This is a genomic window from Filimonas zeae (genome assembly GCF_014641615.1).
Classification (GTDB): Bacteria; Bacteroidota; Bacteroidia; order Chitinophagales; family Chitinophagaceae; genus Filimonas; species Filimonas zeae.
Map to the genome: position 1 here is coordinate 230,280 of NZ_BMIB01000006.1, position 55,804 is coordinate 286,083.

Consider the following 55,804-nt stretch of genomic DNA (forward strand, 5'->3'; position numbering starts at 1 on the left):
CCGGCACCAATTACCAATACATCTATATCCATAAAATTCAGCTGCAGCAGCACCATATAGGTTCAACTGCGTAAAGAAAGTTAATTAGAGAGTCCTTTATCCAGAACGTGGCTGGCAATATCTTTTAAGTGTACCGGCACATACAATTCTACCTCTCCAAAATTAAGGTAGCTGCTGTCTTGTTTATTCAGCAGTAAAACCTGTATAAGATTTTCTTCCAGCACGCCTTTGATAATGCTGGCCTGTGTATAATCAGATAAGCGTAATAATAAAAACCACGAATTAGGTGTCATTGGTTTGTACGATTAGATGGTTGCTGTTGTGAGTGGTACGGAGCGGCTAGCCGGCTGCTTTCTTTTTTAAAGAACATCAGCAATGTAACAGTGGCCAGCAGTCCCATTACTCCAAGATACAAAGGAAAAGTGTCATTCATGGAATCATTTATCTTTTCCGGCGTTAGCTTTCCGGCCTGGCTTAACCGGTACACACTGGTAAGTGCCAGTGCATTATTGAAAAAATGCGCCCAGATGTTCAGCCATATATTGTCGCTCAGGTAAAAGAGATACCCCAGTACCATACCCAGAAACAGACGCGGTAAAAAACCATAAAAAGAAAGATGCACTGCGCTGAATAAAATGCCCGTTAACAGAATGCCTACCCAGGGCCTGCGTGTCATGCCCGTTAACACCTGCTGCAGGCAACCTCTGAAGAGCATTTCCTCCATTACAGCAGGCAATAATGCCAGCAACAGCAGTGAAATAACGAAGTCTTTAGTGGTTTTCAGGTTGGCAATGAGCATGATATCATTGTTGTAGTTATCCTCCAGCTTTTTAAAGCTCGCCGTCCACTTAACCGGCAATGGCAATGCCTGTGTAAGTTTGGCCAGGCTACCGCCCACTACTATGGCAGACAGAATAATCAGCATAGCCAGCAGCATTTGTTTGGCACTAATGCGGGTTGTAAAGCGCAGATACTGAGTAGGTTGTTTAGGCTGTATTACCCAGCCAAACACCAGCGCCGGCAAACCCAGCGAAAAAAAAGCGCCCACACTTTGGGTAACCCGGGCTACTTCCGGAGAACCTGAAAGCAGCGAAGCAGCGCTGATATGAAACACGGAGGCCAGCGCCAGAAAAATAAACTGTACCACCACCAGCCCGGTACCGAATAAAACGAATAAAATGGCCAACTGGGTTACGTAATTGTTTCGCTGTATATAATCCATGCTTTAAAATATAGATCGTAATTTTGCAAATTTACGTGTAACAGAGAGTATTCTACCATGGTGAGTATTGGAGATATTGTTTTACCGGATTTTCCGCTGCTACTGGCGCCCATGGAAGACGTGAGCGATCCGCCTTTCCGCGCAGTTTGTAAAGAAAATGGCGCAGATCTGATGTATACAGAATTCATTAGCAGTGAAGGTCTTATACGCGATGCCATTAAAAGCAGGCAGAAGCTGGATATTTTTGATTACGAGCGCCCTATAGGCATTCAGATATTTGGCGGCGATGAAGAAGCCATGGCACTCAGCGCCCGCATTGTGGCAGCCACCAACCCCGACCTGGTGGATATAAACTTTGGATGCCCGGTTAAAAAAGTAGTGAGTAAAGGAGCAGGTGCCGGTGTGCTGAAAGATATTGATCTGATGGTGCGGCTTACCAGTGCGGTAGTACGCGCAACTGACAAACCGGTTACAGTCAAAACCCGTTTGGGCTGGGATGAAAGTTCTATCAATATTGAAGAGGTTGCAGAACGCTTACAGGATGTGGGCATTAAAGCCCTTTCTGTTCACGGCCGTACACGCGCTCAGATGTACCGCGGCCATGCAGACTGGACACTGATTGGCAAGGTGAAGAACAATCCGCGTATTAAGATTCCTATTTTTGGAAACGGCGATATTGACACCCCGGAAAAAGCGTTGGAATACAAGAACCGCTATGGCATAGATGGCATTATGATAGGCCGTGCAGCCATAGGTTACCCCTGGATATTTAATGAAATAAAGCATTTTTTACAAACAGGTACTCACGCCGCCGCTCCTACTGTTCAGCAAAGAGCAGATGCCATCAGAAAACATTTGCATAAGGCAGTGGATTGGAAAGGAGAGATAGTGGGCATACTGGAAATGCGCCGGCATTACACCAACTATCTCAAAGGGTTTCCGCATATTAAAGAATTCCGCAATCAGCTGGTAACCGTTAAATCAGTGGCTGAGATTGAAGAGATTCTGGGACAGATTGTAACGCGCTATGAAGGCTTTGTGCCGGAGCGTAAAATAGCTTCGTTTCCGGAAGAGCAAGGCTGTTCCTGCTAGTTCTTCTTCAGCAGCATTACATATTTTACCATTTGCTCTGCATCTGCCTCACTTAACTGCGGATGCGGAGTCATGGGAATTTCACCCCATACCCCCTGACCACCTTTTATAATTTTACGGGCCAGTTGCTTTACGGTGGAGTCATTGTTTTCGTACTTGTTGGCTACTTCCCTGTAAGAAGGCCCCAGTACTTTATCATCAATCTTATGGCAGCTTAAACAATCACTTTTGCCAATAAGCGCAAGCCCTTTCTGGTAATCAGGATTACTGCTCAGGTCATTTTCCGGCGGGGTGGTTGCTTTACCTGCTTCGTTCTGCTGTCCTTGTCCGCACGCTGCCATTACCACAACAATGGCAGCAGTGATGAGATACTGCTTTCTCAAAATAAAATAGTTTGTCCGCCGCAAAATTAAGGAGCGTAACTTGTAACTATAAATACTTTTATGCAACACGCTTCGCTATTGTACATGCAGCAGTATTTTAACAGTGGGGCAACCCGCAGCCTGCAGTTTAGAAAAGCACAGCTGACAAAGCTTTTGCAGGCCATCCGGGACTATGAACCCCGGATTTGTGAAGCACTTTATAAAGACCTTCATAAATCTCCTGAAGAAGCGTATACTACCGAAATAGGTATTCTGTATGCAGAAATAAAATACATGCTCCGGCATTTGAAAAACTGGGCTAAACCCAAGCGGGTATCTACCCCCCTGGCCCTGCTGCCTTCTTCCAGTAAAATATTACGCGATCCGCTGGGCGTTTGTCTTATTATAGCCCCGTGGAACTATCCTTTTCAATTACTGATGGCTCCGCTGGCTGGTGCTATAGCAGGTGGCAACTGCATAGTGCTAAAGCCTTCTGAAATAGCACCACATACAGCTGCACTGGCAGAGGAAATGATTAAAGCCATTTTTCCCGACAACTACATTCATGTAGTGCAGGGCGATGGCAAAGAGGTAGTAACAACACTGATGAACACTATCCGCTTTGACCATGTGTTTTTTACAGGCAGTATTTCTACCGGTAAGGCAATTGCGCAACAGGCAGCCGGTCAGTTGATTCCCGTTACACTGGAGCTGGGTGGCAAAAGCCCCTGTATTGTAGATGAAACGGCCAACCTGAAAACAGCAGCGGCCCGCATTATATGGGGAAAGTTTACCAATGCCGGGCAAACCTGCGTGGCGCCTGATTATGTGCTGGTACATGCCTCTCAGAAAACAGCATTAACAAACGCCATGCAGGCCGCTATACAGCAGTATTACACCAGCAATCCGCTTACTTCGTACGACTATGGCAGAATTATTAATGAAAAACGTTTTGACACACTGCAATCCTTTCTGCAACATGGCACCATTATAACCGGAGGCCAGACAGACCGTGAACAACTTTATATTGCCCCCACACTACTGGAAGATATACAAAGTGCATCGCCATTGATGCAGGAGGAAATATTCGGGCCACTGCTTCCTGTTATAACATACCACACAAAAGAAGAAGCACTTGCTTTTATACAACAACACCCCCATCCATTATCTCTGTATATATTCAGCACTAACACTCAAACGCAGCAATATTATACACAACACCTGGCATTTGGTGGCGGCTGTATTAATAATACGCTCATGCACCTGGGCAATCCCTCCCTTCCTTTTGGCGGTGTGGCAGGCAGCGGCATGGGGCAATATCATGGTAAATACAGTTTCGATACCTTTACGCGGCCCAAAGCTGTTTTAAAAACAGCTATCTGGCCCGATCCGTCCATTAAGTATCCACCTTATAAAGGCAAACTTGGTTTGCTTAAATGGCTGTTAAAATAAATTACGTTTATGAATAGTAAACAACCCAAACTGCGCAGGCTTTACCCGCTTCTGATGAAGCTTACCCGTTTATTCGGTGTATATAACCGTGTTCAACACAATACATCCCAGGTAAAACCAGTTAAGTCGTTTTACCATTTGCAGGCTACGCAAAACAATGGCCAGCAAATATTAATGCAGCAATACCAGGGTAAAAAAGTACTGATTGTAAATACTGCATCCCAATGTGGCTATACCATGCAATACGGGCAGTTGCAGCAACTGCATCTGCAATACCCTCAGCTGGTAATACTGGGCTTTCCTGCCAATGACTTTAAAGAGCAGGAGCAGGGAAACGACAATGATATAGCACAGTTTTGCGAGATTAATTTTGGTGTAACTTTTCCGTTGATGAAAAAAAGTACGGTGGTTAAAACCGGACAGCAAAATGAAGTTTTCCGTTGGCTGAGTAACCGTACGGAGAATGGGTGGAATAATGTGGCTCCTGAATGGAACTTCAGCAAATATCTGATAAATGAGCAAGGGCAGCTACAAGGTTATTTCGGCTCGTCTGTATCGCCTTTAAGCAACACACTTATAAAGGCAATAAAAGAATAATTATTTTCACCATGCTTACCAGAACAGATATTGAAAAGTACTTTACATGGGAAAAGCATACGGCATTAGCTTTTCTTATTACAGGAGTTGTTTTGCTTGCGGGTGCTGTAGTGTGCTGGTTATTCAGTAAACAGCCCTTCTGGAAAGGAGCGGCCTTGCCGGCACTTATAACAGGCTTTGTTTTGATAAGTTCCTGTTATCCGGTATACAAAAAAAATGATGAACAACGCATCAGCCATGTATATGCGCTGGACATGAATCCTGATTTGCTGACACAAAAAGAGCTGCCGCGGATGCAAGCTGCCGCAGCAAAGCTGAAATGGCTGCGTATAGCAGAGGCCGTATTGGTGGCAACAGGCATTGCGCTTTTGCTGCTATACAGGCTACAGCCCGGCAAAGCTTTCTGGTATGGGCTGTGGTGTTCTCTTGCTATTATGGCGGCAGTATTACTTGTTACCGATACCTTTGCAGCACAACGGTTGGCCAGGTATACCCGGCAACTACATACTTTATCTCAGCACTAATGTTACCACACGACGATATATATTTTATGCAGCATGCTTTGAAAGAAGCGCAGCTGGCTTTTGATGCAGAAGAAGTGCCCGTAGGCGCCGTAGTAGTGATTAACAATAAAATTATTTCCCGGGGCCATAATCAGGTCGAACGCCTGAACGACCCCACAGCACACGCAGAAATTATTGCATTAACCTCTGCTTTTAATTATATAGGCGCCAAATACCTGCCCGATGCTACCCTTTATGTAACAGTAGAACCCTGCCTTATGTGTTGCGGGGCATTATACTGGAGTAAAACAGGACGTATTGTGTATGGAGCAAGTGATGAAAAAAACGGTTACCGCCGGTTTACTGATCCTGCTGCTACATATGAAAGCGCACCTTTTCACCCTAAAACGGAAATAGTAAGGGGCGTTATGTCGGCAGAATGCGCCTGGCTTATGCAGTCTTTCTTCCGCGCCAGAAGAAAGTAACGATAACAGCCAATGGAATTTGGTATGATACCCCATCTGGCAATAAATTTGTTGCAACTTAGACCTCGTTCTTTTAATAATCATTAAATCAATAATTATGGCATTTACCTTACCGGCACTTCCATATGCACATGAAGCTCTGGAACCCCATATCGACACTCTTACCATGCAGATACACCACGGCAAGCACCATCAGGCTTATGTAGATAACCTGAACAAAGCTATCGCAGGTACAGAGCATGAGAGCAAGAGCCTGGAAGATCTGGTGAAAAGCGCAGGTGCAATTTCTCCTGCTGTACGTAACAACGGTGGTGGCCATTGGAACCACACTTTCTTCTGGGAAACTTTAGCTCCAAACGCTGGTGGCGCTCCTACAGGTGAACTGGCTGAAGCTATCAATGCAGCATTCGGTTCATTTGATGCATTCAAAGAAAAACTGAATGCAGCAGGCACTACCCGTTTTGGTAGCGGCTGGGCATGGTTACTGGTAAAAGACGGTAAGCTGGAAGTAAGCTCTACCCCTAACCAGGACAACCCGTTAATGGATGTTGCTGAAGTAAAAGGTACTCCTTTACTGGGTGTTGATGTGTGGGAACATGCTTATTACCTGAAGTATCAGAACCGTCGTCCTGAGTACCTGGGTGCTTTCTGGAACGTGGTAAACTGGACCAAAGTAGCGGAGCGCTTCACTGCTGCCAAATAAAAAACGGCAAAGCCTCTAAATAATTTTTAATTTCAGGTCCGGCAGCGTAATGTTGCCGGACTTTTTTATTCAACCTAATCTTCAACTAATAACGATTACAATGATGCTCAAAAAGACATTGTTAGGCCTGATGCCACTTGCTATGCTGGCTGCATGCGGTGGCGGCCCGGAAAAGAAAGTACTTGTGATGGCCAAAGGCACTATTAAACACACCGAAAACAGCATTACTGTTACAGATGGCAGCGGTTATTCTGAAGTGGAAGTAACCCTGAAAGGCAACGATAAACAAACCATTGACGCTACAGGCCCTAATGGTAAAGTAAGTATAGAAGTGAAAGACCCCGGCTTTTACGTGCTGAGCCTGAGAGCAGATACGGTGGTAGGTAGCTACCAGAAGCTTTCTGCGGATGGTGCAGGCGGCAAAATGATTTCGCAGGATGATCTGAAAGCGAAAATTGACAGTCTGCAAAAATTAACTACCGGTGCTAATGTGTCTGCTGCCAGCCGCAACTTTCTGGTAGCAACTAACCAGCTGGTAAAAGTGAGCGACAATGCTAATGCCCGTATTTACGGCCCTTTCCACAAAGTTCCTGATGTAATTGAGCCTTCTAAAGATGGCAAAGAAGTAGAAATCTACAAATTCTCTACTAACAATGAAGTACGCGAACTGATTGGCAAGCTAGAAAAAATGACCCAGGCAAAGCCAGCGGAAACAAAAAAATAACGTGACACGTGAAACGTTGGGTGTGAATTAGTTACGCCCAACGTTTTTTATACACTTAAGGAACCGGATCATAACCACTTCCGCCGCCAGGCCGGCAGCTTGCAATACGTTTAATAGCCAGCACCATTCCCTTTATTATTCCATGTTTTTTCAGCGCTTCTGCAGCATATTGCGAGCAGGTAGGTGTATAACGGCACTTGTTGGGGCCCAGCGCAGGAGAAATTATGTATTGATACACGCGTATAAGACCTATAAACGGGTAACTAAGTAGCCGTAGCATCCACTTCATGTAATTCCTTTATTAAGCGACGAATAACTACCGGCATCTTCTGATGCAGTAACTCCTGATCTGGCAGTACTTTATCTATATACAACAGAAAAACCGCCAGCGGCTTCTGCTGCTCCAGCAAATATTGCTGAAGTGGTGCAGCATGCAAACGGTACGACTCCCGCATCAGCCGCTTAATACGGTTACGGTGTACTGCTCTTTTAAAATGGCGGGTGCCGGCGCCCACACCTGTTTGCAGAGAATAACCGACTATCTCTGGCTGGTAAAACACCACTTTTACAGGAAATACCAGAAAGCTTTTACCTTGCTTAAACACCGCCTCCAGCGTTTTGCGGCTCTTTAGTTTATCCTTTCTTCCGTATGTATAACGTTGTGTGATAAGCTGCTTTTTTTAAAGATATACCAAATACGGCAACACAAGTACAATTACCTGCTAACAAAAAAAGCTCCGCCTTACGGGGAGCTTTCAATACTATAATAGCTTTTTAATACTACTTCAGTCTTCTCTCGTCAGAAACAGTCAGTTTCTTACGGCCTTTCGCACGGCGGCTTGCCAATACTTTACGACCATTGGCTGATTCCATACGCTTACGAAAACCGTGTACAGTTTTACGACGACGTCTGTGTGGTTGAAATGTACGTTTCATTACAATAATTTTTTACTAACCCTTACAAATGAATTTCAACTTTCAGATAACAGTCACCATCACTGCCACCCGGTGAAAGGACGGCAAAGCTAGGAAATAATTCTGTTGTCAGAAAATATTAATCGTATTTTTTCATCTTGGTGAACCAGAAGTCACGGTACATTACCGTAAAGTTCACGGTAGAATAGTTTTGCTTAATCAGGTTGCTTTTGGTAGTACCATAAGAGCCCAGTTCTACGCTTAACTGGTAAGAAAGGTTGCTCTTTTTAGAGTTCATGCCCAGGCCAATAGTACCTCCAAAATTCTGCAGCTGCTCATTGTACATTCTCAGGTAAGAATTGCCATAAAAGAATCCTGCCTGTAAAAAGTATTTCTCAAAGAAAAGACCGCTGGGCGTATTGTTATATCCGGGCAGGGACTGCTGTGCAGAGTATTCAAAACCAATGGAATAGCGATCGCTGTTTACCAGCCGATAGCTTAAGCCAGTATAATTTAAGGCGTTCCAGTTCTGGCGCTGATAATCAGCTGCAAGCATGAATTTGCGGTTGTAGTTGATAGAACCACCTACTGTATAGGAAACAGGCAAATAAAAGCTACCATCACCCAGGTCTTTATCAGAAACTACTGTAGATGAACCGTTTACAACAGTAACATAATTAGTAGTGTTTAACCGGGTTTTGTTGGAAGCAGTTGCGCCCAACGCCACCTTCAGCTTTTCAGAAATTTTACCGTTATACTGTAATCCACCTTTAAACAGAACATTACGCATATAGCGGTCGCTGGTGGTAGAAATAGTAGATCCGGTAAGCTCAGAAGCGTCCAGCGTTTCTACCTGTTGCATATTTCCAAAAATATATCCGGCCTCAACACCCACTGCCAGATTTTTATTTACCTGGAAGGCATTGGCAAAATAAGCCTTGTTTAAACCACCGGAGCCTTTATAATAGGCGCCCATGTTATACTGCAGATCGCCCACTACACCTTTGGTAGTAAGGAAAGAGTAGTTGCTGCTGCTGTAGGGCAACAAGCCAATGCTGGCACCCCACCAGGGTTTTACTTTGGCAGCCACAGCCAGTTTGGCTACCTGCAAATCAGTAGAAGTTCCGGTAGTAGAAGCTATAGGTTTTCCTACATAGTTCACCGCTTTAAAACGACCGGTCATTTCAAAAGCAAAAAACTTATCCTGCAGTTTTACATACGAAGCCGGATTGGAATGGTACATAAAGCGGAAAGACGAAAGGCTTACGCCTGTATTAGCCATACCGGCAGAACGGTCAAGAGAACCGGATTCTATATCGCCTATGCCAATTACAGAGTATGGCGAAGCATTGGTTTGTCCAATACTCTTATTTGCCACACCGGCCAGTAATGCGCAAAAAAATATTTTTGATACTTGCTTCATTAGTAGTATTGTTCTAGCAGTTGGTTATTTTATAGCCATGTAATAAATGACCAGCGACATCTGCCCGTCTAAATTATTGTTATCACCTACCACCAGTCTGTCAAAGCTGGTAGTAAATGTAGAGGATGGCGGTAGTAGCAACAAACCGTTTTCATTATTCAGCGTTGTTACCGTCAGTTGCTGCGCAAGGTAGGCAGTAACATCGTAGGTATAAGCTGTATTCCTCAGGTTTGTATAGTCATAAAAAAGGTTACCCGTCTGTGTGGTATAAGAAGTACTGGAAGTATATACCAGATCTGTTCCCAGCTCATTCTCAATATCGGTGGTTACCATACGCAAAGCGGCTGGCAGTGCATACGGGTAATTATACGTATTCAACACCGGCTTAATGGTAAGGCGGGCAGATAAGATGTTAGAATAGTTAGGAGCGTTGGTAAGCGCCGTTCTTAATGAAGGGAAGCGTACTTTAACCATAGACCCGGTAAGAAACTGCATAAAGGCCCTGTTTCCGAGTGCAGGCGAATAAATCTGCTTTCTGTTAATGCCAAACCCTGCATTGCCTAACGCTGTACCGGAACGATCAATGTCAATGTGATTGAACTGATGACTGGTGTTAGAAATATCGAAGGTGGCGTAAGTCTGCTGCCGTACTACATCTGTATTTTTATAGTACAGGCGTAAAGACATACTGTCTTTATAACCGAGAATCAATTGGTCAGCAGCATCACTACCCACACACAGTCCTTTTAAAACAAAGTTGCGGAACTTTTCAGCGGTAGAAAGTGCATCATCGTTCCTCTTCATCATCCTGAACAACGTATCGCCCAGGTTGGTGCCATCCAGTCTTACAACAATAGAATCAGTACGGTTGGGGCTTACATACAATGTTCTGCTACCCAGTAAGGTGCTTTTTCTGGCAAAAGAAGTGGTATTGTACAGAGTACCCGCAGTGGCATAATCAGTATTTAACACCGGCTCAATCAGTTGATCCAGCTCATATACATTCAAATGAACAGGTTTGGTTGTATCTCCATACCAGGTTTTGTTAGGCTTTAAAATCAGCACCAGAGAATCGAAGGTATCATCAGTACCCGGAGTAACAGATGGGGCGGATACTTCAAAATAATTCATGGCAGATGACTTTCCAAAAACAGGATCGTTGTTGGTGCCTATCAGCGCTACACCCGGGGAGGCAGTTGAAAAGGAATCCACAAAAACAGTAGAAACAACAGGAGTAATAGTATCCAGCTTAATAATTTCGGTATGGCTTCCATCCACCTGTTGCTGGCCAAAGTCAACATCTACCTTTTTGCAGGAAGGGAGCAGAAAAAATGCGATAGCAGCCAGTAGCGTCCATTTCATAAATCCGTTGCACCTGACAGTGAAAGATGAGCAAAAACGACTGGTGTGCATGAGTATAATTGTTAATATAAATAAGTGTTAGAAAATCTTTAATCGGCCACAATATTAGTATTATTCAAAAATATGCGCGCAAATAGGCTTATTTATTATTGTTAAATGAACCACAAATAAGGCTGGTGCGGAATAAATTTTTCGTACCATGCAGCGTTTCCACACCGTACTTTTCTTAGCATCTGCCTTTTGGCAGCCATAAAACTCCGGCTAAATACCCTTGCTAAATCAGGATATACTGTTAAAAAATACTGCCGGGCAGCGTAAAAGACTTGTTAGGGTATCTACCCTCAGAGCATGAGAATAGATGGGTCTGGTTATCCGGACCGGTCATTCATCAGTAACATAGAAAACAATATCCACCGTATCATTTCCCTCCAAAAAGACAATAGTATGATCAACAGCGTAATTATCGATGATGAACCATTGGCTGCCGGCCTTATCCGCGATTATATAGAAAAAGTGCCGTTTCTGAAGCTGAAAGCCACGTTTAGCAACGCCCTGGAAGCCATTCAGTATATTGAACAGGAAGAAGTGGACCTGTTGTTTCTGGATATCAGAATGCCCGGCATTACCGGTATTGACCTGTTAAAGAACCTGAAAAAAAGGCCAGCAGCCATATTTACCACTGCTTATCAGGAGTACGCCATTGAAGGTTACAGCCTGAATGTGGTAGACTATCTGCTGAAACCCATATCCTTTACCCGCTTTGTAAGTGCCGCTACCCGGGCTCAGGAGCATATTAACATGGTTAAAAGCTGCCGGCCGCAGTTTCAGACTGTCTCGCAACAGGAATTCATTTTTATTAAAACAGAATACAAGATTGTGAAGGTAGACCTGAGTGATATTCTGTATATAGAGGGCCTGAAAGACTACTCAAAAATTTACCTGAAAGACAACAGCAAGCCCATTTTTACGCTGCAAAACCTGAAATCGTTCGAGAGCAAGTTGCCTAATGACCGCTTTATCCGCATTCACCGTTCTTACATCGTTTCTATAAATAAGATCAACGTAATTTGCAAGAACCGGGTAATGATTGCACAGACAGATATACCAGTCAGTATCGGTTTTAAGAATAATTTACAAGAAATTGTATTCAGAAATTCGTAGACCTAATTAAAAAAGCCGTTATTTTGGCCGCGATAAATTTTCAAAACGACATGAATTATATGAAGAATTCATTACTAATTCTCAGCACGGCTTGTGTGGCCCTTATAATGGGTTCTTGTAACAAAAGCTCCAGTACACCTGATACAGAAGAAGGAAACTGGGTAAAAAGAGGTCAGTTTGATGGTCCTGCACGTGCCGGAGCTGTTTCATTTGTAATTAATGATACTGCTTATGTAGGAACAGGTATTAATAAAAATGCAACCGGTAACTACGTGGATGAAAACGGAAACCTGCTGTTGCAAAACGGTTATCTGAAAGATTTCTGGAAATTATCTATGCCTCCGGTAAGCACCGGAAATGACCAAACCGGCTATACCTGGACTCAGGTTGAAGAATTGCCCGGTACTTTCCGTGCATATGCAGTTGGTTTTAATATTGGCAATACTGGTTATGTAGGTACTGGTATTTCTTCTGATGGAATTAACTTCCTGAGAGATTTTTATGCATTTGACGGTAAAGTTTGGACCGCTAAAGCCAACTTCCCTGGTAGCGCCCGTGCTTACGCTGTAGGCTTTGGCTTAGGTAGCAAAGGCTACATTACCACTGGTTTCGATGGTGCCAATACCGTTAAAGACAATTTCTCTTACGATCCTGCATCTAACAGCTGGTCTCCTGCACAGTCAATTTCAGGCGACAAACGCAGAGGTGCTTCGTCTTTTGTTTACAAAAACAAGGCATACCTGTTCTGTGGCTACAGCAGCTCTTCTTATCTGAATGATATGTGGGTTTTAGACAGCACAACGCTGAAATGGACTCAGCTGCGCAACATTACAAACACCTCTTCTGACAGCTATGATGACGATTATTCCGACATCTACCGTCAGAATGCAAGCACTTTTGTAATTGACGGCTACGGTTATTTAACTGCTGGTGATCAGGGTGGTACGCTGATTTCTAAAACCTGGCGTTATGACTTTGCTAACGATGTATGGTTGAGAAGAACAGCTTTGGAGCGTACGCAAAGAACAGGTGCAGTTGGTTTTACTGTACGTAACAGAGGTTTTGTAGGTACTGGTGTTTATGGTTCCAGCTCTTATCTGGAAGACTTCCAGGAATTTATGCCTAACCAGACATATGAGGCAAACGACTAAGATATCAGCACTGCTTCTTTCTCTGTGTATGCTGCTTGCTGTGGTAAGCTGTAAAGAGCAGAAGAAAAAAGAAAGTCCGGACGATCTGCTCCCAATAGAACTAAAGCTGGTTCAATTAGGAGAGGGCCAATGGGGATACGATATCTACGTTGACCATAAAATGTATATTAAGCAGGATAGAATACCAGCAGTTTCCGGGCTTCATGCATTTGTAAGCAAAGAAGAAGCGGAGAAAACAGGAAAACTGGTAGTTGAAAAGATTAAGAAGGGACAGGTTCCAGCGCTTAGTAAAGCAGAAATACAACAGTTGAATATTACTATCAAGTAGAAGCTTTGACTGAATTATAAAAAAAGCCCGGCATTGCCGGGCTTTTTTATTGCGTTTGTATCTTATAAATCAATGTGGCCGGATGTTACTGTCTGGCCATAAAATCTGGTAGCAGCCGCGTCAAAATCGGCCGGTGAGTCAGTAGTAAAGAAAGCTCTGTTGCCACTTTTCGTTAGCCGCTCTTCCATTTCAGGATGCCTGTGCAGGTAATCTGCAAGGCTTTCAGCCACTATTTCGCCCTGCGCTATTACTTGTGTGCCTTCAGGTAAATGCTGCTGTATTTTCTCTCTTATCAGCGGGTAATGTGTACAGGCCAGCAACACCGTATCTACATCCGGCTGTTTTTCTTTTAACTGCTCTATATACTTGTGGATGAAGAAGTCTGCCCCTTCATTACTAAACTCATTGTTTTCAATAAGTGGCACCCACATGGGGCATGCCTGCTGCTGAACGTTTAAACCCGGAAAAAACTTCTCAATTTCCAGAAGATAGGATTGGGATTGCACAGTGCCATTGGTGGCCATAATGCCCACCTTATTCGTTTTTGTATAGCGGCCTATTACTTCCGAGGTAGGTCTTATTACGCCCAGCACCCTTTTATCAGGCGCTATTACCGGCAAATCTTTCTGCTGTATACTTCTCAAAGCCTTTGCCGAGGCAGTATTACAGGCAAGAATTACCAGCGGGCACCCCTGTTTAAAAAACCATTCTACGCATTGCAGTGTATAGTGATAAACCGTATCAAAAGAACGGGAGCCATAAGGAGCACGTCCATTATCGCCCATGTATATATAATCGTACTGAGGAAGGGCCTTTACAATTTCTTTTAATACGGTTAATCCGCCATACCCCGAATCAAAAACACCAATAGGTTGAAGCTTCTGCTGCATAAAAGCAAAGGTATATACAAACGAAAAGAGACAGCCTTGCGAGCTGTCTCTTTTACTATGTTTTAAAGCGTTACTGCTTAGTTTTTGCCTGCTGGCTTAACAGCTGGCTTAGGAGCGGTTGCTGGTTTAGCATCATCATCAACAGCACCGGATCCACCCAGTTCCTGTGGTAAAGCTACTTTCAACTCTTTTGCAACCAGTACAAAAATGTTTTCTACTGCAGAAGAACCGAAGAATTCAAAGCTGTTTGGCTTTAATACCAGCGAAAATTTCTTAGCGTCCAGTACTTTTTTGTACCCGTTTACTACTTTCTCGTAAATAGGCTGAGCCAGGATAGCTCTTTTCTGCTGAGATTTGTTCTCTGCAATCTGCTGCCAGTAAATCAGGTTCATAGCAACCTGCTGACGGTTGTTTTTGTGCATCTCTAACACAGCTTTGGATTTACCTGCTGCAGAGTCTGCTTTGTAAATGCTATCCAGACGTTGATATTCGGACTGGTAATCATTATATTCAGCTGCCAGAGAATCTCTTTCGTAAACCTGAACAGTACTATCAACAGCGCGATAACCGGGCATCACCTGCATCATGATCTCAATGTCAAAAACCCCGATTTTCAATGGCTGCTGAGCCTGAGCCTTCACTGCTTCTGAAGATGCTAACAAAGAACCCGCAACCGCAAGCAGTGATAATAACACCTTTTTCATTTGTTGATTGTGTATGAAGTTAAAAAATAAACTTTTAGTTTTTAATGCCCAAATCTGCCAGAATATCGTCACTCTTATCTAGTTTGGGGTCGGCAAATATAACAGTAATTCCTTCACTTTTATCCAGAATAAAGTCATAACTGCGCGCTACAGCTAATTTTTGCACAGCGTTATAAACTTTGTCCTGTAAGGGTTTTATCAGTTTCTGGCGTTCTTTAAACAAGTCGCCTTCATACCCAAAACGCTTCTTCTGTAAATCTCTGATTTCCTTCTCTTTATTAAACAGCTCGTCTTCTCTTTTCTTTTGTAGCTCATTACTCAGCATCACCTTCTCTGCTTCGTAATCCTTATACATTTTATCCAGCACTGTCTGTTTGGCATCAATTTCTTTCTGCCAGGTTTCGCTGGTTTGCTGCAATCGTATTTCAGCCGTTTTATACTCCGGTATTTTACCCAGAATATACTTGGTGTCAATAATAGCGTAGCGCTGGGCGTTTAACATACCGGCAAACAGGCACAAGCCGCAAGCCAGTAAGAATAATTTCAGCTTCATACAAAACTTCTTTTGATGAATATATAATATTTATTCCGGTTCAAAGCCTAACATAAAGGTAAATCTGCTGGCACCTTTCAGGCCATTGCCAGGCGTGGTTCTGTCTAAACCAATACCATAGTCAAAGCCAAGCAGGCCAAACATAGGCAGGAAGAAACGCATACCCACACCTACAGATCTTCTTAAGCGGAAAGGATTATAGTCCTTAAACGAATACCATCCATTGGCCGCCTCAAAGAAGGTTAAACCATAAATAGTACTGCTGGGGTTTAAGCTTAATGGATAGCGCAACTCCAGCACATATTTATTAAACATGGTAAAATATCTGGAAGCGCCCTGCTGATCGGGGTTTATGGTAGGATCGGAGGTTTCGTACACCGGATAACCACGCTGGGCAATAATGTCATACCCCAACAAGGCAAACGTGTTACTTAAACCTGCATCACCCACCTGGAACCGTTCGAACGGAGATACCTGCAGGTCGTTATTATAGCGGCCGATAAAGCCGTATTTGGCAGCAGCCTTTAATACCAGCTGCTTGTTACGTTCTGCGCCATGCGGTGCAGTTAACGGCACATACCATTCTCCGGTAAAACGCCACTTATGGTATTCCACCCATTTATATGGATTTGACTCACGCACCACTCCCGGATTAAGCAAGGAGTAAGGAGGAGTCAGCTGAACACTCAGCAAATAGTTAGAACCCGATCTTGGAAAAATGGGCTGGTCAACAGATGAACGCTGCAGCGCCACTTTCAAACTCAGGTTATTGGAATGGCCATTCTGCCAGATGCTTCCATCGCGTAACGTAAGGTTACGGTCAATAGCATAGTTACGTAATTGATAACGCGCATAACTCAACGTAAAGCCCAGATTGAAATAGTCATCCGGCCATTTCAGTTGTTTTGCCAAACCAACAGACACACCGGTAGTACGGAAGAAGGAAGTATCTCCCGCTGCTTTTTCATAACGGCCTGTCATATAATTATAGGCATTGGAATATTTGGTATCAAATAACCCAACAGTAAATGCATTTCGCTTTTTACCGCCCAGCCAGGGTTCGGTAAAGGATACGTTGTAAGAACGGTAGGCCCGCCCATTACTCTGTACACGAAGACTCAGCTTTTGCCCGTCGCCGGTTGGCAGCGGATCCCAGGCTTTTTTACTAAAGATGTTTTTAGCAGAAAAGTTATTAAAGGTAACACCCAGTGTACCGGTTAAACCAATACCACCACCAAAGCCGGCACTCAGTTCCAACTGATCGCTGGACTTCTCTTCCAGTGTATAGTTAATATCCACCGTACCCTTATCAGGGTTAGGTACCGGGTTAATACCAATTTTCTCCTGGTTAAAATAACCCAGGTTGGCAATTTCCCTTTGTGAACGGATCAGCAACTGACGGCTGAACTTATCACCAGGTATGGTACGCAACTCACGACGGATTACGTGTTCCTTGGTTTTGTCGTTACCGGCAATGGTAACTTTTTCAATGGTAGCCTGCGGGCCTTCCACTATACGTATTTCGTAATCGATGGTATCATTATATACCGCAGTTTCCACAGGGTCTGTACGGAAAAACAGATAACCGTCATCCATATACAAGCCGCTGATGTCGCCGCCTTCAGGAGAAACGGATCTGCCCAGCTTTTTATTCAGCAGTTCCGCGTTATAGGTATCACCCTTACGGATAGCCAGAATTTCTGTTAACAGAGAATCGGAATATTTGGTATTACCTCTCCAGGCAATGTTACCGAAGTAATATTTATGCCCCTCATCCACACGAATGTTGATGTGCATATTACCATCTATATAATACATGGTATCTTTTACAATAGCCGCATCACGGTAACCGAGAGAGTTATAGTAGTCAATCAGGTTTATTTTATCCTCATCGTACTTCTTATCATTAAACTTGGCAGAAGTAAACAGCTTAAACCTAACGTATGGGTCTACCAGCTTTTTGGTTTTAGAGGGTACCAGAAAGCCCCACTCCTTTACATACTGCTCAAAAGTGTACACCTTAGGGTCAACCCAGCCAATAGTATCTTTAGTAGGATACAATGTAAAACGGCTTCTTTCTTTGGTACCTTTTAACTGCTTTTTCAGCTTGGCTTCATCCACCTGATTGCCCACAAATCTGATCTCATCAATTTTTACCTTGTTAGATTTATTGATGTTGAAGTAAAGCAACTGGTAGTTTTCTGCGGAAGGATCGTTCACTTCCTCCGTTCTTACAGTAATGTTGCGGTAGGCCTTATCGAAATAATATTTTTTGATAGCGTCAATAGCAGACACCTTCATGTTTTCAGTAATAACCCTGCCTATAATCAGACCTGTTTTAGCTTTCAAATCGTCCTGCTCGCTCTTTTTGGCACCTCTGAAATAAAACTTAGACAGGCGCGGGCGCTCAGTAACGGCAATTTCCAGATCAATACTTTTACCATCCAGACGGGTAACATAAATTTCTACATCGCTGAAATAGTTCTGTGCCCACAGCTTGGTAATAGCCTTGGCAAAATTGTCGCCGCCGGGGATAGAAATTTCATCGCCTGGGTTAATACCTGCAATGGACAATAATAAAGCCTCATCAAAGAATTTGTTTCCGGTAACTTTTATAGTCCCAATTTTATACTTCTTCGGGGTCTTTTGATTCAGCAGATTCATCAGATCGGCATCAATAGAAGTGATCTGGCCGGTAGAATCCGGCTTTTGTTCTGGAACCTGTGCCATGGCGAAACGCGTGCCCATGCAGGCAACGATTACCAGAATAAATGATTTACAAGCTGTACGCATCCAATTGCTGTTTGTTTAAACCGGGCTGAAAGAGCCTTATCCAGCTCTTGTCAGCAGTTGGCTTTGGGATAAGTGGCGGCAAATTAACGGGAATTATTAAAAGTGTTTGTTAAATCACCCCCTCATTTTTACATAATTTATTATTATTCTACTAAATGGTGCCGGCAGGCTGCTGTAGCTGTTCGCTGGTTTTACCAAATCGCCTTTCGCGTTTCTGAAAGTCGAGTATCGCCTCGTACAGATTTTTTTTCCTGAAATCGGGCCAGCAGGTATCTGTAAAGTATAACTCTGCATAAGCAAGCTGGTATAACAAAAAGTTGCTGATCCTGAATTCCCCGCTGGTTCTTATCATCAACTCCGGATCAGGAAAAGCGCTGGTGGCAAGATAACGTTGAAACAGAGGACCATCTACTTCTTCCGGTTGAACTTTACCGGCTTTTACATCTATAGCTACCTGCTTAACCGCTCTAATCATCTCCCAACGGCTACTGTAACTTAATGCCATAATAAGGTTCAAACCGGTATTTTTACTGGTTTCTTCCAGCGCTTCCGCCAGTTCCTTATGGGCGTAAGCTGGCATCATAGACATATCGCCTATTACATGCAGCTTAATATTATTCTTATTTAAAGTGGGAACTTCTTTCCGGATGGTATCTACCAACAGCTCCATTAAACCGGTAACCTCGTTTTCAGGCCTGTCCCAGTTTTCTGTACTGAAAGCATATAAAGTCAGGTATTCCAGCCCTATTTCAGCGCTGCCTTCCACAATATCGCGCACGCTTTCCACTCCGTGAAAGTGACCGTATAATCTGTCCTGGCCTTTTTCTTTGGCCCAGCGGCCGTTACCGTCCATAATAACGGCAATATGCCTGGGTAAACGACTTTTATCTATAGTATCCTTCAATTCCTGCATAGTGATGCCTTAAAGAGGCGGACAAATTTAGGCTTTCTGAAACAAACAAAAGCAGAAAGCGGTGCCTACCTTGGATTAGGAGAAGGACAGCGGTAACTGGAAATATTAAAAGAAAGTCCTATAAGAGCAACCATATAGCCATCGTTTTGCGAGCTGTTGCCACGCTGCCGGCCTTTAAGCCCAATCATAGAGCCGGTTTCATAGCTGCGATCCTGTAGCAGATAACCTATAGAAGGGTCGCCGGTAGAGGTAACAGGGAAGGCATCAGGTGCGTAAGTAGTACTTACATCGTCCAGATAATCGGTAGTGGTAAAGCGGTAACCCACTTCGCCAAACAGGTTAACACCAGAAGAAAGTGCGTATTTCATGCCCACTGTAAGCGGGAAACACATAGCGGTAGAACTGTAGGGTTTGCGGCCCGGATAGGCTGCGCTGCCCTGCCCCTCTGTTCCAATCTGGCGTAAATTATATTTTTCGCCACCCAGATATGCATAGGGGTTGAAGGAAAAAATGCCAAGTCCTAAAGACACATAGGGCGTGAAATTAAAGCCTTCCACACCGGGATAAAATTTGAAGAAGTTAAACTCACCACTTAAACTCAGCTCCCATATATTGCTGTTAAAGCTAAGGTTTCTCCGGCGCTGGGTTTCGTTTTTGCTGTATTTATCAGAATATCCCACAGCAGCGTAATTGCCCGAAACTTTAATGCCGATATAGTTATTGAGTTGTTTGCGAAAAAATATACCGCCGGCAAACTTGGGTCTGTTTACAGCGGCCCGGGTGTTAAGGTCGCCAAAATAATGCGCCCCACCTACAGCCAGTCCAAATTCTCCCTGATGCACGTAGCTGTCCAGCCATTGTGCCTGAGAGCCGGCAGTGAGTGTGCATGCGGTTAACAGTAGTAGTAGTTTCTTATACATATTTGCAAAATACAGAATGTTCGTATAACGAAAAATCCTTTAATTTCTTGTTTAAACCGGCGTCTAATTTCTTTTATCCAGCCCCCAGGTAAGTTTATTTCTTAGGGTAGATAAAAAGCTGTTCTCATTCAAACGCACCAGTTTAACACTGAAACTTTCTTTTTTAATGGCCAGTTGCACATCTTTATCTACTATCTCTCTGCGCGAATCTAAAGTACAGATAAACTGGTTATGCCTGCCCTCCACTTCAAACGAAATAATATTGCTGTCGGGCACTATAATAGGACGCACATTTAAATTATGTGGCGCTATAGGTGTTATTAAAAAACTGGAGGAGTCGGGAAACACTATGGGGCCGTTACAACTGAGGCTATACCCGGTAGATCCGGTGGGGGTAGAAACAATCAACCCATCGGCCCAGTAAGTGTTCAGAAACTCTCCGTTCAGATACGTATGCACTTTAATCATAGGCGATACATCCCGCTTGTGCAATGCAAACTCATTTAAAGCAAATGAAGCATTGTCAAACAAAGGAATATTCGCATCCAGATGTATTAAAGAACGCTTATCTACTACATAAGTACCATTGGCAAGGGTATCTACCGCTACACTCAACTCTTCTTTGCCTATACTTGCCAGAAAGCCCAAACGACCAAAATTGATGCCGAGAATAGGAACGCCTTTATCACGTACCAGGCCTACCGCATCCAGAATAGTACCATCGCCACCAAGGCTGATTAAACACTCCACCTCACTGCTAAGGTCGTTATGATCCTTAAACATAGCAATATCAGCACCCGCTGTACGAATATCGTCCAGATGATCGCTCAATGCCTCATGTAATAAAATGGAAATGTTGTAGCGCCGTAACTCTTCTGCCAGAACAAGCAGTTGGTTATGTTGTTCTATGTCTAGTCCACGGCTGTAGATAGCTACTTTCATGCGCAAATATACTGTGCAATGCCTCCGGCTGGCGGTGAAATGCTGTTTTTTGTAAAAGAAGGCTACATTTTAAGGTAGGTCATCAGCAGATCGTAGTTCTCCTTCAGTTCATTCTGATACGACTCTTCTCCAAAATAATGTACCACCGTATAGTCGTAACGCTGAAAAGTGGCCACAATATCTGATATTTCAGATCTGTTCACTTTAACTGTAATCTGCAATAAGCCGTTAGCTGCATCTACATAGGTATTCAGCTGCGTAATATAGGCGTCGTTTGTTTCTACCAGGCGGCTCATTTCACCAAAGGAAAAGTTTCTCTTTTCCATTTCAATAACAATAAGGCCTCCTGGCTCTTCTGCACCGGTAAACTTTTCTGCGGCATGCAGTAATTCTACCCGGGAAATTACGCCATGTAATTCTCCCGTTTCGTTAATTACTGCCACCAGCGATAAATCCAGTGCAGAGGCTTGCTTCAACGCCTGCAAAAAGTGGTCAGTTGCCCGCACCGATGTTTTTACCCATTGCGGTTCCAGCGAAGCAATAGTTGCTCCATCATCCGCATCCAGCAAGTCGTCTTTACTTACCAGCCCGCGGAATTTTTCTTCGCTGACGATGGGTAAATGCTGTACATCATAATCCTCCATTAATTGCAACGCAAACCCTGCCTTGTCAGATAAATTGACGGCAGGATAACTGGTTCCTATTAATTGAGAAGTTAACATGCGGGCACATTTTATATACAGACAACAAAAATCAGGCAATAGTTGCAGCAGGTGCTTTCAACTTACCCAGAAATTCTTCCAGGATTTTGTTGAATTCCACCGGCACTTCCATCATAGGAGCGTGACCACACTTGTCAATAAAGTACACCTCGCTGTTAGGAATGAGTTTGTTAAACTCTTTCGCTACAAACGGCGGCGTTACGTTATCGTTATTACCCCATATCAGTAAGGTAGGCTGTGTAATCTGGCTCAACTCTTCACCCAGGTTATTGCGGATAGCGCTTTTAGCAAGCGATATCGTTTTAATCACCTTCAGGCGGTTGTTGGTAATGTCAAACACTTCATCCACCAGTTCTTTGGTAGCCATGTTGGGATCATAAAAAGTAAGCTCCGTTTTTTTACGGATGTACTCATAATCACCGCGCTTGGGATAGCTATCGCCCATGCCGTTTTCAAACAGGCCGGAGCTACCGGTAAGAATGAGAGACTTTACTTTCTCCGGGTGCTTTAATACATACAGCAACCCTACGTGACCGCCCAATGAATTACCGAGCAGGTGAATGCCTTCATAGCCGCCCGCCTCTATAAAGTTTGCAACATACTTTGCCAACCCTACTACTGTGGTGTGAAAAATGTCCAGGTCGTACAAGGGCAATAAAGGGGCTACCACTTTATACTTATGTCTAAAGTGTTCAATCAGATCACTAAAGTTGCTCAAAGCGCCGAACAGTCCGTGTAAAACCAGCAGCGGCTCGCCTTCGCCTTCTTCAATAAACCGAAACTTGTCGTTTGTTTTAATCTCGTAATTCATCACTCAGTCATTCTTAATGGCTAACAACCATTTGGATGGCCACAAATAAACGTAATTCATGTGACATAACCCAAACTCATTATATCATCTCTTCCCAAAAATAGTTATTCACGCAAGTGATCCAAAAAATTGTTGCAGTTGGCCGAACATGTTCCTGAAGAAAGGAAGCACCACGCTCAACGCATCAATGGCTTTAGGCCCCCACGGGCGTATAAATTCGTAGGAATGAGACTGCGTAAAGGTTTGGGCCTGTAGCAGATTCATTTGTTGCGCATAAAACAGACATACACTGAATACGGTTATATACAAAATCATATATAACAGCACTCCCGCTATTTTGTTAAGCCAGCCCATTAAAACAAGGTCTAACCCCACTTCAATAAGGGAAGCACACCAGCGAACCAGTAATGCCACTGCTATCATAATAACAACAAATGAAAGTAGCGGCAGCCACTGCATACCTATATTAGTATTACGCTGCAACCAGCCCGCTACCACGGTGGATAGCTTTATAGCGGCTGCCAGGCCGATAATAACAGCGAAAAAAGAAAACACTGCCAGTACCAGCCCTTTGCGTAAGCCTTTTATAATAGCATACAGCAGTAAACCTGCAAAAATGATGTCAATAATCACTTTTACTTACTTAATAATTCTTTTACTACCGCGGAAATAACTTTCCCTTCTGCCTTACCGCCCAGTTGTTTGGAAGCAGCGTTCATTACCTTGCCCATATCGGCAGCAGAGCTGGCGCCGGTTTCCGCAATAATAGCAGCAATAGCAACTTTCAGTTCCGCCTCGCTCATCTGGGCAGGCAAAAACTTTTCAATAACAGTAATTTCCTGCTGCTCTTTCTCAGCCAGGTCGGGCCTGTTTTGTTTGGTAAATATATCCAGCGAGTCTTTCCGCTGTTTTACCAGCTTCTGCAACAGCTTCACATCTTCGCCCTCTTTCAGTTCCCCGTTAGATCCGGCTTCTGTTTTAGCCAGAATAATGGCCGCTTTAATAGCGCGTAAACCGCGCAGGGTAGCTTCATCTTTCGCTTTCATGGCCTCTTTTAATTCGACCATAATCTTTTGCTCCAGGTTCATTACTATAGGTTTTAGGTAAGCTATGAATTTTGTTGCTCCTGAGATTTCCTGAACTTATGATAAAACTCTTTGGCAAAGTTTTTCAGGTCGTCTGATAATTCCTGCTGCTGTGTAGCGCGTAAATAGGTATCGGCCATAGCAGACATGGTCTGATAAAAGAAATCGGCCATTTCGTCCACCATCATTTCTTTCGTCCACAAATCCACTCTTAACGCACTTTTATCAGCGCCATCCCAGAAAGAAATCATCATGGCACGGGCTTTCTGAAACTCCGCTGCTGTACTGTCAGTAGCTTTCCATTCTATTTGATCCGGCACCTTATCCTGATCCAGGCTCACATTAACGGTGATGGTAGAAGTATGCATATTTATCTGTTAAGCTTGCAAATGTAGAAAAATACAAGTCATCTATCTTTGTTCCATGCAAATTGCCGTTCAGGGCGACTTTTTCAGAAAAGAACAGGCCCCCGTTGAAAATGAGTTTTTTACGCAGATATGGCTGCACCCGGCCAGGGGCCAGGTAGTACAGCTTGTTTTTACTGCTACAGGGCCGGAAACACAAGCACACCTGCAACAGTGGGGAACAGTTGTTCCGCTGGTTGCTCCTGCCTGGTTGCCAGTGGCCAACTGGGCGCATAAATGGAAATTCCGGCAACAAATACCGGCTATGCTGAAAAAACAGGCCGCAAAGTTGTTTATAGGCCAGGAAGTGGCAGGTACCGATATACCTCAGTTGCTGTTTATACCAACGCCCCAGGCACTGGACTTTACCGGTAAAAAAGGAAAAATAATGGTTGCCACCCAATGGGCGGCGGCGGAGTATACCAACCTGTATGGCATTGCCGCTGAAAAAATAAGTGTGCTGCCGGTGGCCCCGCCCGCCGCTTTTGTTCCGGTAGAATGGCAGTGGCGCGAGCATCTTAAAAGCCAGTATGCCGAAGCCTGCGAATATTTTGTTTTTTATGGCCCCGATGCCACCGCTGCTGATTTATTATGCCTGTTTAAAGCCTTTTCGGTATTTAAAAAATGGCAGAAAAGCAGCATGAAGCTGTTGGTGATTAACGCAGACAACGCCCTGCTGCCCGATATGGAAAGCTACCGGTACCGGAACGATGTTACTTTTTTGCATCAGCTTACGGTGGAAGAAATAGCGCCTGTTACCGCAGGCGCTTACTGCCTGGTACATCCAGTGGCGGAAGATGCAGTTGGCATGTCTGTACTCCAGGCTTTTCAGTGCGAAGTGCCGGTAATTACTGTTGCTACCCCCGCTTTGCAGGAAACGGGTGGCGAAGGCTGCCTGTATGCCGGTAAAGATGATTTTGCCGCCATGGGGCAGCAGATGATACAGATTTATAAAGATGAGGCTTTACGCAACCGTCTGGTACTGGCCGGTAAAGAAAAAGCGGCCGGAAACCACATAGAACGCTCCGCAGAAAACGCCTGGCAGCTAATACAGGAACTGACCAGTTGACAGGTTGAGAACTAAAGCCTAATTTTGCGCTCCGTTAATAAACTATATGAGTCAACAACATTTGTCTGAGCAGGAGCTTATCCGCAGGGATAAACTGGCCGAGTTAAAAGAACTGGGCATTGATCCGTACCCTGCACCGCTGTTTCCGGTAACCCATTATTCCGAAGATATTAAAGCGCAGTATACAGAAGAAACAAAGGAAAAGTTTGCCAATGTAACTGTAGCCGGTCGTATCATGACCAATAATGGTAAAGGCAAGGTGTTCTTTATTAAGATTCAGGACAGCAAAGGCATTATTCAGTTATACGTGCGCAGGGATGATATTTGCCCCGGCGAAGACAAAACATTGTTTGACACCGTAGTAAAACGCCTGATTGATCTGGGTGATATTGTGGGTGTAACCGGCCACGTATTTGTAACACATACCGGTGAAATATCTATACACGCCACCAGTTTTACACTGCTTACCAAAGCACTGAAACCACTGCCGGTTGTAAAAAGAGATACAGAAGGTAACGTATTTGATGCGGTTACCGATCCGGAATTCCGCTACCGCCAGCGTTATGCCGACCTGATTATTAACCCGGAAGTAAAAGATACGTTTGTTAAACGCAGCAGAATTATCAACACCATCCGCGACTTTCTGAACGGGCAGGGCGCGCTGGAAGTAGATACACCGGTGTTACAGGCTATTCCGGGTGGGGCTGCCGCGCGTCCGTTTACCACACACCATAATGCGCTGGATATTCCTTTTTACCTGCGTATTGCCAACGAATTATACCTGAAAAGATTAATCGTGGCAGGGTTTGACTGGGTGTATGAATTCAGCCGCAACTTCCGTAACGAAGGTATGGATCGCACCCACAACCCGGAGTTTACCGTTCTGGAGTGGTATACCGCCTATAAAGATTACTTCTGGATGATGGAAGTAACCGAAAAGCTGTTTGAAAAACTGGCTATTGCCATACACGGTACTACTGATGTACAGGTAGGTGAAAATATAGTAAGCTTTAAAGCACCTTTCAAAAGAATTTCCATTTTTGATGCCATTAAAGAGAACAGTGGTATTGACGTAAGCGAAATGGACGAAGAGCAACTGCGTGCCACCTGTGCAAAACTGAACATTTCGGTAAAACCAGGCCTGGGCAAAGGCAAGCTGATTGACGAGCTGTTTGGCGAAACCAGTGAGCATACTTACATACAACCAACTTTCATTATCGACTACCCGGTTGAAATGAGTCCGCTTACCAAAAAGCACCGCGAAAAAGCAGGGCTGGTAGAGCGCTTTGAACTGATGGTAAACGGTAAAGAAATTGCCAACGCCTACAGCGAGCTGAACGACCCGGTTGACCAGCGCGAGCGTTTTGAAGATCAGGTTAAACTGATGGAAAGAGGTGATGATGAAGCGATGTATATTGATAACGACTTCCTGCGTTCTCTGGAATACGGTATGCCTCCTACATCCGGTATCGGCATTGGTATTGACAGATTGGTGATGCTGCTGACCAACCAGCCTTCTATTCAGGATGTGCTGCTGTTTCCGCAAATGCGCCCCGAAAACAATCCATAATAACCATAAGCGAAATAATAAAAGAGCGCCTCTGTTTGGGGGCGCTCTTTTTATGTATAGTCAGTTATAAGAAAAGGTCAGGAAACAAGCCTGCGGAAGGGTCTACCGCATAGCCGGAGAAATCGGTAATGCCCTCCGCGGTAAGCACTTCTTCATCAATAAAGTTATTCCCGGTATAGTGCAGCCCTTCTTTGGTTACAATGTAATAAGCAGCATCTGCCACAATATCGGTAGTGCGGCTTTGCTGTACCATAGCATCACCACCCAGCAGGTTTTTAACCGCCGCTGTAGCAATAGTAGTACGCGGCCACAGGGTATTGCTGGCAATATTGTGTTTTTTAAACTCAGCCGCCCACGCCAGCGTCATCATACTCATATTGTATTTCGACAGCGTGTAAGCCACATGCGGAGCCAGCCATTTGGTATGCAGGTTAACCGGGGGCGACAGGGTAAGAATATGTGCATTGCTACTCTTTTTGAGATAAGGAATGCATTGCTGCGTTACCAAAAAAGTACCCCGCACATTTACATCGTGCATCAGATCAAACCTGCGGATATCTGTTTCCAGCGTACCTGACAGCTGAATGGCAGAGGCGTTGTTAATGAGAATATCAATACCCCCAAAACGCTCAGCCGCCTGCTGTACGGCAGCAGCCACCTGCTCTTCTTTACGAATGTCTACCTGTACTGCCAGGGCTTTCCCGCCTGCTTTTTCCACTTCTTCTGCCACAGAGTGTATGGTTCCACCCAGCCGCGGATCTTCCGTAACACTTTTTGCTGCAATTACAATGTTAGCGCCATCAGCAGCCAGCTTTAGCGCAATTGCCCGGCCTATGCCCCGGCTTCCGCCGGTTATAAAAACAGTTTTACCCTGCAAGCTCATCGTATATGGTATTTTACAGTAAGTTACGCTTTTAGGCCGTCTCCCAAAAACTCCAGTATAACCGCCTCTGTTTCCCGGCAGGCTTTCTCCAGCTCATCATTTAAAATCACCTGATCAAAAGAGTGTTTAAAGGAAATTTCGTACGAGGCTTTGTTAACCCGGGTTTGCAGCGACTCTTCCGTTTCAGTACCCCTGCTTTCCAAACGCTTTCTCAGTTCGTCAACGGAAGGTGGTTCAATAAACAATGACAGGGAATTGCCCGGAAACTGTTGTTGCACGTGTATGGCCCCTTTTACATCAATATCCAGCATAGGCACCTTTCCCAGCTGCCATATCCGTTCCAGTTCGCTTTTCAGTGTGCCGTAATATTTGCCCTCATACACCATTTCCCATTCAATAAAATCCTCTTCCTGTATATGCTGTTGAAACTGCTCAACACTCATAAAGTAATAGTCCACCCCGTTTTTTTCGGCACCCCTGGGCAACCGCGTAGCCGCAGAAACAGAAAAAGACAGTTTGGGATACTTCTGTAACAAATAACGGGTAATAGAGGTTTTACCGGCCCCTGAAGGAGCTGTTATAATAATGAGTTTTCCGTGTGCAATTGTTGACATACGCCGCATTTAGCGGCAAAGAAACAAAAAAGATTTTTCTGTTTACGCCGGAATCACCGCCACTGTTAAACGGCTTACGCACACCACCCTGCCCGCTTCGTTACTTATCTTAATATCCCACACATGAGTTTTGCCTCCTATATGCAGCGGTGTACATACCCCGGTTACATATCCGCTTTTTACCGAACGCAGGTGGTTGGCATTTACTTCCAGCCCCACCGCACGATGTTTTTCTGTATCTATTATCAGCAGGCTGGCCACACTACCCAGGGTTTCGGCCAGTACCACAGAAGCGCCTCCGTGTAAAATGCCAAAAGGCTGTCGGGTTCTTTCATCTACAGGCATGCGGGCCGTTAAAGAGTTCTCCGTCCACCCGGTAAATTCTATTCCCAGGAAGGTGCCTATATTAGGTGGAAAGCTGTTTAATCGCTCTGCTGTTATCTCTTCACGCCATATCATAAAATCCGGTTTTAATCCTTGTAAAATAGATATAAATTCGTTGATCGGATTATCCTATGAGCAGATTCAGCATAATCGTCCCTACCTATAACAGTGCACGCTATATCAAAGAATGTATTAACAGCATTCTGGCGCAAACCGTAACCGGGTTCACTATTCATATAGTAGACAGCGGCAGTACCGATGCATCATTTCTTGACTGGATACGCAGCCTCAACGACCCGCGTATTGTAATATACACGGCAGAACGCCGTTACTCCATAGAAGAAAACTGGAAGCGCATTGCAGACCTGCCTAAAAATGAATTCATGACCATTCTGGGGCATGATGATGTGCTGGCACCTAACTATCTGGAAGAAATGAGTGCGCTTATTGAAAGCCATCCCAATGCCAGCTTATACGTTAGCGCCTATTCCTATATAGATAAAGAAAGCCGTTTTATGCGCAACAGCCTGCCGTTGCCACCGGTAATGTCAGGAGCCTTGTTTGTGGAGTATTTTCTCGATAACAAAATTGAGATTAATGCCACCGGCTATATGATGCGTTCAAAAGACTATGAATGGGCAGGCGGCATACCTCAATACCCTAACCTGCTCAATTCAGATAGCGAACTATGGATGCGGCTGACCATAAAAAGCTACCTGGCAGTATCCACTGCCAATACCTTCAGCTTCCGCGAACACGAAAGTGTATCGGGCACCTCGGCAGATATTGTTTTTCATAATGCACTGAAACAGTTTGCCGGCTTTCTGTTAGCCATAAAAAAGCAAAGTCCTGAGCTGGACCAGGTTATTACCCAACACAGTGCCGGCTACCTGCTGGCATATTGCCTGGATTTCTCGCACCGGCTGATAAGAAAAAAGCTGAGGCACCGGCATTACCTCAGTGTAAACAGGCTTATTAAAGACTGCCGCGAACTGGCACGCCAGCTTAGCCCAGGTATTCCTTTTGAGCCGCTGAAAATAAGATCGCTGCTGATTGCCAAATGGATAGATAGTAACATTTTTACCCGCACCTACTTTCGTATGCTGCGAAAAGTATATTCAGGGCCGCTGATTAAACGGCCTAAAATTTATGGCGATCATTGATAGTAAAGTCCTCAAACTCTACGGGCTCATCAGTATGCTCTGGCAAATGTTGACTGAGCAGCAGGGAACTATCTGAGAGCTTTAGCATAGTATGCCTGAGCATATAAATATCCCCCGCAAGCCCTGGCAGCCCGCCGGGAAACCAGGGCACTTTTCCGGCGGGCTTCTCTGATTTATTCCAGAACATTTTGAACTGTCCCTAAAGCGCTGGCACCTGTTGGCCCAACTCAGGAATTTGCCGCCAGAGCTCTGGCGGCAAATTCCTGAGCTCTACAGAATGCTCATAGAACTCTATGAAATGCCCGGAGGGCTCTATGGAATGTCCAGACAGCTCTTCGGGCTGTTCCGGGAGCTCTGTGGAATGCTCAGAGAGCTCTACGGAATGTCCAGACAACTCTATGGAATGTTCATAGAGTCCTGTAGAATGCTAATAGAGCTCTATGGAATGCCCGGAGAGCTCTGGCAATTGCCGGCAGAGCTCAGGAATTTGCCGCAAGAGCTCTCGGAAGAAACGCCAGAGTGCCTTTTTACTATGCATCTGCAATAGGAATAAAGCAACCCAGCCAAAACAAATGAAGGAATATTTTTGCCGTAGCCATAGACTACAAACACCTGCTGCAAACAAAAAAGGCTTTTTCTGTTTGTAGCAGAAAAAGCCTCGTTATCCCATTAAGTAGTTGATTTTAAAACTAAGAGCCCCTTACACATTGAGAAAACCTAAGAGGCTCTAGTTGACCGCTGTAGGGGTAGGAGTCGAACCTACACGGGGAAGTTAGCTGTAGTACAAAGTCCGGTGGTCAACCCCGGTCTTCCTTGCGGAAGGCTCTATGCTACGTTTATCCTTTTATCCCCACCCCCGAGACGAGAGGGCATGTCTGCCAAAAGTTTCATCACCCCACAGTATTAAAAGATCTTAGCTTGTTTGTCGTTGTTTGACAACACAATATTAAGAAAATAGTCATTTCGTTATAAATATTTCAAACAAAATTTTGAAAGTATAGAAATTATCCAATAAATTGCCATACATATTAAATAAATTCAAAAAAGGCATTTGAAAATGGCAGGTAAATTGAATTTAGACAAACTGGATTTTCAGATAATCCAGGAAATGATGGAGGATGCGGAGATTTCCTACGCCGATTTAGGTAAAAAACTATTCGTTTCCGGCGGTACCATTCACGTGCGTATTAAAAAACTGCAGGAACTGGGTGTAGTTAAAGGTACTAAACTAAGCGTGGATTTAAAACTTTTGGGCTACGACGTAATTGCTTTTATTGGAATTTATCTTGAAAAAAGCTCGTTATACGATACAGTTGCTAAAGAATTGCGGAAAATACCGGAAATAGTAAGGGTAAACTATACCACGGGCAATTACAGCATGTTTGCGGAGGTAATTTGTAAAGACATTCAGCAACTGCGTTTTGTATTGCATGATGAGCTGCAGAAAATTAAAGGCATTGAGCGTACCGAAACCTTTATATCGCTGGAAGAAAGCTTTTCGCGCAATGTACTGGTAACCGGCTAAACCCGGCCTTTTACCTGCAGGGCATCCCGTAAACCATTACCTACCAGGTTAAAGGCCAGCACTAACAGCATAATGGCTATGCCCGGTGCCAGTGCCAGTACCGGGTTGTGGGTAATGATAAAGTTGTAGTTCTCTTTTATCATCAGTCCCCAGCTAGGCTGGGGAGGCTGTACGCCTACACCTAAAAAGCTGAGGCCCGCCTCTATTACAATAGCGGAAGCAAAATTATTGGCAGCTATTACCAGTACCGGCCCCAGAATATTGGGCAGTATGTGCCGTATAATAATACGCCGGTCAGAAAAGCCCAGCGCCCTGGCAGCTTCCACATATTCCATTTCGCGCACGGCCAGCACCTGCCCGCGCACCAGCCTGGCTACGTTTACCCACATGGTAAGCCCCACCGCTATAAATACCTGCCAGAAGCCTTTTCCCAATACCAGCGTAATGGCAAATACCAGCAGCAGGGTAGGTATACTCCATATAACGTTAATCAGCCACATAATTACATCATCCGTTGTTCCTCTGAAATAACCTGCCAGCGCCCCCAGCAATATGCCAATGGTTAACGATAGTATTACGGCTATAAAACCCACACTTAAACTTACACGGGTACCAATAATCAAACGGCTGGCAATATCTCTTCCAAACCGGTCACTACCCAGATAAAAATGAAGCCTTGTAACAGGCTCAGCCGCACATGCCTTCAGTGCATACGTCTGCTTTTCCCAAACACCATCATCAATAAACTTCTGTATTTCTATAGAGTCGCCCCTTACCGCATATTGTTCAAAAGGTATCAGTTGATACGCACCTCTTCTTCCATTCAACATCCGGTCGAAAAAAGAAGGCGCATTATACGACTGTGATTTTATCAGCTGTAAAGCTTGAATAGAAAAGCCTGGTCTGCGGTTGGCCAGCTCCGGTAACATGCGGTTTCCGTTGGGTGAACCATCGGGCGCAAGGTAGTAAGCCAGTAATGCTACTATGCAGCTGAGCAGTATAACAACTGCTCCGGCAATGGTTCCCGTGGTATAATTCTTGCGACTCTTCAAGGCAGCGCGCTATTTATTGCCAACAGGCTGTTTTAATCGGTGAGTGCAATAAACATTTCCTTATTCAATAGTATCTAAGGTAAGTGAATGCACATGTAAAGAAACAACCAGGTAAATCTACTAATCTGATGAAACAAATATTAATCCTTCCCTTTTTATTAATTGGTTTTGTTCTGGCGCTTGTTGTCTCCGGCCTGGGATTAAACAAAGACAAAGACGAATATTACAACTAACCTATTTCACTGTTCTACCCTTCCACTGATATTTACCAAACTTACCCAACCAACCCGCCACTACAATATAAAAAATATGGAAAGGCTGCATAATAGTAAAGCTGTAGAGTAACGGCCTTTGCCCAAAAAAGCGGGCTACAGGAAACAGAAACTCCAGTTCCGCAATAGTTTTAACTGCAACCATACCCAAACCCGCTAACAACAGTGGCCAATAAAATAATCCCACTATCAGCATTACCAGTAAACCTGCGTTAAAAAGATACACCAGTACCAATACCCAGAAAACGGCTTTGTCTTTATACTTATCGGCCTTACTGGCCCATCGTATGCGCTGGTTAATAAAACTTTTCCAGTCGGGCATAGGCGGCGTATTTACAATAGCTGCGTCTGAAAAAATATAGCCTGTTTTACCGGGGTATGCCAGCTTAATCTTATGCATCAGCAGCATATCATCGCCGCTCGCAATATTATCAATACCCGTAAAGCCACCCACCTTATAAAAAGCTGCTTTGCTGTAAGCCAGGTTGGCCCCATTACACATGCTATGTACACCCGCCGAAACAGCTGCGGCAGTAATACCCTGCATACTCATAAAATCCAGGCACTGAAATATGCCCACAAAATTTCCGGGATTGCTAAACATAACAGGAGCAGCCACAAACACCGGCGCATACTGCTGAATATAGGCATCGTAAGTATTCAGCCATTCTTTGCCCATAAAACAATCCGCATCGGTAGTAACAATCCAATCGCCCTGGCACCGGCCTATCGCCAGCTCAATTGCTTTCTTTTTATAGCTGTTCAGCTGCTGCCCCTTCAGTTCTTTTTCCAGCTGAAGCAGGTGCAGGTTGGTATGCTGCTGTTGTAACTGCTGTATAATAGCAGGGGTAGCATCGGTAGAATGATCGTCTATTACTATTACCTCAAACAAATGCGATGGATAATGCTGCTGCAGAATGCCTAGTACACAGGCCTCAATCTGCGTCTCCTCGTTACGGGCAGGAATAATTACCGTAAACCGGGTAGCCGGTGTTATGGCCTGTGGAATTACATAAGGCTGCAGCTTTAAAAACCACGCCCGGTAATAACTAATAAGTACCGTATACAGTAAAAGCAGTATACCGGTAACCAGCAACAATGCGTAAATACCTATCATGTGCAACAAAGAAAACAATATTATTCAACAACCAGCCTGGTTATCAAAGGCAGGTGTTTGTCTTTTAATAACTGATGCCCCGCCACGGCAACTTCCATTATGGCCTGCTCCGGTATGGGGGCAGCAAATTTATAGCCGTTGCGGCTGGGGATAACATTATCATACTTGCCAAACAACATACGCACGGCAGTACCTCTGGCTTGTATAGCAGCCTGTATAATACTAAGCCGGGGTGTAAAGCGGCGCAACACCGTCCACCTGGCATACAGGTGCTTACGCTGGTCTGCATCATCTATGTAATGGTGTGCTATTTTATACATTGCTTTATTCACCAGCCTTGTTTTATAGGCTATACCCACCAGCGCAAAAATCCAGCCCGGCTTTTCCACAGTATGTTTAAAAATGCGGTTGCCTACGCGCGTTTGTGTACTAAACCAATACCAGAAGTTTACGTGCAGCCCGTCTGGCGCTATCAGTACCAGCTTTTTATAGCTGCTGGCATACCGCTGGTACATAGACAGTGCAATACGCCCCCCAATGCTGTAGCCCAGCAAAGTAACCGGCCGCTGGTCGGGATTGCATTGCTGTAATATTTCCTGCCACATACCGGGCGTACAGGTAGGCCCCTCGTTCCATATGGTTTTACCATGCAAAGGCAGGTCAAAAGCATACACTGTATGCGTATGCTCCAGGCTGGCTGCCAATGCGTTAAAAGTATCGCAGCACTCGCCGTAACCATGAAAACAGAATACCAACTCCGGCCCCGTACCCATTTTACGGCAAAAAATACGCGACTGGCGGTATTGAATAAACAGCTCCATAAGGGCGCAATCTTACACAAAATTTTAAGGCAACAATAGTTGGAGTTTTAAATAAAACAAACCAACTTTGAATTAGTTGCATAACTAACTATTATGACCGGTAACCAATTTAAAAGAGGCGAACTGTATAGTGTAATTACCGGTATGGCATCTATTGCGGTGGCCCGCCGCCTGCAGAAAAACTTCCGGCAGGCAGGGTTGGAAATAACGATAGAGCAATGGAGCATACTGTACCATCTGTGGAAAGAAGATGGCCTTAGCCAGCAGGAGTTGTGCAACCGTACTTTCCGGGATAAACCCAGTATTACCCGTTTGCTGGACAATCTGGAAAGGCAGCATCTGGTAAAGCGGGTGGCTTCTAAAGAAGACCGCCGCATTAACAGGGTATTTCTTACCGATACTGCGCGCGATTTGCAGGACACTACTATTCAGCTGGCCAACCAAACCATGGAAGAAGCTTTGGTAGAAGTGAGTAAAGCAGATATTGAAGTGACTAAAAAGGTATTACAACAGGTTTATGATAATCTTAAATAGATAAATCCCAATAAACTATCATACTATGAGCACAGAAACATCTCAACAAAAAGCTTTGGCAGGCGGGGAATGGCTGATTAAAGAAAGCAACCCGTTTGATACGTTTACCCCGGAAGACTTTAATGAAGAGGAGCGCATGATTATGGACATGTGCCACCAGTTTCTGAAAACGGAGGTGCTGCCTGTGTCTGAAAGGATTGAAAAACAGGAAGAAGGCCTGATGTCTTCCCTGCTGGAAAAAGCCGGCGAGCAGGGGCTGCTTTCCACCGCCTTTCCGGAAGCCTATGGTGGTTTAGGTAAAGATTTTATTACCGCCACTATTGTAAACGAAGGCCTTGGTGCCGGGCATTCTTTTTCCGTAGCCATTGCTGCCCATACCGGTATTGGCTCGCTGCCCATTTTATACTTTGGAACAGAAGAACAGAAACAAAAATATATACCCAAACTGGCCAGTGGCGAGTGGAAGGGGGCTTATGGTTTAACAGAGCCTAACAGCGGCAGTGATGCCCTGGGTGCCAAAACAACCGCTACCCTGAGTGCAGATGGCAAACACTACCTGTTAAACGGCCAGAAATGCTGGATTACCAATGGTGGCTTTGCAGATGTATATACCGTGTTTGCTAAAATAGGCGATCAGTTTACCGGCTTTATTGTAGAAAGAGGATTTGAAGGGTTTACACAAGGCCCCGAAGAACATAAAATGGGTATCAAAGGCTCTTCTACCGTGCAGCTGTATTTCCAGGACTGTAAAGTGCCTGTAGAAAACGTACTGGGTGAAATTGGCCGCGGGCATATCATCGCCTTCAACATTCTCAATATTGGCCGCTTAAAGCTGGATGCTGCGGCACTGGGTGGCGCCAAAGAAGCCGCTACCACTTCTATTCAGTATGCCGTAACCCGCGAGCAGTTTAAACAGCCTATTGCCAACTTTGGTGCAATTAAACACAAACTGGCCGAAATGGCCATAAAAATATGGGTGCAGGAAAGCGGTTTGTACCGGGCAGCTAAATGGATTGACGCCAAAGAACATGAACTGATTGCCTCCGGTGCCACGTTCGACAAAGCTTTACTGGGTGCCGCCGAAGAGTTTGCTATCGAATGCGCTATCTTAAAAGTATTCGGCAGCGAAACCCTGGATTTTGTAGTAGATGAAGGCGTACAGGTACATGGCGGTAACGGATTCAGCGATGAATATACCATCAGTAAAAGCTACCGCGACAGCCGTATCAACCGTATTTACGAGGGTACCAACGAAATCAACCGCCTGTTAACGCTGGATATGACGCTGAAACGCGCCATGAAAGGCAAGCTGGACCTGATGGGCCCCGCTATGGCCGTGGCGAAAGAACTGATGAGTATTCCTGATTTTGGCAGCAGCGATGAAGAAGCCTTCAGCAAAGAGAAAAAGTATATTGCCAACTTTAAAAAATCCATCTTACTGGTAGCAGGCGCTGCTGTTCAGAAACTGATGATGAACCTTGATAAAGAGCAGGAACTGCTGATGAACATTGCGGATATGGTTATTGAAACCTACCACGCAGAAAGCGCCTTACTGCGCCTGATTAAAATAACAGACAAATCCGGTGTAGAAAGTACTGCCTTAATCAACGATATAGTACAAACCTATATTTACGATGCTGCTGACCGCATTAACAAAGCAGGTAAAGATGCACTGAACAGCTTTGCAGAAGGAGATGAGCTGCGTATGATGCATATCGGTTTGAAGCGCTTTACCAAAGTAGAATCGTTCAATACCAAAGCAGCACGCAGACGTATTGCCGATAAGCTGATAGCAGAACAGAAATACGCTTTTTAGCACATAAGAAATACATAAAACAGAAAAGAGGGTGTATCATAAGTCCGATACACCCTCTTTTCTGTTTTATACTTCCGACACATTAGAACTTCACAAGTAACCCTGCACCAATCACAGACTTCATTTGAAGGCCTGCAGAATTCTTATCAGGACCAAACAGTTTGGTATCATCATCATAAATCAAATCCAGGCTCCAGGTAGCAGATAAAACCCTTGACAGCTTTACAGCAAACAGGTTGGTCATATACAAATCCACATTCTGTGGGTTGTGCTTATAGTTAGAGAACAAATCCAGACGACCTTTGTACGTAACAATATCGTTTAGTTTGGCTGAGTAGTTTACCGTTACATAAGCACCCATTTCATTAATGCTATGCTTACCAGTATCTACACCATATATGCCTCTGGCAGATAAAGAATCATCTTTCACTATTATCCAGCGTGAAGAAACAGGAGAAACAAAAATAGACAGGTTCTTTACCGGCCTATAGTCAATACCTAAGCTGAGTGTTACATAAGCCGGAGCCAGGAAAGTGGACGCAAAGGTTTTAACATCTTTATCATAGGTATAACCACGCAGCATCTGGGTTCTGAAGTTAAACAACGTAGCCAGGCTCAGCTTTGAATTCAGCTCATATCCGTACTTGGTTAAATAGTCTACCCGGTCATCATTCTTCCTGGCACCAAGGCTGGTGGTATTTACATAACCAAAGTTTATGTCCAGCGTGTTATCCCAATAGTGCTTGCCGTGTTTGTAAAAAGCATAGCCATTCAAATAGGCAGTTAACGCCATAGAAAAATCATCACCACCCGCACTCCAGTTACTTAACGAAGCCTGGGAGGCATTGATACTGAAAAGGCCGCCTGTTTTCCAGGTTTTCTTAGCGGTATCAGCCGCATCCTTCTTAATATTTTTAGAACCTTCAGTTTGCAGGTTCTGTATAGTCTTATCCTGTGCATGTAGTCCCGCAGCAGAAGTAATGATAACGCCAATAAGCAGTAGGTGCTTCATCATATTACGGATTTTTTCAGGCGGCAATATATAGTAAAAATAACTTACGCCGAAGTGGTACGGGGGTATAACAGCAGGTTGTGTTGACTGGCCGTATGAATATCACGCCATACCTGGTTAATAACACTACGTTTATCCGCAGCCGCCAGGCCACACCAGGGGTATACCAGATCAACCGCCATACGGCTTTGCAATGCCAATGCTCTGGCCGCTTCACTTACCTGTAACAGCAGCTCATTCTGTACAGTATCTGCTTGCAGCTGTTGTTGCCAGGAGGCATCTAATACACTGTAAAACAGTTTTCTGGCTTCGTCCAGTGCAGCAGTTTCTTTGTCCAGTACCTGCAGCACCACCGCTGGTATTTCTTTTTCTTTTGGATGGGTAAGCTGTTCAGCTTCTTCCAGAAAATGCAGTGCCATTCCGCATAGGTTAGCAGCCAGTGTTACTTCTGCAAGTTGTAAAAAAGGATACTGATACAAAGCACCCGGAGTAACCGTTACATCTTTATCTATTACAAACATCCTTTCCGCTGATACTATTAAATCAGTAACCTCAAATGCATGGCTGGCAGTTGCCACCAACCCCAGCGAATGCCAGGTGGGTGTTATACAAACTTCCTGGCGTAAAAAAGCAAATGCCCGTATTACAGGCTGTCCCTCTTCATCCATAACAGCTACTCCATTTTTATGCAGCCGGCAATTGGCGGTAAACACGGTGTTATGTGGGGCACCACTGGCATGCCACCATTTACCGGAAATGCGATAACCGCCATCTGTTATTTCAGCAGTGCCAGAAGCTGCGCCACTACCAGCCAGGCAGGAATTTTTATCTTTAAATATAGCCGTAGCAAAACCTTCCTGCATAAAACCACCAAACCATCCCGCACCTGCACACAGGGTTACCACCCATCCCGTGCTACCATCTGCCCATGCAATGGCTTCTTCCAACCGAACCACATCGGGCAATGCCTTCTCTAAACCACCATATGCTTGCGGCACCAGCATGGTAAACCACTGCTGTTGTATAGCAAGTGCTATTTGTTTATTCGTAAGCGCTCCTTCCTGTTCTGCCTGCGTTGCTTCCCTTCTTATCAGTTCAGCCAACTCCGGCAACAGTATAGCGGAAGGATGTTCAGGTAATGTATCCATGCGCGCAAAGGTAAATTGTGTGGGTTTACTTAACTTCATTTCATGAAAACAACACTGATTCTATCCCTTCTTATCAGCACAACATTTTTACAGGCACAATCTTCTTTACAGGCCTTCCGTATGGGCCGCACTACCGGCAAACTACCCTATATAGAATATGGCCCTGGTGATGACAGGCTGGGTGGCGCTAAAATGACCTACATAGATACTAACGTGGTGGTATGTGTGGTAGACAGCCTGAAGGATGATTATAAAGTACGGCTTTCAGAAAGACACTATGCTTTTATGCCCAAAACTGCCGTTAAGTTTGATTCATTGATAGCTTTACGCCCTTACTACCTTACCCAAAACTTTCAGGTATATGGCGATTCGGCGTATGATTATGTAAAAATAAATCTGGATCAGAAGCTGCCTTATAAAAGTATTCAGCAAATAAGTCCCTCACGCATAGCAGTAGATATTTATGGCGCTACCAGCAATACCAACTGGATTACACAGCTTACCTCCGCCACGGAAATTAAAAACGTGTATTATGAGCAAACAGAAGATGATGTATTCCGTACCATTATAGAACTGAAACATACCCAGCATTGGGGGCATCATATTTATTACGATAGTGCATCAACCAGACTGGTAATTCGTGTAAAGCGCCAGCCTTACCCATTAACGTTACGCAATCTGCGTGTAGCTATTGATGCAGGCCATGGTGGCAGCAACTCCGGAGCAGAAGGTGTTAAAAGCCGCCAGCTGGAAAAAAACCTTACACTGCTTTTTGCACGCCAGTTGGAAAGCACACTACGGGAATCCGGAGTGAAAGATATCTATATGACACGCACCAAAGACACAACTATTGGTATGCCGGAACGAATAGAAGCGCTGCTACGCTTTGAGCCCGACGTGCTGATAAGCCTTCACTTCAACTCTTCCAACATAGATACTGTTCGTGGTACAGGTACCTTTTACAGGTATATAGGCTTTCGCCCACTAACCCAGGCTATATTAAAACAAATGCTGAGCCTGGGACTGGAGGAGTATGGCAATGTTGGCAATTTCAATTTTGCCCTAAGCGGTCCCATAGAATATCCCAATGCCCTGGTAGAAGTTGCATTCCTTAGCAACAAAGAGGAAGAGAAAATGATATTAGATCCTGCATTCCGTGCTAAAGTAGCTGCACGTATTCAGAGAGGTCTGCAAAACTGGCTGGCGGGTATGAATTAACTTAATTGCAGGCATTGCAGACTGAACTTGCAAAGCACAGTCTGTAATGCCTGCTTTGATAACCTATTCAGAAATGCCGCCTGCAGCAGCTTTATCCACAAACCACATCAGATGACCTTTTTCAGGTCTTATCACCTGCGAAGGATACACATCAGGCTGATGAGCCCCTGTTATCACCTCTTTCAATACCACTGCCTTATTAGCACCCGCTGCCAGAAAAGCAACCGCTGCCGATTTATTTACCACCGGAGCAGTAAGTGTAATACGATACATGTTTTGCGACTCCAGCCACAGCGAAGTAGCCCAGCGTTGCTGCTCATGTATCACTTCTGTTTTACCAGGAAATAACGACAATGTATGCCCATCATCACCCATGCCCAGTAATACCAGATCAAAGGTGGTAGGTGTATTATCAAAATAAGCGTGCAGAATACTTTCATACGCCGCTGCTGATGCTTCCGGCTCCAGATCGGTACGCATAATATGAATCTGTTCTGCCGGCACAGGGACATGATTCAACAACGTATCATAAGCCATTTTAGCATTGCTCAGTTCATTGTCAATGGGCACATAACGCTCATCACCCCAGAATATATGCAGCTTGCTCCAGTCAATTTTATCGCGGTATGCCTCTGTTATCAGTAACTCATGCAGCTTTTTAGGCGTGCTTCCGCCCGATAAGGCAATAGTAAAGCGGTCCTGCTTTTCCAGTACCTGACCAATATACTGTACCAGCCAGTTGGCAACGCTGGTACTCAGTTCTTCCATGTTATCCGCAATGTGCAATTGCATACAGTAGTATTTAAAATAAGATAGCCGGTTACCAGCTGCCCGCAGTACAGAAAACCTGTTATACTGCTAAAGCAGAAAAGTTACCGGCCATCAGAACAAATTCAGTTATTACGATTTTACCGGCAGCGATACCCAGTTATGCCCGTCTCTGGCAATCAGCGCTTCGGCATCTTCCGGCCCCCAGCTATCCGGTGCATAGTTTGGAAAATCAACAGGTGGCCTTGCTTCCCATGCTTCAATAATAGGCATTACTACCTTCCAGCCAGCTTCTACCTGGTCGGCACGCATAAACTGGGTAGCGTTACCCTCCATTACATCCAGCAATAAAGTTTCGTATGCTTCCGGCTCATGTCCGTCATACGCATCTTTGTAGCTGAATATCATATCAACAGGATTCAGCTGCATAGACTGGCCGGGGCGCTTGGCCTGAAAACGTAACCGGATATCCATTTCAGGCTGAATGCTGATGGTTAAACGGTTGGGACGCCAGGTTTCAGCTGCTTCCTGTGGAAACGCATAGTGCGGAGCCTGCTTAAATTCAATAGAAATAATGGTTGTTTTCTGGTGCATAAACTTGCCGGTACGCACGTAAATAGGTACACCCTGCCAGCGCCAGTTATCAATAAAAAACTTGGCAGCCGCAAAAGTTTCTACCGGAGATTTAGAATCTACATTCTTCTCCTCACGATAGGCTTTCACTTTATTGCCCTTCATCCAGCCACTGTTATACTGGCCACGAACAGCGTACTCGTGTACCTGCTCTCTGCTAATGGGTCTGATGGCGTTTAACACATCCGTTTTCTTATTACGGATTTCGTTGGCATCAAAAGATACAGGGGCTTCCATAGCAATCATACACAGCAACTGCAGAATATGGTTCTGCACCATATCGCGCAAGGCACCGGATTGCTCGTAATACCCACCACGATCTTCCACCCCTACGGTTTCCGCAGCAGTAATCTGAATATGGTCAATATAATTGCGGTTCCAGATAGGTTCAAACAACGCATTGGCAAAACGAAGGGCCAGAATGTTCTGTACGGTTTCCTTACCCAGGTAGTGATCTATACGGTAAATCTGATCTTCTGTAAAAATGTTGTTCAGCAGGTTGTTCAATTCCCGCGCACTTTTCAGGTCGTGTCCAAATGGCTTTTCTACTACAATACGTACAGTTTGTGTGTCTTTACACCATTTTAAACCGCCTAGTTTGGTAGCAATATCAGGCACCAGCTGAGGAGCTACTGCCAGGTAGAAAATTACAGTTGCATGCACACCCCATTCCGCTTCATACTGTTTAACCACCTCGGTCATGGTATGGTAAGCTTCAGGGTCACCCGCATCCATCTGCAGGTATTGCACGTGCTGAGAAAAATCTCCCCATGCTTTTTCCTCCCCCTTACGGCGGGAGAACTCCTGAATACCTTCCAACAGGTGCGTTCTGAATTTATCATCGGAATAAGCAGTACGGCCCAGGCCTATCACTGCAAATTTTTCCGGCATCCAGTTATCAATAAACAGGTTGTATAAAGCGGGTGTCAGCTTACGCTGATTCAGGTCGCCACTGCCACCAAAAATAAAGAGGATGGAGGCTGGTGGTTTTATTGTTGATTCTGACATGTTATGCTTGTTTTAAAGATTATGCACCCCATTCGGTGTGAAAACTACCTTCTTTATCAATACGCTGGTACGTATGTGCACCAAAGTAATCGCGCTGCGCCTGTATCATATTCGTGGCCATTCTTTCTGTGCTGTAAGCATCAAAGTAAGCCAGCGCACTCATTAAACCGCCAACAGGTACCTGCTGCTGAACAGCAGTAATAATTACGCCACGCAGGCTGGCTTGCTTCTGCTGCACAATAGCAGCCAGCGGACCATCCAGCAGAATGTTCGCCAGTTGCGGATTGCTGTTGTAAGCCTTATAAAAATCCTGCAACAGGGTAGAGCGGATAATACAACCGCCTCTCCACGACTTAACCACATCCTGTAATGGAATATCCATCTTCAGTTCGCGCGAAGCCTGGAACAACATAGCCAGCCCCTGTGCGTAACATAGAATAATAGCCGTATACAGCGCTTCTCCCGCCTGCTGAATCAACACCTGCTTCTCGCCGGAGAAAGGCTTCACAGCAGTGTTATACAGTTTAGCAGCCTCTACACGCTCCGCCTTATAGCCGGAAATAGTACGCATAGCCACAGCCGTATCAATAGTAGGTACCGCCACAGGCAATTCCATAGCATCCTGCGAGGTCCATTTACCGGTACCTTTAGAACCGGCTTTGTCCAGAATCATATCCAACAACCTGTTGTTGGTAGCATCATCTTTCTGCAGAAATATATCGCGGGTAATTTCAATCAGAAACGATTGCAGATCGCCTTCATTCCATTGTTTAAATACCTCATATAACTCATCGTTGTTTAAACCTGCACCTTTGTGCAACAGGTCGTATACTTCGCTTATCAGCTGCATAATGGCGTATTCAATACCGTTATGCACCATCTTCACATAGTGTCCTGCCGCATCTTTACCCATATAGGCAGTACAAGGTTCGTTGTTTACTTTAGCGGCAATAGCCTCCAGTAAAGGTTTTACATGCTGATAGGCTTTTTCATCGCCACCCGGCATAATGCTGGGGCCGGTGCGGGCGCCATGTTCGCCACCCGATACGCCCATGCCCATAAAATGAACACCTTTTTCTTCCAGGTATTTTACACGACGCAGCGTGTCTGAATAATGCGAGTTACCGCCATCAATAATTACATCACCCTTTTCCACCAGCGGCAGCAGGCTTTCAATTACATCATCCACCGGTTTGCCGGCAGGCACCAGCATCATTACTTTACGCGGTGTTTGTAATTGCTGCACCATACTTTCCAGGCTGCCTACGCCTTTTACCACCGTACCGGCAGTAGCAGCTGCTTCCAGCGAGCCCGTTTTCTGTGCATCCTTATCAAATCCAATCACACTAAATCCATGATCAGCCATGTTCAGTAACAGGTTCCTGCCCATTACTCCAAGACCTATCATCCCGAAGTCATATTTATTCTCCATGGTGTATAGTTTGTCAATTTACTACGCAATTTAACCATATGCAACGATAATCAGTTGTATAAAGGATAGGTTAAATGGTAAAATTGACAGAATGAAGACGTTACTTTTACAGTAAAATAATAATACAATGAGTAAACTGGTAGAGGAATTTAACGATTACCGCGCTAAGATGAACGAGGTAATATTAAGTAAGGATAACCTGGTGATGAAACGCCTGTGGAACCTTGATACCAATACCTACGAAGATGGTGCACTGGATAAAAAAACCAAGGAAATGCTGGGTCTGGTAGCCAGTATGGTGCTGCGTTGTGATGATTGTATTAAATACCACCTGGGCAAAAACCACGAATTGGGTGTAACCACTAAAGAAGTATATGAAATTTTTGCGGTAGCTAATATTGTGGGCGGAACCATTGTAGTGCCACATACCAGAAGAGCTGCGGAATATTGGGAAGAATTACAGGGCAGCCCGGAAGAATAATGGTTATTTTTTTTAAATACCCTGTAAACAGGTAGGATAATAACCAACATCTTTGCACACCTGATATTATCTGTTCCATTATAAGGCCGGATAACACTGGTTTGCCCGGAAGTGACTGAGCATATAAATAAATTACAATCAACCACTTACCAGCAAAGTAGGTGGCTTTTTATACCACACAATTCTCAACTTGCAGTAGCTACAAATTTTCATCGGAATTCTCCCGTGAAAAATCACGGTACTATTGGTGGTAAATTCCGTTTTTTCCCCGCCGTAGTTGTGCCATCTTTGAATCCGAAATCAGAACGATGCCTGCTTTACGATAAACGATTTTCATTGGGGGTTATATGCTGACACAACTACGGCGACTTTTCAGTCGCCGTTATTATTTTAGTTAATGCATCTCCTTTTCTGCCAGTTCATAAATCTTATTCTTCTTCCATTCGTACCATTGCATAGGCATGGCTTTCTTCATCAGCGTATCTATATTACGCATACCCACCAGGTTCCATACGCCCTTCAGCTTTCCACTCATAGAGCTGTTTAAAGCACGGAGGCTCATGGCAAAACCATTATCCAGATATTCCATATGATGCCAGTAGCCACCCGGCATAAACAAGGTATCACCATGCTCCAGCGTAACCTCATACCCCTTTGCAAATTGAATAGCCGGAAAGTCCCGGGTATTCAGCTTGCTCTTATCCGCATCGTAATAGTTGCTGAAATCGGCCATACTCAGCACTTCAAAAGGACGGCGATACAGTTTATGCTGCTCTTTATAAGGAAACAACAGCACCTTCTTCCGGCCCGCAAACTGTGTGTGAATAATATGGCTTAAATCAATATCAAAGTGCATATGAGTAATAGAGCCCTTACCACCCACAAACAACATAGGCACCCTTTTTACAAAGCCTTTCATTAAATGGTCTGGCCAGGTAAAATCGTTGGTAAGCTGCGGCGCATGATTAAAAATGTTGAACAGAAAAATTCTCCAGGCAGCCTCTTTATCGGGGTGTTCATGAATTTTGTCTACATACTTTCCAAAAGTAGTGTAGTCGTCTGCGGTGTTAATAGGCGTGTAAGCATCGCTTTTTACATTATTATAAATCCCTACTTTCTTATCCCCCACAATCTCCTTAAAGTAATCCCATGTCCATTTTTGATAAGCTGGCCATTGTTTAGATAAGTTTCTGATTACAACGGGTATCTGCGGTTCAAAATAGTTGGTTCTGAACGCTTCCGCTGAAATATTATCCACTAAATCAACAGAACGTAGTAGCATGACAAGAGTGTTTGCATGCAAAATTAATATTTGGGATTTATTCACGGTAAACAATTCATCCGGCACACTTCCTGTAAACCAATAGTTGGTAACTAAAACCTATCTTTCCATATGCTTTTAGAAATTCATCCGGCAGATCCCCAGCCCAGACACATCAAAACCATTGTTGAATGCCTGCGCGACGGCGGCGTTATTATTTACCCTACCGATACCATTTACGGTTTGGGATGCGACATTTCTCAGCACAAGGCCATTGAAAGGGTGTGCAGAATAAAACAGATTGACCCGCAGAAAGCCAACCTCAGCTTTATCTGTTACGACCTCAGCGATCTGAGCCGTTACACCAAAAGCATTTCCACACCGCTGTACCGGATATTAAAAAGCTACCTGCCCGGCCCGTATACTTTTATCCTGCCTGCCAGTAAAGAGGTACCTAAAATACTGCAAAGCAAAAAAAGCACAGTAGGCCTCCGTGTTCCGGACAATAACATTGCCCGCACCATTATTCAGCAACTGGGCAATCCTATTTTGTCCGCATCGCTACCAGGCGACATGGTAGAAGAATATACAGATCCCGAACTCATTTACCGCAATTTCAGTAAACTGGCAGATATTGTAATTGATGGTGGAACAGGGGGAATGATTCCTTCTACGGTGGTAGACTGCACAGGTGACGAGCCGGTGGTTACCCGGAAAGGCCTGGGGGAATGGAAAGAAGAATAGATTAATCCTCCAATATAGAAAGCTGTGTAGACGCAATATTAAAACTCCTGCGGTGATACCGGCAAAGTCCGTGCTGGTCAATGGCATTCCGGTGCGCCTGGGTGCCATACCCTTTATTCTGCGCCCAGTTATAATGCGGAAACTCGTCGTGCAACTGCTTCATATAAGCATCCCGGTAAGTTTTGGCCAGCACACTGGCGGCCGCAATACTGGCATAGGTAGCATCGCCTTTAATAATACACTGGTGGCGGATATCAGGGTAAGGCGTAAACCGGTTTCCATCTATCAGCAGCAATTCAGGAATTACTTTCAGCTGATCAATGGCCAGATGCATAGCCTTAAAAGAAGCTTTTAGAATATTAATGCGGTCAATTTCTTCCTCTGCTACCATAGCCACCGCGTAGCTGATGGCATGTTCTTCAATATAAGATCGCATCGCATCGCGCTCCGCTTCTTTCATCTGCTTGCTGTCGTTCAGCAGCGGATGCGAAAACTGAGCCGGTAAAATTACAGCAGCCGCAAACACAGGACCTGCATAACATCCCCGGCCGGCTTCATCACACCCGGCTTCAATCGTCTTATCCTGATAATACCCTGCGAGCATACCGTAAAGATAAGTGTATATTAATTATCATAGGTTACCTTTGCAGCGCTAAAAACAAGACGACGATGAGCAGTTCTAACAGCGCATACATAAGATACACAAGATTTGTACTGGTATTTGTTTTTGTAGTAATTGCAGCAGGTGGTATAGTACGTATGACGCAGAGTGGTATGGGCTGCCCCGATTGGCCGCGTTGTTTTGGCAGCTGGATTCCGCCTACCGATGCCAGCCAGTTACCGGCTGATTACGAAAAATACCTGCGCCAGCAGGATATTGACCACACCTTTAATGCACAACATACCTGGACCGAATATATCAACCGCCTGCTCGGTGCGCTGCTGGGCATCTGGATTCTGATACACGTCATCTGGAGTTACCGCAAATTCATTAAAACCAAACCCGTTATCTTCTGGCTGTCGTTTTTGCTACTGCTCGCCACCGGTATACAGGGTTGGTTAGGTAAACGAATAGTAGATGCTAATTTGGCCGTGGTAAAAATAACCACCCACATGCTGGTAGCGCTGGTAATTGCCATTGTACCGGTAATCATACTCCGCAAGCTGAAAGCAATTACACCCGTACAGGACAAAGGCACCAAATGGCTGGCGTTGATTACGCTGCTGCTATTACTGGTGCAGATTGTACTGGGTACTGAGGTAAGAGAGCAGATTGATGAAATATCCCGCTCGTTAAACTACCTGCAACGGGAATTATGGATTGGCCGGCTGGATTTCTTTTTTACCCTGCACAAAGCCTTTGCCTGGGTAGCAGCTATAGGCTGTGTGGCCCTCTTCTGGCGTGCTTTACCCCATAAAGAACTGGCAGGCTTAGGCGCATGGACTTTTGTAGTAGTGCTTCTAACGCTTTTGCTGGGGCTGGGTATGAATTATCTCAATGTTCCTGCTATAGCGCAACCGCTGCATCTGCTCTCATCCAGCCTGCTGTTTGTACTGGTATATGCCCTGTTATTAAGGGTGAAATAGCACCCCAAACAGGTGCGGTTTAATACCAGGTTTTCGTAATTTAAATGTACATTGTACGGGAAAAGAACCTGAAGGTTTTAGGCCGGTTTGTCATTTAAAGAGAGGATATGAAAAAGTACCTGGCGGGCATTTTTTATTCATTGCCGGTGCAACTATTTCTGCTGCATTTCAGGCGTTATCAGGTGTTTCTGATATTTTGGTATGTACTGTTTGCAACAGTGGCCGGTCATTTTATGGAAGCATATGGTGCCAACGCCCTTTATCTGGCGCCGGAATATCTGGGCGAGGTAAGCGCTCTCGGAACGGCTATAGTGGGTTTTACTATAGGCACGTTTATCATGAGCTGGAACATCACCACATTTATACTGCACAGCAAAAACATCCGTTTTCTGGCCACCACCGCCCAGCCTTTTCTTAAGTACTGCATTAACAACGCTATCATCCCCATTCTATTCCTGGCCTTCTATTTACACCATGCCATAGAATATGAACGCTACCGCGAACTGAACTCGGTAAAGAATATTTTCCTGCTCACGGGTGGATTTGCCGGAGGCTTTGTATTGGCGTTGATTATTTGTTTTGTGTATTTCTTTGGCGCAGATAAAACTATTTACAGAAGCATGGCCTCGGTAATAACCGATGCACATAAAAATTATCAGAAAGCACTAAAGCGCAAGCCGCTGCCCGCAGAGAAAAAAGACCTGCGTGTGGAATGGTTTCTGAGCGCCACACTGCACCTGCGCAAACCCCGCGATGTAAGGCACTATCCGCAGGAGTTTCTGGATCTTATTTTCAAACGCCACCACTTCTCCGCTGTTATCGCAATTCTGCTGGCTTTTATTTTATTGGTAGGCATAGGTTTCCTGTCTGATAACTCCATTTTTCAGGCACCTGCCGCCGCCAGTATTACCCTGTTATTTGCCATTTTGATAGGGGTGGCGGGGGCGCTATCTTCCTTTTTACATAGCTGGACCATCCCGCTGGTAGTGGTATTGTATCTGGGCGTAAACTGGATGTACCAGAACGATATTATTGATCTGCGTAATAAAGCATACGGCCTTAATTATAACAGTTCTGTTATGCGCCCGCTGTACAACCGGGAAACCGTACAGGCAATGGCCTCTCCCGAAAATGAAGCAGCAGATAAAGCACAGTTTCTGCAACGCCTGGAACACTGGAAAAGTAAACAGCAAAAAGAAAAGCCCACAATGTTTCTTATTAACGTTAGCGGCGGCGGTACCCGCAGCGCTACTTTTACTATGAATGTGCTGCAACGGCTGGACAGTATAGCACAAGGCAAACTGATGCAGCAAACAGTACTGATAAGCGGCGCCTCCGGGGGCATGCTGGGTGCAGCTTATTTCAGAGAACTATACCTGCAGAAAAAACTGGGCCGCATCAGCAGCCTGCAAAGCAAAACCTGGGTAGATGATATATCTAAAGACTTGCTGAACCCACTGTTTTCTTCCTTTATTTCCCGCGACCTTATTGGACCCGCTAAAAAATTTACACTCGACAGTAATGCTTATATAAAAGACCGCGGATATGCCTTTGAACGAAAACTGAACGAAAACACACATGGGCTGCTGAACAAACCGGTAGGCGATTATCTGCTGCCGGAAGACACTGCACTTATCCCCACTATGCTTTTTAATTCTGTAATCAGCCGCGATGGCCGTAAAATGATTATTGCTACCAGGCCCGCCCGCTTTTTAATGCGTGGCGTTACCGATAGCAGCAATGTTACCCAGGGCGATGCAGATGCTATAGACTTCAACTCGCTGTTCAGCCACCAGAAAGCGATGAATGTGCGGGTAACATCGGCGCTGCGCATGAATGCAACTTTCCCTTATGTATTACCCAACGTGTGGCTGCCTACACAGCCGGTTATTGATGTAATGGACGCCGGCCTGCGCGATAACTATGGGCAGGAAACCTCCCTGCGCTTTGTACAGGCTTTCCATAGCTGGCTACAGAAAAACGTAAGTAAAGTGGTGTTGATTCAGATACGCGACCGTAAGCAGGGCGAGTGGGATGAACCTAAGGAAAACAGCAGCCTGCTCAGCTTTTTAACCAAACCTTTCCTGCTGCTGCAAAACAACTGGTTCCGGCTACAGGATTATTATCAGAACGATCAGCTGGAATATATGTACAGCAGCTTTGGCGATCAGTTTCACCGGCTTTGCTTTCAGTATATTCCTGCACATAAAGATGCACATGCCTCTCTTAGCTTTCACCTCAATGCCAGTGAAAAACAAGACATTGCAGAAACATTGAATAGCCCTTCCAACAAACAGGTGTTCGAGGCCTTTAACCTGCTGCTGCAATAAGCCCGTTTTCCTTTACAATTTCTTTACAATTGCGTTACAATGTAATAATGGCCCAATAATATACAGATAACATTTGTTAGGGAGTTTTGATAAACCAAAATTCCAAATGGAAAGAAGGCCAGTTGATGTAGTGGTAATGAGCGACATGCACCTGGGTACGTATGGATGCCACGCACAGGAAATTGTAAACTATCTCAAAAGTATTCAGCCCCAGATTCTGGTATTGAACGGCGATGTTATAGACGGCTGGCAATTCAGCAAACGCTATTTCCCGGTAGCCCATATGCAGGTGATTAAAGAAATCATGAGCCTGCTAAGCAAAGGAACCCGTGTTATTTATATAACCGGAAACCATGATGAAGTAATGCGCCGTTACAGCGACATACAGATTGGCAACTTTCAGCTTACCGATAAAATGGTAATGGAAATTAATGGTAAAATGACCTGGATTTTCCATGGCGATGTATTTGATGCCACTACCAAAGGCAGCGCTAAAATACTGGCCAAACTGGGCGGGCATGGTTACGACCTGCTGATACTGCTGAACCGTTGTATTAACTGGATGCTGAAACTGGTAGGCCGCGAAAAAATGAGCTTCAGCAAAAAGGTAAAGAATAGCGTGAAGAAGGCTGTGTCGTGGATTGCCGATTTTGAGCAAACTGCCGCAGAACTGGCTATCAAGAAAAAATACGACTACGTTATCTGTGGTCATATTCACCAGCCTCAGAAAAGGGTTATTGAAACCAAAGACGGCAGTGTTACCTACCTCAACAGTGGGGATTGGGTTGAAAACCTTACCGCACTGGAATACGCACACAACGAATGGACCATATATCAGTACGATGCTAAAAACTTCAATTCATCCAACGTGGTGGAAATGAGTAAAAAGCTGCCGCAGTTAAATGTGGTTACTGAAGAAGTTATGATGTTTCAACCCGAAGCCCTGAACAGCAGGGTAGCCATGGCAGCTACCCCTTTCTTTCATTTTATAAACCAAACACTGTAAAACGCCGGTTATGAAAATATTTTATGCAGTACAGGCAACAGGAAACGGACACATTGCAAGAGCAATGGAACTGGTACCCTACCTTCAGCAATATGGCCAGGTAGATGTGTTCCTCAGCGGAACCAACAGCGACCTGCCTTCCGCATTGCCTGTAAAGTATAAAAGCAAAGGCGTATGCCTTTTCTACGGCAACAATGGTGGCCTGGACTATCTTAAAATGGCGCGTGCTTTTAAACCGGTAAGATCCTGGAAAGAAGCAAAAGACCTTCCGGTAGAGAAGTACGATATTGTTATTAACGACTTTGAAAGCATCACTTCACTCGCCTGTAAATTAAAAGGAGTTCCTTCCATCAATTTCGGGCACCAGGCAAGCTTTCAGTCTGCCAATACCCCACGCCCTAAACGTAAAGATCTGGTGGGTGAAATGATTCTGAAGCATTATGCCAAAGCCGCTGATTATGTAGGCCTGCATTTTGACAGATACGATAATTTCATCTTCTCTCCGGTAATTAAACAACAGGTGTTACAGGCCCAGCCTGAAAACTATGGCCACGTAACGGTATACCTATCTCACTATTCTGATGAAGTAGTAGCCAACAGTCTGCGCCAGGTAAAAGATGTACGGTTTGAAGTATTCTCTAAAAAGGTGAAAACAAAAACCCGGCAGGGCAATATCACTTTTTTGCCCATTGGCAACGAAGCCTTCAGTGAAAGTATGATTAACAGTTACGGGGTAATTACAGGTGCCGGCTTTGAAACACCCGCAGAAGCATTATACCTGCAGAAGAAGCTGTTATGCCTGCCTATTAAAGGCCAGTACGAACAATTGTGCAACGCAGCAGCACTGGAAAAATTTAATGTGCCTGTAGTAGAAGGTATAGACAATGCATTTGCCGGAAAGGTAAACAACTGGTTAAATGCTCCGGCTCCTGCCGCTCTGCAGCTGAGCCATACTACTTATGAGCTGGTGCAGCATGTGGTGGAAAAAGCCAGAGCATTCAAAAAGCAAAAAGGATTCGGTTCGCTGCTTAATCCGGAAGACTGGGCAGCAACTACCTACTGATATTTACAGGCTGCCTGCCAGTAATACCTGCCAGGCGGCTTCTACTTTACCCTCCCGCAATAGTTCTGCTGCATACAAGTGCAGTTCTTTATCCATATCGTCCGGGTTAATAGCGTAGTACTGTACTATATTCTTCAACCGGTCATCTGTATACGCGGGGTTTACCACCGGCATTTCATGCACATTAGCCAGTTGTCCCAGATCATTTCCGGTAAGCACAGCACTGTTTTTAATTGGCAGCGGTAAGGCATCTATACCAATGCCCAGCTGGGTATTAGGCTTTGCTACCTTAAACAGATTGCTGCTGTTAACAGCGCAATACCAATCGCCCCCCAAACGGGCAATATGCTGTATTTTCAATTGGTCTATGGCTCCTTTCGCATCCAGAATGCTGTCATCAATATGCATACACAGCACCTCACAAATCACCAGGTTGCCTGCTCCGCCGTCTGTACCCAGCGCCTTTACTTCCAGCACCCGGCACTCCAGCTTTATCTTACTCTCTTTTACCAATGGAGGTGCTACACGATGCGCCTTTTCCGGCGTAAAGCCTGCTTTGGCAAACTCACTGGTACCTTTAGGATATTCACAGCTGGCTAATGAAACCTGCTGCACCATATCATAATCTGCTATATTAATTACCACTTCCGGCACTTCCAGTACGTTCTCCAGTGTATGTTTTACTGTATTATCTCTTACCCGCCGTGAGGGAGAAAAAATAACCACAGGCGGAGCACTGGAAAACAGATTGAAAAAGCTGAAAGGGCTAAGATTTACATTTCCTTCTTTATCAATAGTACTTGCAAAGCAAACCGGACGCGGCGCTATGGCCGACTGCAGATAACCATGTCTTTCCGCAGTTGGCATTGTATCAAGCTGTAAAAGCATATAACCGTTTTACGGAGTGATTATTTTTTTCTTTTCAGAATGCTCCAACCAGTGTCTTCAGCAACAATGGTATTGGTAAGCCTGCCCAATGCACCTACTTCCATTTCCACTACATCACCAGCCTGTAACCACTGCTCTTTATAATCAGGATTATTCAGTTTACCGGTACCATTCAGTTCCAGAAAACAACCGGTACCCACCGTGCCGCTGCCTATAACATCACCAGCATGTAAGTCTACCCCGTAGCTGCAACGCTCTATAATTTCTGCAAAGGTCCAGTCCATCTGGTTTACGTTGCCATCACTTACCTGTACACCATTCACAAAACATTTCATAGGCAAATTCCAGTTTTTGCCGGTATGCCCCTCTTTGGCAGGCACTTCAAAAGCTGCCAGCTCGTCCAGCGTAACCAGCACAGGGCCAATAATGGTAGAAAAGTCTTTTCCCTTTGCAGGTCCCAGGTTCAGCAGCATTTCCTCCATCTGTAAACGGCGCGCACTCATATCGTTCATAATCATCAGCCCGCCTATATAGCTGTCTGCCTCTTCAGCATGGATGTTCCGGCCACCTTTACAAATAACAATAGCCACTTCCAGCTCAAAATCCAGCTTCTCAAAATGGTCAGGCATACAACGTACTTTGCCTGGCCCCTGTATAGAATGGTGATTGGTAAAATAGAAGATAGGATACTGATCAAACTCAGGTATCATAGGCACATTTCGGTTACGGCGGGCCGCTTCCACATGCTGGCGAAAAGCGTAACCATCACGGCAGCTGGAAGGAAAAGGCACCGGAGCCAGTAACTGAACCTGTGCCAGCGGCTGTCCCTTTTCTTTACCCACACGGCCTTGTTCTATGCTTTTTTCTATGTCCTGTAATAGCGGAAAAGAGTCTTCCCAGTAATTCAGCAGCATGCCCATACTGTTGGGTAGCTCCGGGTGTACCGCTTCAAGGTTATATACATAATCGTTTAACAGCAGCCCCAGGTGATCGTGACCATCCTGCAGATAAGAAACAAGTTTCATTTGTATAGATTAGGTTTATAAAAGGCCGTTACGAATCCGGAAGGGTTCATATGGCGCCAATGCAAATCGCGACCAAAAATAAGGGGAAAATCTGGCTTGGTCATCATAATTACAGCGCTCTTAAGCAACTGCAAATCATCATGTTATTAAAATAATCTCTATTGTTAGACGTAATAAAATCCACCAAAAGCTGTCTTGCAGCGCCCTTTTTCCTGATATACTTTTGTATCAGAAAATAAAATAGCAGGTTACCCAAAAGGAAAACAGCTGTTGAAAACAAACAAAATCATGAATACACAATCATTCCGCAACACAATCACCAAATCAGTAGCAGCCGTAGTAGTAGCCATGTTACTGTTAGTTGCAAGTCCCTTCTCCGGTAAAGCCAATAACAACAATAAGGAAGAAGCAGCCCGTTTCGAAAACCAGGTTTCTGTACAATATGCTGGCGCCAGCGAAAACGCAGTAATGTTCCGCGTTGCATTTGCAAACCCCGAAGCACAGAAGTTTACGCTCACTATTAAAAACGAAGCGGGCGACGTACTGTACCGTGGCCACTTTAACAACGCCAACTTCAGCAAAACAGTACACCTGTTAAACGAAGAAAACGAAATGAGTCCCGTTTTCATCATCAGCAATGGCGATCAGAAAATTGAGCGTAGCTTTACAGTAAACAGAACTACCGGTACCACTGAAGAAGTAGTGGTAAGCAAACAATAATTGATTTTTAGTTTACATAAGATCTGAGAACTAAGCCACGGTTAGCCGTGGCTTTTTTATTGCCGTATCAGCTTCTTCAATATTACCATCTGCCCCAGATGATAATGGGCATGCTCTGCAATACCATGCAGGTTCTTATAAAAAGTGGTTTTACCACTCGCCGTTAGCTCAAACAAACGCTGTTCAGGAAATTGCAGTATTCCTTCTGCCAATGCATGGGCAGATTGCAGGTTGCGGTTTTGAAGCTGCTGCCACTCCTCTTCTGAATGCAGGGCCGGCACATCAAAACCGTTACTCTGAGGTATAGCCGTATAAATATCCAGCAGGCGCTGTAACACCACCTCGTTGTAAAACGTAAGATGGTGCAAAAGCATGGCTATAGTGTTGGGAGAGGCGGGTGTAACAGTAGTTGCCTCACGCAGCGATACATCCTGTAAGGTGTT

General features: G+C 44.7%; 62 protein-coding genes (2 of these 62 only partly in view). 25 read left to right on the plus strand and 37 right to left on the minus strand.

Annotated features, from left to right (window positions below; genetic code table 11):
* The 3 genes in view from IEY13_RS27065 to IEY13_RS27075 are tightly spaced (at most 24 nt apart) and all read right to left on the minus strand, a layout consistent with a single transcriptional unit that may run on beyond the window.
* On the minus strand, nucleotides 1-56 hold the 5' end (the start) of the coding sequence (locus IEY13_RS27065) for a flavin monoamine oxidase family protein (RefSeq protein ID WP_188958388.1). It extends 1,267 nt beyond the left edge of the window; the window shows 56 of its 1,323 coding nt (coding positions 1-56); its start codon is at nucleotides 54-56; the stop codon falls past the left edge of the window.
* A gap of 24 nt (nucleotides 57-80) precedes the next feature.
* Nucleotides 81-293 carry a putative signal transducing protein gene (locus IEY13_RS27070; protein WP_188958390.1) on the minus strand — a complete coding sequence of 71 codons (213 nt, stop codon included), beginning with the start codon at nucleotides 291-293 and terminating at the stop codon, nucleotides 81-83.
* Entirely contained in the window at nucleotides 290-1,222 is a 933-nt protein-coding gene (locus IEY13_RS27075) for a CPBP family intramembrane glutamic endopeptidase (protein WP_188958392.1), read from the minus strand. Before IEY13_RS27075 ends, IEY13_RS27070 begins: the two co-directional genes overlap by 4 nt.
* 57 nt (nucleotides 1,223-1,279) lie before the next feature.
* Between IEY13_RS27075 and dusB the strand changes: the two genes are divergently transcribed.
* On the plus strand, nucleotides 1,280-2,314 hold the full coding sequence (gene dusB / locus IEY13_RS27080) for a tRNA dihydrouridine synthase DusB (protein WP_188958394.1): 1,035 nt from the start codon (nucleotides 1,280-1,282) through the stop codon (nucleotides 2,312-2,314).
* On the opposite strand, the gene IEY13_RS27085 is transcribed toward dusB, so the two are convergent.
* The gene (locus tag IEY13_RS27085) at nucleotides 2,311-2,697 is read right to left on the minus strand and encodes a c-type cytochrome (RefSeq protein ID WP_229688038.1); all 387 of its coding nucleotides are present in this window, start codon (nucleotides 2,695-2,697) and stop codon (nucleotides 2,311-2,313) included. The two genes, dusB and IEY13_RS27085, sit on opposite strands and share 4 nt — an antisense overlap.
* Before the next feature lie 60 nt (nucleotides 2,698-2,757).
* On the opposite strand from IEY13_RS27085, the gene IEY13_RS27090 reads away from it, so the two are divergent.
* The 6 genes from IEY13_RS27090 (at nucleotide 2,758) to IEY13_RS27115 (ending at nucleotide 7,140) form a co-directional block, all read left to right on the plus strand.
* Entirely contained in the window at nucleotides 2,758-4,128 is a 1,371-nt protein-coding gene (locus tag IEY13_RS27090; RefSeq protein WP_188958396.1) for an aldehyde dehydrogenase, read from the plus strand.
* Between the two features lie 9 nt (nucleotides 4,129-4,137).
* On the plus strand, nucleotides 4,138-4,725 hold the full coding sequence (locus tag IEY13_RS27095; protein ID WP_188958398.1) for a glutathione peroxidase: 588 nt from the start codon (nucleotides 4,138-4,140) through the stop codon (nucleotides 4,723-4,725).
* 11 nt (nucleotides 4,726-4,736) lie between these two features.
* On the plus strand, nucleotides 4,737-5,249 hold the full coding sequence (locus IEY13_RS27100; protein WP_188958400.1) for a hypothetical protein: 513 nt from the start codon (nucleotides 4,737-4,739) through the stop codon (nucleotides 5,247-5,249).
* Nucleotides 5,249-5,713, plus strand: coding sequence for a nucleoside deaminase (locus IEY13_RS27105; RefSeq protein ID WP_188958402.1), 465 nt, complete (start codon nucleotides 5,249-5,251; stop codon nucleotides 5,711-5,713). The genes IEY13_RS27100 and IEY13_RS27105 overlap by 1 nt, the downstream gene beginning before the upstream one ends.
* Nucleotides 5,714-5,810: 97 nt before the next feature.
* Nucleotides 5,811-6,416: a superoxide dismutase gene (locus IEY13_RS27110; RefSeq protein ID WP_188958404.1), complete on the plus strand. Its 606-nt coding sequence runs from the start codon at nucleotides 5,811-5,813 to the stop codon at nucleotides 6,414-6,416.
* A gap of 100 nt (nucleotides 6,417-6,516) precedes the next feature.
* Nucleotides 6,517-7,140, plus strand: a complete 624-nt coding sequence (locus IEY13_RS27115) for a hypothetical protein (RefSeq protein ID WP_188958406.1) — start codon at nucleotides 6,517-6,519, stop codon at nucleotides 7,138-7,140.
* A 55-nt stretch (nucleotides 7,141-7,195) separates the two neighbouring features.
* On the opposite strand, the gene yidD is transcribed toward IEY13_RS27115, so the two are convergent.
* The 5 genes from yidD to IEY13_RS27140 form a co-directional block, all read right to left on the minus strand.
* Nucleotides 7,196-7,429 carry a membrane protein insertion efficiency factor YidD gene (gene yidD / locus IEY13_RS27120; RefSeq protein WP_188958408.1) on the minus strand — a complete coding sequence of 78 codons (234 nt, stop codon included), beginning with the start codon at nucleotides 7,427-7,429 and terminating at the stop codon, nucleotides 7,196-7,198.
* Nucleotides 7,404-7,808 carry a ribonuclease P protein component gene (locus IEY13_RS27125; RefSeq protein ID WP_262891998.1) on the minus strand — a complete coding sequence of 135 codons (405 nt, stop codon included), beginning with the start codon at nucleotides 7,806-7,808 and terminating at the stop codon, nucleotides 7,404-7,406. Before IEY13_RS27125 ends, yidD begins: the two co-directional genes overlap by 26 nt.
* A 112-nt stretch (nucleotides 7,809-7,920) precedes the next feature.
* Nucleotides 7,921-8,076: a 50S ribosomal protein L34 gene (gene rpmH, locus IEY13_RS27130; protein WP_188958412.1), complete on the minus strand. Its 156-nt coding sequence runs from the start codon at nucleotides 8,074-8,076 to the stop codon at nucleotides 7,921-7,923.
* A gap of 118 nt (nucleotides 8,077-8,194) precedes the next feature.
* A complete protein-coding gene (bamG, locus tag IEY13_RS27135; protein ID WP_188958414.1) occupies nucleotides 8,195-9,478 on the minus strand; it encodes a BamG family beta-barrel-assembly machinery protein in 1,284 nt (427 codons plus the stop codon).
* A gap of 24 nt (nucleotides 9,479-9,502) precedes the next feature.
* Nucleotides 9,503-10,840: a DUF4270 family protein gene (locus IEY13_RS27140; RefSeq protein WP_188958416.1), complete on the minus strand. Its 1,338-nt coding sequence runs from the start codon at nucleotides 10,838-10,840 to the stop codon at nucleotides 9,503-9,505.
* A 444-nt stretch (nucleotides 10,841-11,284) separates the two neighbouring features.
* Here IEY13_RS27140 and IEY13_RS27145 point away from each other — a divergent pair, with 444 nt between their 5' ends.
* The 3 genes from IEY13_RS27145 to IEY13_RS27155 are packed head-to-tail and all read left to right on the plus strand — an operon-like array spanning nucleotide 11,285 to nucleotide 13,480.
* The gene (locus IEY13_RS27145; protein ID WP_188958418.1) at nucleotides 11,285-12,001 is read left to right on the plus strand and encodes a LytR/AlgR family response regulator transcription factor; all 717 of its coding nucleotides are present in this window, start codon (nucleotides 11,285-11,287) and stop codon (nucleotides 11,999-12,001) included.
* A 59-nt stretch (nucleotides 12,002-12,060) separates the two neighbouring features.
* Complete coding sequence (locus IEY13_RS27150) at nucleotides 12,061-13,152, plus strand: Kelch repeat-containing protein (RefSeq protein WP_188958420.1); 1,092 nt, start codon at nucleotides 12,061-12,063, stop codon at nucleotides 13,150-13,152.
* Entirely contained in the window at nucleotides 13,136-13,480 is a 345-nt protein-coding gene (locus IEY13_RS27155) for a DUF4907 domain-containing protein (protein WP_188958422.1), read from the plus strand. Before IEY13_RS27150 ends, IEY13_RS27155 begins: the two co-directional genes overlap by 17 nt.
* Before the next feature lie 62 nt (nucleotides 13,481-13,542).
* Here IEY13_RS27155 and murI read toward each other — a convergent pair whose 3' ends face one another.
* The 12 genes from murI to gldC form a co-directional block, all read right to left on the minus strand.
* Nucleotides 13,543-14,370, minus strand: coding sequence for a glutamate racemase (gene murI, locus IEY13_RS27160; protein WP_188958424.1), 828 nt, complete (start codon nucleotides 14,368-14,370; stop codon nucleotides 13,543-13,545).
* 77 nt (nucleotides 14,371-14,447) lie between these two features.
* Nucleotides 14,448-15,146, minus strand: a complete 699-nt coding sequence (locus tag IEY13_RS27165; protein ID WP_188958426.1) for an OmpH/Skp family outer membrane protein — start codon at nucleotides 15,144-15,146, stop codon at nucleotides 14,448-14,450.
* Complete coding sequence (locus tag IEY13_RS27170) at nucleotides 15,109-15,627, minus strand: OmpH/Skp family outer membrane protein (RefSeq protein WP_188958428.1); 519 nt, start codon at nucleotides 15,625-15,627, stop codon at nucleotides 15,109-15,111. Before IEY13_RS27170 ends, IEY13_RS27165 begins: the two co-directional genes overlap by 38 nt.
* A gap of 30 nt (nucleotides 15,628-15,657) precedes the next feature.
* The gene (locus IEY13_RS27175; RefSeq protein ID WP_188958430.1) at nucleotides 15,658-18,420 is read right to left on the minus strand and encodes a BamA/OMP85 family outer membrane protein; all 2,763 of its coding nucleotides are present in this window, start codon (nucleotides 18,418-18,420) and stop codon (nucleotides 15,658-15,660) included.
* Between the two features lie 151 nt (nucleotides 18,421-18,571).
* Nucleotides 18,572-19,333: an undecaprenyl pyrophosphate synthase gene (gene uppS, locus IEY13_RS27180; protein ID WP_188958432.1), complete on the minus strand. Its 762-nt coding sequence runs from the start codon at nucleotides 19,331-19,333 to the stop codon at nucleotides 18,572-18,574.
* 65 nt (nucleotides 19,334-19,398) lie between these two features.
* The gene (gene porG / locus IEY13_RS27185; RefSeq protein ID WP_188958434.1) at nucleotides 19,399-20,253 is read right to left on the minus strand and encodes a type IX secretion system protein PorG; all 855 of its coding nucleotides are present in this window, start codon (nucleotides 20,251-20,253) and stop codon (nucleotides 19,399-19,401) included.
* Nucleotides 20,254-20,316: 63 nt separating this feature from the next.
* Nucleotides 20,317-21,195, minus strand: a complete 879-nt coding sequence (locus IEY13_RS27190; RefSeq protein ID WP_188958436.1) for an NAD kinase — start codon at nucleotides 21,193-21,195, stop codon at nucleotides 20,317-20,319.
* A gap of 62 nt (nucleotides 21,196-21,257) precedes the next feature.
* A complete protein-coding gene (locus IEY13_RS27195; RefSeq protein WP_188958443.1) occupies nucleotides 21,258-21,917 on the minus strand; it encodes a CBS domain-containing protein in 660 nt (219 codons plus the stop codon).
* A gap of 31 nt (nucleotides 21,918-21,948) precedes the next feature.
* Nucleotides 21,949-22,728 (minus strand): alpha/beta fold hydrolase, encoded by a 780-nt coding sequence (locus IEY13_RS27200; protein WP_188958445.1) that lies wholly within the window; start codon nucleotides 22,726-22,728, stop codon nucleotides 21,949-21,951.
* Nucleotides 22,729-22,836: 108 nt separating this feature from the next.
* Nucleotides 22,837-23,361 carry a CvpA family protein gene (locus IEY13_RS27205; protein ID WP_188958447.1) on the minus strand — a complete coding sequence of 175 codons (525 nt, stop codon included), beginning with the start codon at nucleotides 23,359-23,361 and terminating at the stop codon, nucleotides 22,837-22,839.
* A 2-nt stretch (nucleotides 23,362-23,363) separates the two neighbouring features.
* Complete coding sequence (locus IEY13_RS27210) at nucleotides 23,364-23,816, minus strand: GatB/YqeY domain-containing protein (RefSeq protein WP_188958449.1); 453 nt, start codon at nucleotides 23,814-23,816, stop codon at nucleotides 23,364-23,366.
* A gap of 20 nt (nucleotides 23,817-23,836) precedes the next feature.
* Nucleotides 23,837-24,181, minus strand: a complete 345-nt coding sequence (gene gldC, locus IEY13_RS27215; protein WP_188958451.1) for a gliding motility protein GldC — start codon at nucleotides 24,179-24,181, stop codon at nucleotides 23,837-23,839.
* 55 nt (nucleotides 24,182-24,236) lie between these two features.
* Between gldC and IEY13_RS27220 the strand changes: the two genes are divergently transcribed.
* The gene (locus IEY13_RS27220; RefSeq protein WP_188958453.1) at nucleotides 24,237-25,286 is read left to right on the plus strand and encodes a glycosyltransferase; all 1,050 of its coding nucleotides are present in this window, start codon (nucleotides 24,237-24,239) and stop codon (nucleotides 25,284-25,286) included.
* Between the two features lie 46 nt (nucleotides 25,287-25,332).
* Entirely contained in the window at nucleotides 25,333-26,856 is a 1,524-nt protein-coding gene (lysS, locus tag IEY13_RS27225; protein ID WP_188958455.1) for a lysine--tRNA ligase, read from the plus strand.
* 64 nt (nucleotides 26,857-26,920) lie between these two features.
* Here lysS and IEY13_RS27230 read toward each other — a convergent pair whose 3' ends face one another.
* From IEY13_RS27230 to IEY13_RS27240, 3 genes are read right to left on the minus strand one after another with little or no spacing between them, the layout of a single operon-like run.
* Entirely contained in the window at nucleotides 26,921-27,739 is an 819-nt protein-coding gene (locus IEY13_RS27230; protein WP_188958457.1) for an SDR family oxidoreductase, read from the minus strand.
* A gap of 23 nt (nucleotides 27,740-27,762) precedes the next feature.
* A complete protein-coding gene (gmk, locus tag IEY13_RS27235; protein WP_188958459.1) occupies nucleotides 27,763-28,353 on the minus strand; it encodes a guanylate kinase in 591 nt (196 codons plus the stop codon).
* A 42-nt stretch (nucleotides 28,354-28,395) separates the two neighbouring features.
* Nucleotides 28,396-28,812: a hotdog fold thioesterase gene (locus tag IEY13_RS27240; RefSeq protein ID WP_188958461.1), complete on the minus strand. Its 417-nt coding sequence runs from the start codon at nucleotides 28,810-28,812 to the stop codon at nucleotides 28,396-28,398.
* A 56-nt stretch (nucleotides 28,813-28,868) separates the two neighbouring features.
* Here IEY13_RS27240 and IEY13_RS27245 point away from each other — a divergent pair, with 56 nt between their 5' ends.
* The 3 genes from IEY13_RS27245 (at nucleotide 28,869) to IEY13_RS27255 (ending at nucleotide 31,425) form a co-directional block, all read left to right on the plus strand.
* Complete coding sequence (locus tag IEY13_RS27245; RefSeq protein WP_188958463.1) at nucleotides 28,869-29,900, plus strand: glycosyltransferase family 2 protein; 1,032 nt, start codon at nucleotides 28,869-28,871, stop codon at nucleotides 29,898-29,900.
* Between the two features lie 235 nt (nucleotides 29,901-30,135).
* A complete protein-coding gene (locus tag IEY13_RS27250) occupies nucleotides 30,136-30,447 on the plus strand; it encodes a hypothetical protein (protein WP_188958464.1) in 312 nt (103 codons plus the stop codon).
* A gap of 510 nt (nucleotides 30,448-30,957) precedes the next feature.
* Complete coding sequence (locus IEY13_RS27255; RefSeq protein ID WP_188958466.1) at nucleotides 30,958-31,425, plus strand: Lrp/AsnC ligand binding domain-containing protein; 468 nt, start codon at nucleotides 30,958-30,960, stop codon at nucleotides 31,423-31,425.
* Here the strand turns inward: IEY13_RS27255 and IEY13_RS27260 are convergent.
* The 3 genes from IEY13_RS27260 to IEY13_RS27270 form a co-directional block, all read right to left on the minus strand.
* Nucleotides 31,422-32,477, minus strand: coding sequence for an ABC transporter permease (locus IEY13_RS27260; RefSeq protein WP_229688039.1), 1,056 nt, complete (start codon nucleotides 32,475-32,477; stop codon nucleotides 31,422-31,424). The genes IEY13_RS27255 and IEY13_RS27260 overlap by 4 nt on opposite strands.
* Nucleotides 32,478-32,711: 234 nt before the next feature.
* Complete coding sequence (locus IEY13_RS27265; RefSeq protein ID WP_188958468.1) at nucleotides 32,712-33,866, minus strand: glycosyltransferase; 1,155 nt, start codon at nucleotides 33,864-33,866, stop codon at nucleotides 32,712-32,714.
* 20 nt (nucleotides 33,867-33,886) lie between these two features.
* Entirely contained in the window at nucleotides 33,887-34,687 is an 801-nt protein-coding gene (locus tag IEY13_RS27270) for an alpha/beta hydrolase (RefSeq protein ID WP_188958470.1), read from the minus strand.
* 93 nt (nucleotides 34,688-34,780) lie between these two features.
* Here IEY13_RS27270 and IEY13_RS27275 point away from each other — a divergent pair, with 93 nt between their 5' ends.
* Together IEY13_RS27275 and IEY13_RS27280 are read left to right on the plus strand one after the other, a co-directional pair.
* Complete coding sequence (locus IEY13_RS27275; RefSeq protein ID WP_188958472.1) at nucleotides 34,781-35,221, plus strand: MarR family winged helix-turn-helix transcriptional regulator; 441 nt, start codon at nucleotides 34,781-34,783, stop codon at nucleotides 35,219-35,221.
* 25 nt (nucleotides 35,222-35,246) lie between these two features.
* Nucleotides 35,247-37,037, plus strand: a complete 1,791-nt coding sequence (locus tag IEY13_RS27280) for an acyl-CoA dehydrogenase FadE (RefSeq protein ID WP_188958474.1) — start codon at nucleotides 35,247-35,249, stop codon at nucleotides 37,035-37,037.
* A gap of 82 nt (nucleotides 37,038-37,119) precedes the next feature.
* Here the strand turns inward: IEY13_RS27280 and IEY13_RS27285 are convergent, their stop codons facing one another.
* Nucleotides 37,120-38,052 carry a DUF3078 domain-containing protein gene (locus IEY13_RS27285; RefSeq protein WP_229688040.1) on the minus strand — a complete coding sequence of 311 codons (933 nt, stop codon included), beginning with the start codon at nucleotides 38,050-38,052 and terminating at the stop codon, nucleotides 37,120-37,122.
* A 41-nt stretch (nucleotides 38,053-38,093) separates the two neighbouring features.
* Nucleotides 38,094-39,197, minus strand: a complete 1,104-nt coding sequence (locus IEY13_RS27290; RefSeq protein ID WP_188958476.1) for an acyl-CoA dehydrogenase family protein — start codon at nucleotides 39,195-39,197, stop codon at nucleotides 38,094-38,096.
* Nucleotides 39,198-39,239: 42 nt separating this feature from the next.
* On the opposite strand from IEY13_RS27290, the gene IEY13_RS27295 reads away from it, so the two are divergent.
* Nucleotides 39,240-40,415 carry an N-acetylmuramoyl-L-alanine amidase gene (locus IEY13_RS27295; RefSeq protein WP_188958478.1) on the plus strand — a complete coding sequence of 392 codons (1,176 nt, stop codon included), beginning with the start codon at nucleotides 39,240-39,242 and terminating at the stop codon, nucleotides 40,413-40,415.
* A gap of 63 nt (nucleotides 40,416-40,478) precedes the next feature.
* Here the strand turns inward: IEY13_RS27295 and pgl are convergent, their stop codons facing one another.
* From pgl to gnd, 3 genes are all read right to left on the minus strand, one after another.
* The gene (gene pgl / locus IEY13_RS27300; RefSeq protein WP_188958480.1) at nucleotides 40,479-41,207 is read right to left on the minus strand and encodes a 6-phosphogluconolactonase; all 729 of its coding nucleotides are present in this window, start codon (nucleotides 41,205-41,207) and stop codon (nucleotides 40,479-40,481) included.
* Nucleotides 41,208-41,315: 108 nt separating this feature from the next.
* Nucleotides 41,316-42,824 carry a glucose-6-phosphate dehydrogenase gene (zwf, locus tag IEY13_RS27305; protein ID WP_188958482.1) on the minus strand — a complete coding sequence of 503 codons (1,509 nt, stop codon included), beginning with the start codon at nucleotides 42,822-42,824 and terminating at the stop codon, nucleotides 41,316-41,318.
* Nucleotides 42,825-42,843: 19 nt separating this feature from the next.
* Entirely contained in the window at nucleotides 42,844-44,256 is a 1,413-nt protein-coding gene (gene gnd, locus IEY13_RS27310; RefSeq protein ID WP_188958484.1) for an NADP-dependent phosphogluconate dehydrogenase, read from the minus strand.
* A gap of 127 nt (nucleotides 44,257-44,383) precedes the next feature.
* On the opposite strand from gnd, the gene IEY13_RS27315 reads away from it, so the two are divergent.
* Nucleotides 44,384-44,737 (plus strand): carboxymuconolactone decarboxylase family protein, encoded by a 354-nt coding sequence (locus IEY13_RS27315; protein WP_188958486.1) that lies wholly within the window; start codon nucleotides 44,384-44,386, stop codon nucleotides 44,735-44,737.
* Nucleotides 44,738-45,131: 394 nt separating this feature from the next.
* On the opposite strand, the gene IEY13_RS27320 is transcribed toward IEY13_RS27315, so the two are convergent.
* Nucleotides 45,132-46,019: a cupin-like domain-containing protein gene (locus tag IEY13_RS27320; protein ID WP_188958488.1), complete on the minus strand. Its 888-nt coding sequence runs from the start codon at nucleotides 46,017-46,019 to the stop codon at nucleotides 45,132-45,134.
* Nucleotides 46,020-46,130: 111 nt separating this feature from the next.
* On the opposite strand from IEY13_RS27320, the gene IEY13_RS27325 reads away from it, so the two are divergent.
* Nucleotides 46,131-46,742: an L-threonylcarbamoyladenylate synthase gene (locus IEY13_RS27325; protein WP_188958490.1), complete on the plus strand. Its 612-nt coding sequence runs from the start codon at nucleotides 46,131-46,133 to the stop codon at nucleotides 46,740-46,742.
* 1 nt (nucleotide 46,743) lies between these two features.
* Here the strand turns inward: IEY13_RS27325 and rnhB are convergent, their stop codons facing one another.
* Nucleotides 46,744-47,346, minus strand: a complete 603-nt coding sequence (gene rnhB / locus IEY13_RS27330; protein WP_188958492.1) for a ribonuclease HII — start codon at nucleotides 47,344-47,346, stop codon at nucleotides 46,744-46,746.
* 65 nt (nucleotides 47,347-47,411) lie between these two features.
* Here rnhB and IEY13_RS27335 point away from each other — a divergent pair, with 65 nt between their 5' ends.
* The 4 genes from IEY13_RS27335 (at nucleotide 47,412) to IEY13_RS27350 (ending at nucleotide 52,728) form a co-directional block, all read left to right on the plus strand.
* On the plus strand, nucleotides 47,412-48,329 hold the full coding sequence (locus IEY13_RS27335) for a COX15/CtaA family protein (protein WP_188958494.1): 918 nt from the start codon (nucleotides 47,412-47,414) through the stop codon (nucleotides 48,327-48,329).
* A gap of 107 nt (nucleotides 48,330-48,436) precedes the next feature.
* Nucleotides 48,437-50,659, plus strand: coding sequence for a patatin-like phospholipase family protein (locus IEY13_RS27340; protein WP_188958496.1), 2,223 nt, complete (start codon nucleotides 48,437-48,439; stop codon nucleotides 50,657-50,659).
* A 106-nt stretch (nucleotides 50,660-50,765) separates the two neighbouring features.
* A complete protein-coding gene (locus tag IEY13_RS27345; RefSeq protein ID WP_188958498.1) occupies nucleotides 50,766-51,665 on the plus strand; it encodes a UDP-2,3-diacylglucosamine diphosphatase in 900 nt (299 codons plus the stop codon).
* A 10-nt stretch (nucleotides 51,666-51,675) separates the two neighbouring features.
* Nucleotides 51,676-52,728, plus strand: a complete 1,053-nt coding sequence (locus tag IEY13_RS27350) for a glycosyltransferase family protein (RefSeq protein WP_188958500.1) — start codon at nucleotides 51,676-51,678, stop codon at nucleotides 52,726-52,728.
* Between the two features lie 3 nt (nucleotides 52,729-52,731).
* Here the strand turns inward: IEY13_RS27350 and IEY13_RS27355 are convergent, their stop codons facing one another.
* Nucleotides 52,732-53,616: a flavin reductase family protein gene (locus IEY13_RS27355; RefSeq protein ID WP_188958502.1), complete on the minus strand. Its 885-nt coding sequence runs from the start codon at nucleotides 53,614-53,616 to the stop codon at nucleotides 52,732-52,734.
* Nucleotides 53,617-53,636: 20 nt separating this feature from the next.
* The gene (locus tag IEY13_RS27360; protein WP_188958504.1) at nucleotides 53,637-54,641 is read right to left on the minus strand and encodes a fumarylacetoacetate hydrolase family protein; all 1,005 of its coding nucleotides are present in this window, start codon (nucleotides 54,639-54,641) and stop codon (nucleotides 53,637-53,639) included.
* A 288-nt stretch (nucleotides 54,642-54,929) separates the two neighbouring features.
* On the opposite strand from IEY13_RS27360, the gene IEY13_RS27365 reads away from it, so the two are divergent.
* Nucleotides 54,930-55,361, plus strand: coding sequence for a hypothetical protein (locus IEY13_RS27365; protein ID WP_188958505.1), 432 nt, complete (start codon nucleotides 54,930-54,932; stop codon nucleotides 55,359-55,361).
* Nucleotides 55,362-55,417: 56 nt separating this feature from the next.
* Here IEY13_RS27365 and IEY13_RS27370 read toward each other — a convergent pair whose 3' ends face one another.
* Nucleotides 55,418-55,804, minus strand: partial view of a DinB family protein gene (locus IEY13_RS27370; protein WP_188958507.1) — the 3' portion only. The gene runs 78 nt beyond the window's last position; only the last 387 of its 465 coding nucleotides appear in the window; its start codon lies beyond the right edge, outside the window — the gene reads right to left on this strand; it ends in the stop codon at nucleotides 55,418-55,420.

What these genes read in the sequence shown, in the direction of transcription:
- IEY13_RS27070 (WP_188958390.1), bottom strand. Translation starts at nt 293, where the DNA reads ATGACACCTAATTCGTGGTTTTTATTATTACGCTTATCTGATTATACA.
- IEY13_RS27075 (WP_188958392.1), bottom strand. Translation starts at nt 1,222, where the DNA reads ATGGATTATATACAGCGAAACAATTACGTAACCCAGTTGGCCATTTTA.
- dusB (WP_188958394.1), top strand. Translation starts at nt 1,280, where the DNA reads ATGGTGAGTATTGGAGATATTGTTTTACCGGATTTTCCGCTGCTACTG.
- IEY13_RS27090 (WP_188958396.1), top strand. Translation starts at nt 2,758, where the DNA reads ATGCAACACGCTTCGCTATTGTACATGCAGCAGTATTTTAACAGTGGG.
- IEY13_RS27095 (WP_188958398.1), top strand. Translation starts at nt 4,138, where the DNA reads ATGAATAGTAAACAACCCAAACTGCGCAGGCTTTACCCGCTTCTGATG.
- IEY13_RS27100 (WP_188958400.1), top strand. Translation starts at nt 4,737, where the DNA reads ATGCTTACCAGAACAGATATTGAAAAGTACTTTACATGGGAAAAGCAT.
- IEY13_RS27105 (WP_188958402.1), top strand. Translation starts at nt 5,249, where the DNA reads ATGTTACCACACGACGATATATATTTTATGCAGCATGCTTTGAAAGAA.
- IEY13_RS27110 (WP_188958404.1), top strand. Translation starts at nt 5,811, where the DNA reads ATGGCATTTACCTTACCGGCACTTCCATATGCACATGAAGCTCTGGAA.
- IEY13_RS27115 (WP_188958406.1), top strand. Translation starts at nt 6,517, where the DNA reads ATGATGCTCAAAAAGACATTGTTAGGCCTGATGCCACTTGCTATGCTG.
- yidD (WP_188958408.1), bottom strand. Translation starts at nt 7,429, where the DNA reads ATGAAGTGGATGCTACGGCTACTTAGTTACCCGTTTATAGGTCTTATA.
- rpmH (WP_188958412.1), bottom strand. Translation starts at nt 8,076, where the DNA reads ATGAAACGTACATTTCAACCACACAGACGTCGTCGTAAAACTGTACAC.
- bamG (WP_188958414.1), bottom strand. Translation starts at nt 9,478, where the DNA reads ATGAAGCAAGTATCAAAAATATTTTTTTGCGCATTACTGGCCGGTGTG.
- IEY13_RS27140 (WP_188958416.1), bottom strand. Translation starts at nt 10,840, where the DNA reads ATGAAATGGACGCTACTGGCTGCTATCGCATTTTTTCTGCTCCCTTCC.
- IEY13_RS27145 (WP_188958418.1), top strand. Translation starts at nt 11,285, where the DNA reads ATGATCAACAGCGTAATTATCGATGATGAACCATTGGCTGCCGGCCTT.
- IEY13_RS27150 (WP_188958420.1), top strand. Translation starts at nt 12,061, where the DNA reads ATGAAGAATTCATTACTAATTCTCAGCACGGCTTGTGTGGCCCTTATA.
- IEY13_RS27155 (WP_188958422.1), top strand. Translation starts at nt 13,136, where the DNA reads ATGAGGCAAACGACTAAGATATCAGCACTGCTTCTTTCTCTGTGTATG.
- murI (WP_188958424.1), bottom strand. Translation starts at nt 14,370, where the DNA reads ATGCAGCAGAAGCTTCAACCTATTGGTGTTTTTGATTCGGGGTATGGC.
- IEY13_RS27170 (WP_188958428.1), bottom strand. Translation starts at nt 15,627, where the DNA reads ATGAAGCTGAAATTATTCTTACTGGCTTGCGGCTTGTGCCTGTTTGCC.
- IEY13_RS27175 (WP_188958430.1), bottom strand. Translation starts at nt 18,420, where the DNA reads ATGCGTACAGCTTGTAAATCATTTATTCTGGTAATCGTTGCCTGCATG.
- uppS (WP_188958432.1), bottom strand. Translation starts at nt 19,333, where the DNA reads ATGCAGGAATTGAAGGATACTATAGATAAAAGTCGTTTACCCAGGCAT.
- porG (WP_188958434.1), bottom strand. Translation starts at nt 20,253, where the DNA reads ATGTATAAGAAACTACTACTACTGTTAACCGCATGCACACTCACTGCC.
- IEY13_RS27190 (WP_188958436.1), bottom strand. Translation starts at nt 21,195, where the DNA reads ATGAAAGTAGCTATCTACAGCCGTGGACTAGACATAGAACAACATAAC.
- IEY13_RS27195 (WP_188958443.1), bottom strand. Translation starts at nt 21,917, where the DNA reads ATGTTAACTTCTCAATTAATAGGAACCAGTTATCCTGCCGTCAATTTA.
- IEY13_RS27200 (WP_188958445.1), bottom strand. Translation starts at nt 22,728, where the DNA reads ATGAATTACGAGATTAAAACAAACGACAAGTTTCGGTTTATTGAAGAA.
- IEY13_RS27210 (WP_188958449.1), bottom strand. Translation starts at nt 23,816, where the DNA reads ATGAACCTGGAGCAAAAGATTATGGTCGAATTAAAAGAGGCCATGAAA.
- gldC (WP_188958451.1), bottom strand. Translation starts at nt 24,181, where the DNA reads ATGCATACTTCTACCATCACCGTTAATGTGAGCCTGGATCAGGATAAG.
- IEY13_RS27220 (WP_188958453.1), top strand. Translation starts at nt 24,237, where the DNA reads ATGCAAATTGCCGTTCAGGGCGACTTTTTCAGAAAAGAACAGGCCCCC.
- lysS (WP_188958455.1), top strand. Translation starts at nt 25,333, where the DNA reads ATGAGTCAACAACATTTGTCTGAGCAGGAGCTTATCCGCAGGGATAAA.
- IEY13_RS27230 (WP_188958457.1), bottom strand. Translation starts at nt 27,739, where the DNA reads ATGAGCTTGCAGGGTAAAACTGTTTTTATAACCGGCGGAAGCCGGGGC.
- gmk (WP_188958459.1), bottom strand. Translation starts at nt 28,353, where the DNA reads ATGTCAACAATTGCACACGGAAAACTCATTATTATAACAGCTCCTTCA.
- IEY13_RS27240 (WP_188958461.1), bottom strand. Translation starts at nt 28,812, where the DNA reads ATGATATGGCGTGAAGAGATAACAGCAGAGCGATTAAACAGCTTTCCA.
- IEY13_RS27245 (WP_188958463.1), top strand. Translation starts at nt 28,869, where the DNA reads ATGAGCAGATTCAGCATAATCGTCCCTACCTATAACAGTGCACGCTAT.
- IEY13_RS27255 (WP_188958466.1), top strand. Translation starts at nt 30,958, where the DNA reads ATGGCAGGTAAATTGAATTTAGACAAACTGGATTTTCAGATAATCCAG.
- IEY13_RS27265 (WP_188958468.1), bottom strand. Translation starts at nt 33,866, where the DNA reads ATGATAGGTATTTACGCATTGTTGCTGGTTACCGGTATACTGCTTTTA.
- IEY13_RS27270 (WP_188958470.1), bottom strand. Translation starts at nt 34,687, where the DNA reads ATGGAGCTGTTTATTCAATACCGCCAGTCGCGTATTTTTTGCCGTAAA.
- IEY13_RS27275 (WP_188958472.1), top strand. Translation starts at nt 34,781, where the DNA reads ATGACCGGTAACCAATTTAAAAGAGGCGAACTGTATAGTGTAATTACC.
- IEY13_RS27280 (WP_188958474.1), top strand. Translation starts at nt 35,247, where the DNA reads ATGAGCACAGAAACATCTCAACAAAAAGCTTTGGCAGGCGGGGAATGG.
- IEY13_RS27285 (WP_229688040.1), bottom strand. Translation starts at nt 38,052, where the DNA reads ATGATGAAGCACCTACTGCTTATTGGCGTTATCATTACTTCTGCTGCG.
- IEY13_RS27290 (WP_188958476.1), bottom strand. Translation starts at nt 39,197, where the DNA reads ATGGATACATTACCTGAACATCCTTCCGCTATACTGTTGCCGGAGTTG.
- IEY13_RS27295 (WP_188958478.1), top strand. Translation starts at nt 39,240, where the DNA reads ATGAAAACAACACTGATTCTATCCCTTCTTATCAGCACAACATTTTTA.
- pgl (WP_188958480.1), bottom strand. Translation starts at nt 41,207, where the DNA reads ATGCAATTGCACATTGCGGATAACATGGAAGAACTGAGTACCAGCGTT.
- zwf (WP_188958482.1), bottom strand. Translation starts at nt 42,824, where the DNA reads ATGTCAGAATCAACAATAAAACCACCAGCCTCCATCCTCTTTATTTTT.
- gnd (WP_188958484.1), bottom strand. Translation starts at nt 44,256, where the DNA reads ATGGAGAATAAATATGACTTCGGGATGATAGGTCTTGGAGTAATGGGC.
- IEY13_RS27315 (WP_188958486.1), top strand. Translation starts at nt 44,384, where the DNA reads ATGAGTAAACTGGTAGAGGAATTTAACGATTACCGCGCTAAGATGAAC.
- IEY13_RS27320 (WP_188958488.1), bottom strand. Translation starts at nt 46,019, where the DNA reads ATGCTACTACGTTCTGTTGATTTAGTGGATAATATTTCAGCGGAAGCG.
- IEY13_RS27325 (WP_188958490.1), top strand. Translation starts at nt 46,131, where the DNA reads ATGCTTTTAGAAATTCATCCGGCAGATCCCCAGCCCAGACACATCAAA.
- rnhB (WP_188958492.1), bottom strand. Translation starts at nt 47,346, where the DNA reads ATGCTCGCAGGGTATTATCAGGATAAGACGATTGAAGCCGGGTGTGAT.
- IEY13_RS27335 (WP_188958494.1), top strand. Translation starts at nt 47,412, where the DNA reads ATGAGCAGTTCTAACAGCGCATACATAAGATACACAAGATTTGTACTG.
- IEY13_RS27340 (WP_188958496.1), top strand. Translation starts at nt 48,437, where the DNA reads ATGAAAAAGTACCTGGCGGGCATTTTTTATTCATTGCCGGTGCAACTA.
- IEY13_RS27345 (WP_188958498.1), top strand. Translation starts at nt 50,766, where the DNA reads ATGGAAAGAAGGCCAGTTGATGTAGTGGTAATGAGCGACATGCACCTG.
- IEY13_RS27350 (WP_188958500.1), top strand. Translation starts at nt 51,676, where the DNA reads ATGAAAATATTTTATGCAGTACAGGCAACAGGAAACGGACACATTGCA.
- IEY13_RS27355 (WP_188958502.1), bottom strand. Translation starts at nt 53,616, where the DNA reads ATGCTTTTACAGCTTGATACAATGCCAACTGCGGAAAGACATGGTTAT.
- IEY13_RS27360 (WP_188958504.1), bottom strand. Translation starts at nt 54,641, where the DNA reads ATGAAACTTGTTTCTTATCTGCAGGATGGTCACGATCACCTGGGGCTG.
- IEY13_RS27365 (WP_188958505.1), top strand. Translation starts at nt 54,930, where the DNA reads ATGAATACACAATCATTCCGCAACACAATCACCAAATCAGTAGCAGCC.